The sequence below is a fragment of the Sphingomonas sp. OTU376 genome (genome assembly GCF_038440415.1).
Lineage (GTDB): Bacteria > Pseudomonadota > Alphaproteobacteria > Sphingomonadales > Sphingomonadaceae > Sphingomonas > Sphingomonas kyeonggiensis_A.
This window is the reverse complement of the sequence record NZ_JASATQ010000008.1, coordinates 1-54,304: the sequence shown is the minus strand read 5'-3', so window position 1 is coordinate 54,304 and position 54,304 is coordinate 1. Positions and strand designations below refer to the sequence as shown.

Sequence of the window (54,304 nt, the reverse complement as noted above, 5' to 3'; positions counted from 1 at the left end):
GCAGACCGGCCAATATTCGCCACAATGGGAAGCGGCGCTGATCTGGGTTCATTGACCATGTGTCCTGTGCCCTTATGCTTCGCCTTCCACATTCCGGGGGATTCGACCCAATGCTGAAGCCGTTCATCCTTGCCCTCGCGCTTACTGCCGCCCCGGCGCTGCCCGCCGCCGCGCAGACCGCGCCGGCTCCGGCTCCCGCAGCCCAGGCCAAGCCGACCGCCGCCGACTTCGCCAAGAACATGCAGGGCGCCGTCGGCCAGACCTTCGAGGGCGGCATCGTCCTCAAGAACATCACTTCCGAGGCCAATACCCTGGTCCTCACCGTCGATGGTCCGGCCGGCTGGCGTACCCAGCTGACCCCCGCCGACATCTCGACCGCGCTGGTCGGCGGCTTCTGCAGCACGGCGCCGCAGTTCTTCGCCACCGGCGTGTCGATGCGGGTCGACTCGCTCGACGGCGGCAAGCTGGCCAAGGGCCCGACCGTCACCACCTGCCCGCCGGCTGCTCCGGCGACGCCGCAGTGATCTCCTCCAGCGTCCCGGTCTCCATCGGGGCGCTGGCCGCAGGGGCGCGGCGGCGAATCCGCGCCCATTTCTTCGCCCTCCACGCCGTATCCGCCGAGGAGGCGGTTCCCTTCGTGCCGCAGCGGCCCATCGAGCGCCGCCAGTTCGAGCGCATGCAGCGCGCCGGGATCATCCATGCGGCCGGGCAGGACCGCTACTGGTTCGACCTTGCCGCCTTCCAGAAGGACCAGGACCGCACCCGCGCCATCCTGGTTCCCATCGTCATCGTCCTCTGCCTGCTCGCCGCGGGGCTGCTGACCCTACTCTACTGAGAAGCTGAGCCCGGCATTGGCCTCGAGCCGCTTGACCAGGGGCTCGGGCATCAGGCCGCCGGCTGTCCAGATGCCGCCCTTGCCCTCGGCAGGCACGTCGCGCAGCAGGCAGAGCGCGCTTTCGGCGATCATCTTGCTCGTCGAGCCATAGCCGGGATCCTTGTCGCCCCTGACCGTTGCCGACAGGCGCTGGCCGTCCGGCATCTCGGCGACGAAGACCAGGTCGTAATAGCCGGTTTCGCGCTCCTCCTTGCTCGGGCCTTCGCCCGGGGCGGGGCCCTTGTCGGCGGCCATGGGGTTGATCTTCGCCAGCGCCTCGGCCGCGGCCCTGCCGATCTCGCCGAGCCCGGGGACGATGGTCATCTCGTCATACTGGAAGTCCGCGCCATAGGGCTGGCCGGCCAGGAAGTTCGAGCGGTGGACGTTCTTGGTGTTGATCACCGCCATCATGAAGGGGGCGACCCAGGCATCGACCGCCTCGTCATGATAGGGAACCATGCCGTTCGGCTGGTGCGGCCCCTGGAAGCCGGGGGTGAGGGCGAAGGGATCGACCATCAGCTTGAGGATCGAGGGATCCCTGGCCGCGGCGGCCATCGACGCCTTGCCGCTGGCGAAGGTGCCGCCGGAGAAGGTGCCCTTCATCGCCCGCACCCGGCCCTTCACCCGCGGCGCCGGCCTGCCGAAGCGGGCGATCGCCGCCTGCTGCACGGCCCATACGCCGAGATCGAAGGGGATCGAATCGAAGCCGCAGGAGAAGACGATGCGCGCGCCGCTGGCCTTGGCGGCATCTTCGTACTTGCGGATCATCTGGCCCATCCAGGCGGGCTCGCCGCACAGATCGACATAGGCGGTGCCGGTCTCGATACAGGCGGCGAGCAAGGCCTCGCCATAAAGCTGGTAGGGGCCGACGGTGGTGATGACCACCGCGGCGCGGGCGACCATCGCCTTGAGGCTGGCGGGATCGTCCGCGTTGGCGGTGAGCAGCGGCGTGTCCGCCGGCGCGCCGATCTCGTCGCGCACTTCCTGCAGCTTGGTGAGCGAGCGGCCCGCCATCGCCCATTTCACGTCGGGATAGTGGCCGGCGAGATATTCGGCGACGAGACGGCCGGTGAAGCCGGTGGCTCCATAGACGATGATATCGAATTCTCGGTTTGCCATTCTTGCGGTTCCTGCTCCTGCTCGCCTTTGGGGCGATTCATTGAATCTCTTGATACTCGCTTTTACGTGCGTGGGAGAGCGGCGAGGTGCCGATTTCCCGTGCGCGGGCTTTTGCGATCAGGGCCAGTGAAGCAGAGGAAATCCTACATTGGAAGGGGCGGTATGGTGGTTTGGCGTGGTTTGGCGACCATCCACGCTATTCTCCGTCATGCTGAACTCGTTTCAGCATCCAAGGCGCCGCGAAGGATATCGCTTGAGGCGCGTTGGACCCTGAAACAAGTTCAGGGTGACGATGGGTGTGGGGCAGGCGGGTAGCGCCTCTCTCAGTCCTGCCCCTCGCGCAGCGCGTTCCACAACGACTTCACGTCGCGGTTGAGTCCCATCAGCTGCTCGCCCCGCATGCCCGAGCGGGTGAGCAGTTCCTCGGCCAGGCAGCCGCATTCCTCGCGCATTTCGGCGCCGCGTGGTGTCAGGCGGACCTGGACCTGGCGCTCATCCTCGGGATTGCGCTCGCGCCGGACGAAGCCGGCAGCCTCGAGCCGCTTCACCAGCGGCGTGATCGTGCTCGATTCGAGCGCGAGTCGCTCGGCGATCGCGCCGACGGTGCGGCCGTCCTGCTCCCACAGCGCGTGAAGCACCAGATATTGCGGATAGGTGATGCCGAGCCGGTCGAGCATCGGCTTGTAGGCGCGCGTGATCGCCATGCTGGTCGCGTAGAGCGAGAAGCAGAGCTGGTCGTCGAGCGGTGCGGCGGCGGGCATGATCGGTCTCCTTGGCCAGGGCCAAATTCGTCAAAATACATATCGCGATAAATATTCGCTGGACAAGGGCCGACTCACGCACTAGCTAAACGTTATCGCGATAATGATTATCGCAGAATGTTTTTAAGGAGACCGAGCATGTCCGTCGACGTCAAGTACAGCACCCGCGCCACTGCCACCGGCGGACGCGATGGCGAAGCCCGCAGCGAGGATGGCCGCGTTGCCGTGAAGCTCTCGACCCCGAAGGAACTGGGCGGCGCCGGCGGCGAGGGGACCAATCCCGAGCAGCTGTTCGCGGCGGGCTATTCGGCCTGCTTCATCGGCGCACTGAAGGTTGCCGGCATGCAGCTGAAGATCAAGGTTCCGGCCGAGACGACGGTGACCGCGACGGTGGGCATCGGCCCGCGTTCGGAAGGCGGCTTCGGCATCACCGCCGACCTGGAAGTGAACCTGCCGGGCCTGGATCGCGCCGATGCCGAGAAGGTGGTCGAGGCAGCGCACCAGATCTGCCCCTATTCGAACGCCACGCGCGGCAACATCAATGTCGGCCTGACCATCGCCTGACCTGACCTTATGAAGCTCCCGGCTGCCGGCCCGTAAAATGCGGAACATCCGCAATTTTCCGGGCTGGCAGTTAATCTGCACAATGATGAAAGATCATAGCTAGTGGTAGATCGCGCATAGCGAATCGCCATGGGGGCACCGCCGGCCCGGCCGGAGGAAGGGAAGCGATGGCAATCGCAAGGAGCGAGGGTTCCGAGACGACGGGGGGCACGGCGGCCTATCGCTGGGCGACCTGGCTGTTCGGTTTCTCGGTGGCGCAGCCGGTGCTGGTGCTGCTCGGCTGGACCCTTGGCATCCCGATCCTGCGCGGCCTGGGCAATCCCCATTATTCGATCATGCCGCTGGCATCGGTGCTGTTCTTCCTGGTGGCGCTGGGCGGGCTGCTCGCGCATCGCGAGAAGCGCACGGCCGCCCGCATCGTCATCGGGGTGGCGCTGGCGCTGCTGAGCCTGCAGGCATTCCACTACCTTGCCCATTTCGACCTGGGGCTCGAACGGCTGCTGTTCTACCGGCAGGTGATCGAGCTCAATGTGCTCAACAAGGGCGTCCCGGGCACGGGCGCGATCAGCATGCTGATGCTCGATTGCGCCGCGATGCTGCTGATCACCAGCGATGCGCCACTGCCGCGGACCTGGGCGGCGCTGATCGCCAGCACCGGCATCGGCCTGACCGCGCTGACCGCGACGATGATGCTGGTCGAGGCGCCGACCCAGATCTCGCCAAGCTTCATCGGCCGTTCGATCACCACCGCCATTCCCAATTTCGCGCTGGCCACCGCGATCCTGCTCCATGTGCTGCATGGCCGGGAGCGGCGCGAGATCGGCTTCGAATACCGGCTGTTCCGGCGGCTTTCCCCGGCAATCATCGCGCTGCCGGTCTTCCCTTCGCTGCTGGCGCTCGTCCTGGTCCGCGATGGCGGGCTGGGGCTCAACGAAGCGCAGTTCATGGTGGTGGCGTGCAACATCCTGATCGTGTCGCTGCTGCTGATCGTCGGACTGCGCGGCGCGCGCCAGCAGAACGATGTGGTGCGGCTGCGCGGCGAGCAGCTGCGCGCGATCCTGGCCGGGGTTCCCGATGCCGTGATCGTGATAAACCGCGAAGGGCTGGTGACCGATTTCAGCCAGGCCGCGGCCGCGCTGTGGCTGGTCCCGGCCGGGGCGCAGGGCTGCAACATGGGCAGCTATCTCGGCGAGCGCGAGCGGACCAAGCTGATGGCGATGCTGGGGCGCGAGCAGCCCGAATTCCTGCTGACCGGCGAAGGCGTGCGCACCGACGGCACGCGCTTTCCGCTCGAGCTGCGCGGGGCGAAGTTCAAGGGGATCGACGGGATCACCTGCTTCACCCTGTTCGCGCGCGACCTTTCCGAAAAGCTTGCCGCCGAGAAGCATGTCGCGAAGCTCTCGGCGCAGCTCGCCCATGTCTCGCGCCACAATGCGATGGGCGAGCTGGCGGCCGACCTGGCGCATGAGCTCAACCAGCCGCTGACCGCGGCGATCAACTATCTCTCCGCCGTCGGCTATCTGCTCGGCCAGCAGGGCGATGCGGGCAAGGCGCCCGAGATGGTCTCGCAGGCGCGCGGCCAGGTGACCCGGGCGGGCGAGATCATCCGGCGGATGCGCGACTTCGCCCAGCACCGCGAAGTGCGCAAGCATCTGGAGCCGCTGCGGCCGATGATCGACGACGCGATCCAGCTGGTCCGCGCCGGCAGCGATTCACTCGATGTCGAGGTGGAGCTGGCGATCGAACCGGCGGACGTCGCGGTGTTCGTCGATCGCATCCAGGTGCAGCAGGTGATGGTCAACCTGCTGCGCAACGCGGTGGAGGCGATCCGGTCGGCCGAGCAGGCCGCCGGGCGAATCGTGATCGCGGCACACCCGATCGCGGGCGACTGGGTGGAAGTGGAATTCCGCGACGACGGCCCCGGTGTGCCGGAGACGATCCTCGACCAGCTCTTCGAGCGCTTCACTTCGACCAAGGCCGGGGCGGGGATGGGCATCGGCCTGTCGATCTCGCGGCGCATCGTCGAGGCGCATGGCGGCACGATGCGCGCGGTCAATGGCGAAGACGGCGGCGCGACCTTCTGCTTCACGCTGCCGGGCGCGCTGCACGCCGCCCATTAGTCCGCGTTCAGGCGGCTTCGTTGAACTGCAGAGCGGCGAGCCGGGCGTAGAGCCCGCCCTGGGCGACCAGCTCGGCATGGGTGCCGGTCTCGACGATCCTGCCTTCGTCCATCACGATGATCCGGCCGGCGGCGCGGACGGTGGCGAGGCGGTGGGCGATCACCAGCGTGGTGCGGTTCTCCATCAGCCGCTCGAGCGCGTCCTGGACGAGGCGCTCGCTCTCGGCATCGAGCGCGGAGGTCGCTTCGTCGAGCAGCAGGATCGGGGCGTCACGGAGCAGCGCACGGGCGATGGCGATGCGCTGGCGCTGGCCGCCGGAGAGGCGGGCGCCACCCTCTCCGAGGAAGGTGTCGAGGCCCTCGGGCAGGTCGCGCAGGAAATCGGCGGCGTTGGCGGCCCGGGCGGCGGCCCAGATCTGCTCGTCCGACGCGTCCCAGGCGCCGTAGCGGAGATTGTCGCGGGCCGAGGCGCCGAAGATCACCGTCTCCTGCGGCACCATCGCCATGCGGGCGCGGACATCGGCCGGGTCGGCGGAGCGGATCGGCACACCGTCGATGCGGACTTCGCCGCCCTCGGGGTCGTAGAAGCGCTGGAGCAGCTGGAAGAGAGTGGACTTGCCGGCGCCCGAGGGACCGACCACCGCCACCGTCTCGCCCGGGCGGATGTCGAGCGAGAAGTCGCTGAGCGCCGAGACTTCGGGGCGGGTGGGATAGCGGAAGGTGACATGGTCGAACGCCACCGCCCCATGGGGCGGCTGGGGCAGGGCGACCGGATTCGCCGGGGCGGCGATGTCGGGCTCTTCCTGGAGCAGCTCGGCCAGGCGGCTGGCGGCGCCCGAGGCGCGCAGCAGGTCGCCATAGACTTCGGTCAGCGTGCTGAACGAGCCGGTGACCAGGCCGGCGGTAAGCACGAAGGCCATGATCGAGCCGCCCGAGGTGCGCCCGGCGGCGACATCGGCGACGGCGGCCCAGACGATCAGCACGATCGCGGAGAACAGCGCGCCGATCACCAGCGCGGTCATGATCGCGCGCAGGCCGAAGCGGCGCTTGCCCGCTTCGAAGGTGCGCGTGACCGCGCCCTGGAAGCGCTCGCCCTCGCGCTTTTCCTGGCCGAAGGCCTGGACGATGCGCATCGCGCCGAGGGTCTCGCTGGCGATCGAGCCGACATCGGCGACGCGGTCCTGGCTGTTGCGCGAGAGCTGGCGGACGCGGCTGCCCAGCCAGACGATCGGCAGGATCGTGATCGGGATGCCGACGATCAGATAGGCGGCGATCTTGGGCGAGAGCGCGAACAGGTAGATCACGCCGCCGGCGCCGGTGAGCAGGTTCCTGAGCGCCATCGACACGGTGGAGCCGACCACCTGCTCGACGATCGCGGTATCGGCGGTGAGGCGCGAGGCGATCTCGGACGGGCGGTTTTCCTCGAACCATTTGGGCGGCAGGCGAAGGAGATTGCGGTGCACGGCGATGCGCAGGTCCGCGACGGTGCGCTCGGCCAGCCACGAGACGAAATAGAAGCGGATCGCGGTGAACAGCGCGAGCGCGAGGACGACGAGCAGCAGCCCCTCGAAATAGATGCCGATCCGGCTGGTATCGACGCCGGTCGCGAAGCCATGGTCGATGATCAGCTGGAAGGTGCGCGGGATCAGCAAGGTCGTCACCGACGAGCCGAGCAGCGCGATCATCGCGATCAGCAGCTGGAGCGGATAGCGCCGGGTGAAGCTCCACACCACGAGCAGGTTGGAGAGCTTGCGCTTCTGCGGCGGCGCGGCGGGGGCGGTTTCGGCCATGGGCGCGGGACTAGCGCACATGGCGGGGCAGGGAAACTGTCCTTTGCCGGAGGGTGATGGCGGCGAATTAACGCGAATCAGAGGATGGTGGTTTAATCGTGCATGCAGAGAGGGTTAGGCGGAGCGGTTATAGGATTTCGTAATCACGGTATGGGAACTTGTCCTCGTTCCGTCGCATTATGATACCGGGCGCCGTTGCACCGCAGCACGGGCCTACTATAACGCTACCATAGCCGCCGCCGTCGAGGGGAGGGGGACGGCGGAAGGGACGCAATGCTGTACGACGCTTATGAGATCCAGCGCTCGCTTCTCGCAGGTGCGAGCGCGCTGGCCAATTTCTCCGCCGGGCTGCTGAACAATCCCGCGAATCCGTTCGCCTATTTCGGCGGCGGGCCCGTGATGGCCTCGGCGCTGGAGGTGTTCGCGCATGCCTCCGCGCCGCGCGGCAAGCCGGATTTCGCGCTCGATCATACCGAGATCGACGGCAAGACCGTGCAGGTCCATGAGGAAGTCGTGCTGCGCAAGCCGTTCGGCCAGCTCAAGCGCTTCGTGCGGGAGGGCGTGGAAGGCGGTCCCAAGCTGCTGATCGTCGCGCCGATGTCCGGCCACTATGCCACGCTGCTGCGCGGCACGGTCGAGCGGATGCTGCCGGTGGCGGACGTCTACATCACCGACTGGCGCGACGCGAAGCTGGTGCCGATGGCCGAGGGGCGCTTCGACCTGCAGGACTATGTCGATTACCTGATCGAATTCCTCGCCTTCATCGGCAAGGACGGCGATCCGCGCCCGCATGTGCTGGCGGTGTGCCAGCCTTCGGTGCCGGCCTATGCCGCCGTCGCGCTGATGAGCGCCGACAACCACCCGAACCGTCCGGCGACGCTGACCATGATGGGCGGCCCGATCGACACGCGCGAGGCGCCGACCGCGGTCAACACGCTCGCCACCGAGCGTCCGTTCAGCTGGTTCGAGCAGAACGTCATCGCCACCGTGCCGATGAGCTATTCGGGCGCGGGGCGGAAGGTCTATCCGGGCTTCCTGCAGCTCGCTGGCTTCATGACGATGAACCTCGGCAACCACATGATCTCGCACTGGGAGATGTTCAAGCATCTCGTCCAGGGCGATGAGGAGGGTGCCGAAGCGACGATGAAGTTCTACGAGGAATATCGCTCGGTCTGCGACATGACCGCCGAATTCTACCTCCAGACGATCGACCTGGTGTTCCAGGCGCATGCGCTGCCCAAGGGCGAGATGATGCATCGCGGCCGCAAGGTGGACCCGGCGGCGATCAAGGACGTCGGCATCCTCGCGATCGAAGGCGAGAAGGACGATATCTCGGGCATCGGGCAGACCAAGGCCGCGCTGACCATCGCGACGTCGCTGCCGGAATCGCTGAAGCAGTATCACCTTGCCGAGGGCGTGGGCCATTACGGCATCTTCAACGGTTCCAAGTGGCGCAACCGCATCGCGCCGGTGCTGGAGCAGTGGATGGCGACGCACAAGGGCTGAGGCGTGTGAACTCCCCTCCCTGGAAGGGAGGGGCTGGGGGTGGGTCGCGTCCTGGCGTACTGCCGACGTTACGCCCGTTCTGGCCGTATCGCGTACATCCAACCACCCCTACCCCTCCCTTCCAGGGAGGGGAATTCCGGGGTCAATTATACTCGCTGGTCGCGACCACGCTCCACACCAGCCAGGCCACGCCTGCCCAGATCGCGACGATGAGCGCCACGCCCGGCCAGCTGACCGGGCGCTGGGTCTCGATCTCGGCGCGGGCGCGGTGCTCGGCGAAGAGGGCGGGCGGGATCAGCCGTTCGAACAGCCAGACGCCGAGCGGGATGACGATCGCATCATCGACCAGGCCGAGCACGGGGATGAAATCCGGGATCAGGTCGATCGGCGACAGCGCATAGGCAGCGACCAGCACGCCGACCAGCTTGGCGAGCAGCGGCGTGCGCGGATCGCGCACCGCGAACCAGATCGCATGTGCTTCGGTGCGGATGCGGTGGGCGAGCGACGGGCCGGACATGCACCTTGGGTGACTTGCCCGGCGCCGTCGGTCAAGCGCTAGGTCGCGGTGCTGTCCACCACCGCATGGCTGCCTTCCTCGCTGCCCTTCAGCTTGCCGCCGAACAGCATCCTGGCGAAGCCGCCCAGCGACATGTCGGCTTCCCACAGCTCGGCGCTGTCGATGTCGAAGCGGAGCAGGGCAAGGTTGGGATCGTCCTTGCGGCCGGGAAACCAGGCCTCGACATGCTTGTTCCACAGCTTGTCGATCTGGGCGAAATCATTGTCGATGCGGATATCGCCATCGAGGCAGGCGAAATAGTCATGCCCCTTGGCGACGAAATGCACCATCGCGCGGCCACCAGGCGCGAGGCGATTGTCCTTCGCCGCGAAGAAGAACAGCGTGTCGACCTGGTCGGCATCGAGTTGCGCGGTGAGCGGGATATGGTGCTGCGGGCTGTCGACAAGGCCGGCCATCACGAAGGGGCTGGATGCCATTTTCGACCAGAGATGCTGCTTGAGTTCGGCGATGTCGGCCATGAGTCTCTCCCGATGCTGTGATGTGCGGGGAGAACGGGCGGCCGGGCTCAGGCGTTCCCATAGGCGGCGGCCGCGCCGATCAGCTCGAGGTCGTTGCGGTTGACCAGCACCACCGGCACTTCGGAGATCTGGCGGCGGAAGGCGGCCTTGCCTTCCATCCGGCGGCGGAAGGCGGGGTCCATCAGATGCGGGTGCAGCGCGCGGCTGATCGCGCCGGTGAGGTAGATGCCGTCCCAGGCCCCGAAGGCGAGGGCGAGATCGCCGGCGAAGCTGCCGAGATGCTCGACAAACATGCGCACCACGGCGGCGGCGACGGCATCGCGGGCGGTGTTGCGGGTGACTTCCTCGGGCGAGGCGGGCTTGGCGCCGCCCGACAGCGCCTCATAGGCGAGGCAGAGGCCCGGCGCGGAGATCAGCGTCTCGACATCGAGCGCATGGCCACGCAGCCGGCAGAACTCGGCGAACTTGCGCTCGTCCGCGGTCTGCGGGGCGAAGGCGATATGGCCAGCCTCGCTCTGCACCGGGATCAGCCGATCACCCGTGGTGACCAGCGCGGCGACGCCGAGCCCGGTGCCGGTGCCGATCACGACATAGTTGCCGCCGGGCGCAACGGGGCGGGGCGGCGGACCGTGCAGCGCGGTGAAGGCACTTGCCGGCAGGGTGGTGAGCGCCAGCGCGTTGGCGGCGCATTCATTGAGCGCGCGGGGCGGCGCGCGCAGCACCGCCTCGACCCCTGATAGCGAGATGTACCAGCGGCTGCCGGTGAGATTGATGAGGTCGCCGCGCGCCGCACCGGCTACGGCGAGGACGCTGGGCAGGCGGGCATCCTGCAGCCCGAGGGCGCTCAGATAGGATACCAGCGCGCTGGTGAAAGTGGGATGCTCGCTCGTGGAAAAGCGACGGATGTCGCGCGGCGTGAACCCCGCATCGCCTCCTGTCAGCCCGAAACGCACCGATTGGCGGCCGATATCGGCCACCAACGCCAAGCCTTCGCTCATGGCGTACCCCTTACCCCTCCTTTTGCCGGCCGCGCTTTGCGTGGTCCGAGAGCTGTTATCGCTAACACTTGTTACTGAAACAACAAGTGGGTCGCGATTGGCAGCGTTGTCAGGGAAGGTGCGCGAAGTTGCGCGGCCGCGCAAGCGGGTTTGTTACACCGCGCGTTACAGTGGGGCGAGCGGCGCTGAGACGGACCTCCTCTGTCGGCGCAGACGCATCCATTCCGGGCCAGTCTCGCGGCACGCCCTTGCTCTGGAGGTAGGTTCGGGGTGGCGGCAATCCCGCTGCCGCATCCATGGAGGTGGCATTATGAGTCTTGCAGACTTGTGCCTGATCCTTGCCGCGTTGTTCGCGTTCGCGACCTTGATCCTCAAGGTCGTGGAAGTGGCACGCTCCAAGTAAGCACGACGGAAGGGGTCTGGCCTGGCAGCCGGACCCCGAACGATTTGGGCCCCGGTTGCTGGCACAACCGAGGCCCATATCAATGGGGCGAGCCCCATGAGTCTTGCCAAGCCACCATAGCAGCGCAGGCGTCAATTTTCAATGTTGTGCAGTTACAGCACCTCGAACAAGCCGGCAGCGCCCATGCCGCCGCCGATGCACATCGTGACGACGACATATTTGGCGCCCCGGCGCTTGCCTTCGATCAGCGCGTGGCCGGTCATGCGGGCGCCCGACATGCCATAGGGGTGACCGATCGAGATCGCGCCGCCGTTCACGTTGAGCAGTTCGTTCGGGATGCCGAGCTGGTCCTGACAATAGAGCACCTGCACCGCGAAAGCCTCGTTCAGCTCCCACAGGCCGATATCGTCCATCTTGAGGTTGTAGCGCTCGAGCAGCTTCGGGATCGCATAGACCGGGCCGATGCCCATCTCGTCCGGCTTGGTACCGGCAACGGCCATGCCGACATAGCGGCCCAGCGGCTGCAGGCCGCGCTTCTCGGCGAGCTTCTCTTCCATCAGCACCGAGGCCGAGGAGCCGTCCGACAGCTGCGAGGCGTTGCCGGCGGTCACGGTGCCGTTCGGCAGCACCGGGTTGAGCGACTGCAGGCCTTCCAGCGTGGTATCGGCGCGGTTGCCCTCGTCCTTGGTGAGGGTGACTTCCTTCTGGGAGACTTCCTTGGTCTCCTTGTTGACGACGTTCATCGTCGCGGTGACCGGCACGATCTCGTCATCGAACTTGCCCGCGGCCTGGGCGGCGGCGGTGCGCTGCTGCGACTGGAGCGCATAGGCATCGCAGCGATCGCGACCGATGCCGTAGCGCGCGGCGACGACCTCGGCGGTCTGCAGCATGGGCATGTAGATGTCGCCGTGCATCGCGAGCAGCTCGCGATCGGGCTCGAGGCGCATGGCCGGCGTCTGCACAAGGCTGATCGACTCGACGCCGCCGCCGATGGCGATGTCCATATTGTCGACGATGATCTCCTTGGCGGCGGTTGCGATCGCCATCAGGCCCGAGGCGCACTGGCGATCGACCGACATGCCGGCGACCGAGACCGGCAGGCCGGCGCGGAGCAGGGCGGTGCGGGCGATGTTGCCGGCCTGGCTGCCCTGCTGGAGCGCGGCGCCGAACACGACGTCCTGCACTTCGGCCGGATCGATGCCGGCGCGCTCGACCGCGGCCTTGATCGAATGGGCGCCGAGCGTCGGCGCCGGCAGGGCATTGAACGCACCGCGATAGGCGCGGCCGATGCCGGTACGGGCAGTGGAGACGATGACTGCGGAGCGAGACATGGGTTTTCCTTCTCTTGGACCTTAGACGTAGACGAGCGCGATCCACTCGGCGATCAGGGCGGGCTTCTCCTCGCCTTCGATCTCGAGGGTATATTCCTGGACCTGCTCCCAGACGCCGGGCTTGCGCTCGGTGAACTTGAGCAGCTTGAACCGGCCGCGGACGCGCTTGCCCGAGCGGACCGGCTGCATGAAACGGACTTTGTTGCCGCCATAGTTGACGCCCATCTTCACGCCCTCGATCGACGGCGTATCGGTGCGGGCGGCGAGCATCGGCATCAGCGAGAGCGACAGGAAGCCGTGGGCGATCGTGCCGCCGAACGGAGTCTGCGCGGCGCGGACGGGATCGACATGGATGAACTGGTGGTCGCCGGTCGCCTCGGCGAACTGGTCGATCATCGTCTGGGTGACTTCCACCCAGTCCGAAACGCGCTCGGTACCGATGCTTTCGGCCATCTGCTGCACGGTGATCGTCGCCAAGGAAGCGGTCCTCTCGCCTGTTCTCGGCACCATCTAGTGGCGGGGTGGGGGCTCCCGCAAGCCTCACCCGACCGGAAATTTGAAAGCCACGACTGACGTAGCGTCCGTCGTGGCTTGATTGGGGTTAGCGTGCAGGGCGATGGCAAACCCGATATTCGAAAACGGCGTTTTCGAGTCGGTCAGGCGATGCCTTCCGGATGCTCCGGATAGGGCAGGATGAACTTTCCGTCGGGCCCGGCGGTGTAGCTGGTCTGGGTCGGGTAGGGGATCGAGATGCCCTCCGCCGCGAACTTGCGCAGGATCGCGAAGATGATCTTGTCGCGCACCGCCTGGGCATGCGGCACGTCGTCGCCCGCAACGTCGAACTCGATCACGAAGTCGATCGAGCTGGCGCCGAACCCTTCGGTGCTGGCGCGCGACAGGGTGCCGCCGGCCTGCTCGACGATCTCCCTGAACATTGCCGGGAGCGCCTCGAGCTTCTCGACCGGGGTCTCATAGGCGACGCCGATCGGCAGCTTGGTGCGGGTGTGGTGGCGCAGCGAGAGGTTCTCGATCAGCTTGTCGAGCAGCTGCTTGTTCGAGAAGACGAGCTCCTCGCCGATGAACGAGCGGATGCGCGTGCTCATCAGGCCGATCGAGACGACGGTGCCGCTGTTGCGATCGAAGCGGATCTTGTCGCCGACGCGGAAGGGGCGGTCGAAGAGGATGGTCAGCGCGGCGAAGAGATTGGCGAAGATGCCCTGCGCCGCGAGACCGATGGCGATGCCGCCGACGCCGAGACCGGCGATCAGGCCGGTGACGTTCACGCCCAGATTGCCGAGCACCATCACCGCGGCGATCGCGAACAGCACCACGGTGATCAGGATTCGGATGATGCCGAGGGCGCTGGCCAAGCCCGAGCCGTGGTAATTGTCGGCGCTGGTCTTGTGCTCGATCGCGCCGAAGATCAGCTCGCGCAGCCAGATCGCGCACTGGAAGGCGGCCGAGATGGTGAAGAGGAACTCCACCGTGCTCTCGACCATCTGCGGCGGGTTGGCATAGCCGGTGACCAGCCGGATCGAGGCCATCAGGATGAAGAAATTGCCGGTCTTGGCGATCGCCCGGCCGATGATCGCATACCAGTTGGCGACGCCCTCGCCCTTCTTGCACAGGCGCGCGCCCCAGCCCTTGATCGCATGGAGCAGGAAGAACACCGCGATGGCGACGCCCGCGGCGATCAGGATCTGGAGCCAGTGCGATTGCGCCCAGGTCCAGCTGTCATTGGCGAAGGTCTCGGCCTGAATCTGAAGGTCCTCGCTCTGTGGGAAACCGGCGGCGTTGCGATTGGTCGATGTCGTCATGCAGCTTTCTTGGGTTGGCAGGCGGAAATGCCCTCCAGAAGGGCGATCAGTCCGCGTTCGTAACGATTGAGCCAGCGCGTGGCACGCGGCAAGTGGAGATCGGCGCGCCAGCAGGCCTGGGCCTCGCGATCCTTGGCGAGATCGATCAGTGCCGGGTGGACATAGGATTTGCGGGCGATGGCGGGGGTGTTGCCTAGCGCTTCGGTCACCGGCTCGAGCATCGCCTTGAGGCCGAGATGGCCGTCCGCTTCCGCAAGCGCACGGAAGGCGAGGACGCTGGCGCCCCAGGTGCGGAAATGCTTGGCGGTGAAGTCCTCGTGCGTCGCCCCGCGGATATAGGCGTTGACGTCGGTCGAGGTGACCGGATGCGCTTCGCCCGCATCGTCGAGCCAGCGGAACAGGTGCTGGCCGGGCAGGTCCTGGCAGCGCTTGACGAAGCGGCTGAGTGACCCGTCGGTGATCGTCAGCACGCGCAGCTTGCCCGACTTGGCGCGGAACTGGAGGCGGAGCGTCTGGCCCTTCACGACCGCATGGCGCTTGCGCAGCGTGGTGGCGCCGAAGCTCTTGTTGGCCTGGACATATTGCTCGTTGCCGACGCGGATGCTGCCGAGGTCGAGCAGGCGGACGACGGCGGCGACGGCCTTTTCCTTGCACAGGCCGCGCAGCTTCAGATCGTGCTCCACCTTCGCGCGAAGCCGGGCCAGATGCTCGCCGAAATCGGCGCAGCGGTCATACTTCGCCGCTTCCTGGGCCTCGCGGAAGGCGAGGTGGTAGCGATATTGCTTGCGGCCCTTATCGTCATAGCCGGTCGCCTGGATATGGCCGCGCGGATCGGGGCAGTACCAGGCGTTTACATAGGCGGGCGGCAGGCCGATCGCGTTCAGGCGGTCGATCGCCTCGCGGTCCTTGATGCGCTGGCCCGCGGCATCCCAATAGCCCCAGCCGTGCCGCACCTTGCGGCGGGTGATGCCGGGCTGCTGGTCATCGACATAAACGATATCGGTACTGGGTAACCCGTCGGGCATGGGGCCTCCTCGCAATGCCCCGGTCAATGCGCGGCTTGTCGCTTCGTTCCGGAACCCGGCGGCGAGCGGCCGGTTCAGCGGGAGCAACCGAGGAGCCCTGCCATGACCGATCTCTCTCATGTTCGCGTGCTGATGATGGCCACCAACGGCTTCGAGCAGGACGAGCTGATGCTGCCCCGCCAGGCGCTGATCGATGCCGGCGCGCAGGTGACGCTGGCGGCGCTCGATACCGATCCGATCACCGGCGAGAAGGGCGGTGAGAAGGGCCAGAGCATCACGCCGGATACCACCGTCGACGAGGTCGATACCGAGAATTACGATGCGCTGGTGCTCCCCGGCGGAGTGGCCAATCCCGACAAGCTCAGGATGAGCGAGCGGGCGGTGGAGATCGTCGGCGAATTCATGGACGACGAGAAGATCGTCGCCGCGATCTGCCACGGACCGTGGCTGCTGGTCGAGGCGGATGTGGTCGAGGGGCGGGAGGTGACCAGCTGGCCCTCGATCCGCACCGACCTGGAAAATGCCGGGGCCGAGGTGATCGATCAGGAAGTGGTGGTCGATGAGAACCTGATCACCAGCCGCAAGCCGGACGATATCCCGGCCTTCAACCGTGCGGTGATTGCTGCGCTGGAGAAGGTACCGTTCGCAGTCTGATGCCGTTCACCCAGCGCTGGGCCGGCCGCTCGACCAGGTGATAGAGCGCGATCGAGGCGAGCAGGACGAGCAGCAGGAAGCCGCCGACCAGCGACCATGGCACGGCGTGTTCGTCCTGCACGAACGCCAGCTTGAAGGCGAACCACAGGAGATAGTGGGAGAGGTAGGTCGCGTAGCTGATCTCGCCGAGATAATGGAGCGGGGCGATCTCGAGCGGGTTGCCGGGTTTCGCCGCGGTGAGTGCGAGGGCGAGCAGCAGCGCCGCGAAGGTGGCAGGTGCCATAAAGGCCTCGGGCAGGCCTAGCGCCCATCCGCCGGCAAAGGCAAAAGCGAGGGCGAAGCTACCGAGCGCGGGCAGGCGCCATTGCCCGCGCCAGCGCAGCCAGAGCGCGGCGACGGCCGTACCGCAAGCGAACTCCAGCACGCAACGGATCAGGCCAAGGCTTGGGATACGCTGGCCGAGTGCGACGGCGCCGCTGCCGGCGAAGATCAGGTGGAGCAGCGCGAGCAGGACGGCGATGGCGGCGATCACGCCCCAGCTCGGCACGCGGCGCCAGTCCACGGCCAGCGCGAGAAACGGGAAGAGCAGATAGGCGGCGAGCTCGCAGGAGATCGACCAGGCAGGATCGTTCCAGGTGAGATGGCCGGTGAAGCCCCAGTTCTGGAGCAGCAGGACATGGAGCGGCAGCTCGTGCCAGGGGAACTGGTCGCTGCCCCGGCCGGTAAGCTGGAGCGCCAGGGCGACCGCCACCGCGAAGCCGAGCATGAACAGGTGGAGGGGCCACACCCTGGCGACCCGGCGCTGGAGAAAGTCCGGCACCGAGGCAAGTCCGCCGCTGCGGACACGCTCGTTCCAGGTCATCCAGATCACGAAGCCCGAGAGCAGGAAGAAGAAATCGACGGCGAGATAGCCTCGTCCCAGCAGGGGCGGAAACGGATAGGGCAGGTCGGCCATCGCCGTGCGGATGTGGAAGAGCACCACCATCCAGGCCGCGATACCGCGGACGCTGGTGAGCGCCTTCAGCTCGGGACCCTTCATGCCAGTGCCGGCCTCGCCTTGCGCAACGGCCGCCAGGCGGACTCCTCGCGCTTGCGGGCCATATAGGTATCGAGGCCGATCTGGGCGCCGATCAGCATGTAGACAAAGGGCTGGAAGGCGATCGCGATGAAGGTGGCGCCGAGCATGTAGACGATATGCGCGGTCTGGAGTGCCGAAGCCAGTGGGGCGACCCATTCCTGGCCGGGCTCGGGCTTCTTGTAGCGCTGGCGCAGCACTTCCATGCGGAAGATGCCGAGGATGTTGATGAGCAGCCAGATGGCGAGGCCGGGATAGCCCTGCTCGCCGAGCATCTCGAAATAGGCGCTGTGATAGGCGCGGGCGCTGTCGACCTCGAGGCTGCGATCGACCGTGGTCTGGCCGGTGCCGTCATTCTCGGTCGCCACCTTCTCGTAGCGAATCTTGTTCTGGCGATAGGCCTCGAACCCGCCACCCATCGGGTGGGTCTTGGCGTAGTCCATCGTCCACTGCCACACGGCGAGGCGGGTGGAAGCGGAAGCATCGGCCTTGTAGGTCTTGATCGTGCCCATCCGCTCGGTGAACGAGCTGGGCAGGAACGGAATGGCGGCAAGGCCGAGGCAGCCGAGCGCGGTGAGGTACACCAGCTTGCGCTTGGCATCGCGGATCATCAGCAGCGCGACCAGGCCGATGCAGAGCAGGCCGGTGCGCGTCGAGGTGCCGACCGGGATCAGCAGGCAGGCGAAGATCAGCGCGAGGCAGAAGCTCTTCACCTTCCAGTCGGGCTTGAAGATCGTGCCGAAGCGCATGAACCAGACGATCAGCGGGATGATCGCGATCGCCACGGTCGAGATGGTCGAGCCCTCGTACAGGCCCGAATTGTTGGCGACCATCAGGTTCAGCTCGCCATAGCCGCCGCCCGAGCCGAGCGTCTTGATGCCGCCGACGATGATGATCGACGAGGCGGAGAGGACCATGAACAGGAGCAGGCTCTCGATGCGCAGCTTGGTCCGCAAGGTGAGCGGCAGGAAGGCGGCGAAGGCGAGCGCCTTCCAAACCCAGTCCCATTTATCGAGCGCCTCGACTTTGAAGTCGGCATTTTTCGTCGTGTAGAAGCAATAGGCGAGCAGGATGACGATCAGCAGCTGGCGCGGCGCGACGCGGACGTCCTTCTTGTCGTCCATCGCCAGCCAGCCGAGCACCGACAGCCCCACCGCGATCAGCGAGATCGGGATCGAGTTGAGCAGGAGATAGGTCAGCCGCTGCGGCGAGACGATATCGATATAGGCGTAGACCAGCACGAAGATGAACGGCTTGCGGAAGCCCATCCCGAAAAAGGCCAGCAGGAAGGCGACGAAGACGAGATCACGCACCGGGCTTGCCCCATCGGCTGGGCTTGACCTTGGAGGCTTCGTCGGAGGGGCCGGGCTCGTGATCGAGATCGGGCCGGCGCAGCAGCAGGAAGGCCGCGAGCAGCATCAGCCCGTGCGAGATCGCGAGCGATAGATTGTCGATCATGGGCCCGTTGCCGCTCCTGCTTACCGGGCCGGTGTAGCGCGATGCGGTTGACGCGGCGTTAAGTGCTCCTGTGGCAAGGGAGCGGGCATGCGGATTCTCCACATCCTCGATCACGGCCTGCCGCTGCACAGCGGCTACACGTTCCGCACGCGGGCGATCCTGAAGGCGCAGATGGCGCGCGGCTGGGAAGTCGCCGCGGTGACGAGCCCGCGCCACGGCAAGTTCGACACCGATGAGGAGACGATCGACGGTATCCGCTTCTACCGGACGCCGCGGGTCAATTCCGGGCCGCCGGTGATCGGCGAGCTGCGCGAGGTCTCTGCCTTTGCGAAGCGGATCGAGGCGGTGGCGCGGCAGTGGCAGCCGGACGTGCTCCATGCCCATTAGCCGGTGCTGGGCGCAATGGCGGCGCAGCGGGTGGCGAACCGGCTCGGCCTGCCGCTGATCTACGAGATCCGCGCCTTCTGGGAAGATGCCGCCGTAGGCAATGGCACCGGCACCGAGGGCAGCTGGAAATACCGGGCGACGCGCTGGCTCGAGACGCGGGCGGTGCGCAAGGCCAATGCGGTCGCGGTGATCTGCGAAGGGCTGAAGAACGATCTGCTGTCGCGCGGCGGGATCGATGCGGGCAAGATCATGATCTCGCCCAATGGCGTCGACCTGGGCCTGTTCGGCGAGCCTTTGCCCCATGACACGGCGCTTGCGAAGGAGCTGGGGATCGAGGGCGCCGAGACGATCGGCTTTATCGGCAGCTTCTATGATTATGAGGGGCTGGACGGCCTGATCGAGGCGATGCCCGCGCTGGTGGCACTGCGGCCGAAGATGCACCTGGTGCTTGTCGGCGGCGGGCCGTGCGACGCGGCGCTGATGGCGCAGGCGGCGGCATCGCCGGTGGCGGACCGTATCCATTTCGTCGGCCGGGTGCCGCACCAGCAGGTCGAGCGCTATTACAGCGTGATCGACGTGCTGGTGTATCCGCGCAAGCATATGCGCCTCACCGACCTGGTGACGCCGCTCAAGCCCCTGGAGGCCATGGCGCAGCGCCGGCTGGTTGCTGCTTCCGATGTGGGCGGGCACCGGGAGCTGATTCGGGACGGCGATACCGGGACCTTGTTCAAGCCCGACGATCCCGCGGCACTTGCCGACTCGGTCGCAAAACTGTTCGGCGCGCGTGAGGGGTGGGATTCACGACGCGAACGGGGCCGGGCCTTTGTCGAGACCGAACGGAGCTGGGCGATCAATGTCGGGCGTTATGACTCCGTTTACCAAAGACTCGCCAAGATCGGGGCCATGGAAGACTCGTGGTCGCACACGTCCGTGGTGAGCGCATGAACCTGCCGCTGGCGCCCTTGATCGCCGCGGTCGCGGGTGGACTCGCTGCGCTCGGCGTGGCGATGATCCCCGTGCCCGCGCTCGAGGCGCTGGTGATGGACTCCGGTCTCCCCTCGATTCTTGCCGCGGCCGAGCCGCCGCTGGGCCTGACCGCCCGGCTGGCGGTGGCGCTGGGTGCGGGCGCGTTCGTCGGCGCCTTCATGTGGCTTTCCGCCTTCATCCTGCTCGGCTCGCGCGGGCTGACCATCGGCGGCGAGGCCGAGCCGGTCGACTCGGCCGAAGTACCGGTCCCGGTGCTGCGCCGGGCCGATGCGCATCCCGATGCGCCGCCGCGCCCGCCGCTGCTCGCGACCCGCGACCTGGGCAAGCCGTTCCTCGAGATCCGCGCCGGCGCACCCGCCGGGCCTGCCGAGCCCGAGGACGAGCATGTCGATTTCGACGTGATCTTCCCGCCGCGCCCGATCAGCGCGCCGACGCCGACCGTGGTGCCTGCCGTGGCGCCGGAGCCGGTGGCCCAGGCCGCGGAAGTTTACGAACTGCACACTACGTCGGCCCCTGAACCGGCTCCCGAGCCCATCGCCGCATCCGCGCCGCAGCCGCTGGTCGAGCAGGACATGCCGATCGATTTCGACCAGCCGCTCTCGGCCTTCGATCCGCAGGCGATCCCGGCCGTGCCCAAGCCCGCGCCGGTGCCGCTGGCGCCGCTACGCCGCACGCCGCGCCCCTCGGTATTCGATGCCAGCGAGCGGTTCGAGATCTTCGAGCTGACCCCGCCGGTGCGCGCGCACGTGCCGCCGCCGCTGCCCGAGGCGCCCGAGCCGGTGGCCATGCCGCCGCGTGAGCGGATCGTCCGGCCGGAGACCGATGCCTCGGTCCATGCCCTGCTCGAGCGGCTCGAGCGCGGCGTTGCCGACAAGCGGATCGCGCCGACCTCGCGCGCGGAAGCGAAGCAGCAGGAGCGCGGGCTGGAAGAGGCGCTGGTCACCCTGCGCAACCTGGCGCGGCGGACGGCCTGATTTCCCAGGCCGTCATTCCCGCGAAAGCGGGAATCCATTCTTCCTGAAAGTCGGAAAAGAGCCGCACCCGCAGCGGCAATGGATCCCCGCCTGCGCGGGAATGACGGGAGAGGGCGAAGGGGCGAACCTACCGCCCTTCCTCCACCGTCAGCACCTCGAGCGACACCGTCACCCGATCCGCCGCGCGGCGGACATGCTCGACCGCGAGATCGGCGACCAGATGCCCGCGCAGGCGCAGTTCCGCCTCGGGCAGGCGCGCGATCCAGGCGTCGAGCGCAGGCGAGGGCGGGGCGGCCAGCTTGAGCAAGTGGCGCGCGCCGGTGAAGGTGGCGCTGGCCCAGCGGTTCCAGTCCGATTCGACCAGGGACACCGGGCAGCCCGCAGCTTCCGCCTGCGCCTCCAGCGCGCGGCGGAGCAGCGTTTCCGCATCGGGGCCGCGGCTCATGGACGGAGCCCCTGCTGGCGCTGGGCCTGCTGCGCGGCGAGGAACGCCTCGATCCGCGCGCTGATCCGCGGGCCGAGCTCGCGGCCGCGACGCAGGTCGTGGACCAGCCGCGGATCGCGCACCGAAAGCCGGCCGAATTTGGTGGGCGGCATGTCCGTCGCCCGGAGGAATTTCTCGATCTTGCGATGCACCGACATGCACTGGTCTCCCATCCGATTCGCTCAAGATCGTTCCTAATTTGTTCTCTATTTCCTACTTGTCTAGGAAAAATCCTAGATGTATTGCGCCACTATGGATCCGGATGCGCAACGAGCCGCGCTGGAGGCGCTGATCGCGGAGCAGGGGGCGAACCTCTCCGAGCTCTCGCGGCTGCTTGGGCGCAACCTGGCCTATCTCCAGCAATATCTGGTGCGCGGCACACCGCGGCTGCTGGCCGAGGCGGACCGATCGCTGCTGGCGCGCTATTTCGGGGTGCCCGAGGCGCGGCTGGGAGGGCCGGAGCCGGAGGGAATGGTCGAGGTGGCGCGGCTTGATGTCGGCGCCTCGGCCGGGCCCGGCGGGCTGGTCGACGGCGAGGCGCGGCGGCGGCCGGACCAGTTCAGCCCGGCGCTGCTGCGCGAACTGGGCGTGCGAGCCGAAGCGGCTTCGGTGATCCGGGTGAAGGGCGATTCGATGGCGCCGACGCTGGCGGACGGCGACCGCATCCTGGTCGACCGCGATCGGCGGCGGGTGGAAGGGCGCGGCGGGGTGTTCGTGATCCGGCTCGACGGCGAACTGATGGTCAAGCGGCTGCGGGTGAGCGTCGGCGGGATCGAGGTGATCTCGGACAATCCGGATTGGGGCGACCGGGTGGTGCCGGCGCGGGCGGTGGAGATTGTGGGGCGGGTCGCCTGGCTGGGGCGGGCGGTTTAGGCGGCGGCGCCTTGATATGCTTTCCCCGGCCTTCGCCGGGAAAAGGAAAGCAGCTGACCTTACCGCCCCACGCGCACGCGATCGACGACCCATATCGCGATCAGCAGCGCCAGCCCTACGCCGAGCCCGATCACGAAGCCGAACGAGGCCTCGCCCTTAGCGATGCCGGCGAACACGCCGACGAGCAGGCTGAGCGCGAGCAGGAAGCCGCCGGCCATCGGCGTCTTGGAAGGGGTCTTGGTCATGCGGTCCTGTCTGCCACGTCCCGGGCCGGGACGCTACCTGTGCCATGCCGGGGCACGCGGCACGGCGATTCCGGGATGGTTACCGCGAATTGACTCTCGTGTGGCGCGGAAACTGTTGAATCGCAGGAAGTTGGCACGCGTCGTGAGTCTCTCGCGCGCATGGATATGATGCCCTATCTCGGTGATCGCCGCGAAATCGCCGACGCCAATGAACTCATTGCCTGCTTCGGCGAGCGTGCCGGCAGCGAGGCAGCCGCGCGTGCCGATCGCAGCCGCGACCTTGGCAACCACATCCACTTCTGTCGCTGGCGCCAGATCGAGCGGCTGATCGTGCTGATGTCGGTGGGCAGGGCCGTGGGGACGGTGCACTGATTTCCTTCCCCTCCCTGAAAGGGAGGGGCTAGGGGTGGGTAGGGTCCTGGCGATACCGCCTGGGTGAGCCTTGCCGGCTTCGTAGTGCGTACATCCACCCACCCCCGACCCCTCCCTTTCAGGGAGGGGAGAAGAAGGCACGGACCCGAAACCATCGCGTGGCGTTCTCCCATGCGATGAACACGCCCCAATTGCTCTCCGTCGGCGTGCTCGCCGGCATGATGCTGCTCTTCATCTGGGGAAAATTCCGCTACGACATGGTTGCGGTGATCGCGCTGCTCGCGGCGCTGGCGCTGGGCATCGTCAGCCCGAAACAGGCATTTACCGGCTTTTCCGACGACATCGTGATCATCGTGGCGAGCGCGCTGGTGCTGTCGGGCGCGGTGCAGCGCTCCGGGGTGATCGAGCGGGCGATGCTGGTGCTGCAGAAGCGGGTCACCCATGTCCGTTCGCAACTGCTGCTGCTCAGCGCCTCGGTTGGCTTCGCCTCGGCACTGGTCAAGAATATCGGCGCGCTGGCGATGATGATCCCGGTGGCGCTGCAGATGAGCAAGAAGGCCGGGGTGTCGCCGGCGGCCTATCTGATGCCGATGAGCTTCGCTTCGCTGCTCGGCGGGCTGATCACGCTGATCGGCACCTCGCCCAACATCATCGTCAGCCGGGTGCGCGAGGAGATGACCGGCCAGCCCTTCGGCATGTTCGACTATGCCCCGGTGGGGTTGGGGCTGACCGTGGTCGGGCTGGTGTTCCTGCGCTTCGGCTACCGGCTGCTGCCGCGCGACCGCCGGGCGGCGCCGACCCTGGGCGAGGCGATCGACATCCAGGACTATGTGACCGAGGCGGAGATCCCCGCCGGATCGCCGGCGGTGGACGAGACCGTGGCGGCGTTCCGCGAGCGGCACGACGGCGAGGTGATGGTCACCGCGATCCTGCGCGCGGGCATCCGCTCGACGCCGTTTCCGGACGCGGTGCTCAAGCCCGAGGACGTGCTGATCCTCGCCGGATCGCCCGACAGCCTGGAGCGGGTGATCGCCAGCGACCGGTTGGAACTGGAAGGGGCGCATCGCGAGGCACCCGACGGGGCGAGCAGCGAAGTCGGGGTGATCGAGGCGGTTATCGGTACCGAGAGCCCGCTGATCGGGCGGACCGCCGGACGGCTGGGGCTGCACGAGCGCTTCGGGGTGAACCTGATCGCGGTGTCGCGCCGCGGTGACCGGCTGGCGCGGCGGCTGGGCGACGTGATGCTCGAGCCGGGCGATGTGATCGTGCTGCAGGGGCCGCTCGACCTGCTGTTCGAGCGGCTGGGCGAGCTGGGCTGCCTGCCGCTGGCACAGCGCACCCTGCGGCTGGGCAGCGCGCGCAAGGGGCTGCTGCCGATCGCGATCCTGGGCGCGGCGATGCTGGCGACGGCTTTGGGCTATGTGCCGGTGGCGGTGGCGTTCTTCGCGGCGGCGGGGCTGACGATCCTGAGCGGCGCGCTGCCGGTGCGCGAGGCCTATGACCATATCGAGTGGCCGATCCTGGTGATGCTCGGCGCGCTGATCCCGGTATCGGATTCGCTGCGGACAACCGGCGCCAGCCAGATCATCGGCGACTGGCTGGGGCAGTTCGCCGCGACGCTGCCGCCCTGGGGCGCGGTGGCGCTGATCCTGGCGGCGGCGATGGCGGTGACGCCGTTCCTCAACAATGCGGCGACCGTGCTGGTGATGGCGCCGATCGCCGCGACCTTCGCCAGCGAGCTCGGCTACCGGCCCGAAGCGTTCCTGATGGCGACGGCGGTGGGCGCGGGCTGCGATTTCCTCACCCCGATCGGCCACCAGTGCAACACGCTGGTGATGGGTCCGGGCGGATACCGGTTCGGCGATTATGCGCGGCTGGGGGCGCCGCTCTCGGTGATCGTGCTGGTGGTCGGCACGCCGCTGATCCTATGGGTGTGGCCGGTACATTAAAGGAGTCGCGTGATGGAACGGATGGCACGGATCGAACGGACCGGCGGGCCCGAGGTCATCCAGTGGGTGGATGTCGAACTGGCGCCCCCCGCGCCGGGCGAAGTGCGGATGCGCAACACCGCGGTGGGGCTGAACTTCATCGACACCTATTTCCGCTCGGGCCTCTACCCGGTGCCGCTGCCGAGCGGGCTGGGCGGCGAGGCGGCGGGCGTGATCGAGGCGGTGGGCGAGGGCGTGACCGATTTCTCCGTCGGGGATCGCGTGGCGACCTTCGGGCCCGGGCTCGGCGCCTATTCGACGGCGCGCAACCTGCCGGCGGCGAACCTGTTCGCGCTGCCCGACGACATCAGCGACGAGACCGCGGCGGCGGCTTTGCTCAAGGGCGGCACGGTGGAGTTCCTGGTCGAGCGCTGCGCCCGGGTGGAGCCGGGCTGGCATGTGCTGGTCCATGCCGCGGCCGGCGGCGTCGGCCAGATCGCGGTGCGCTGGCTTAAGGCGATCGGCGCGACCGTGCTGGCGACGGTGGGTTCGCAGGAGAAGGTGGCGCTGGCCGAGGCGGCGGGCGCGGACCATGTGCTGGTCTCGCGCGGCGACGGCGTGGCCGAATGGGTGCGCGGTATCACCGGCGGCGCGGGCGTGGAAGTGGTGCTCGACGGCGTCGGCAAGGCGACCTGGGAAGGCTCGCTCGCCAGCGTGCGGCGGCGCGGGCTGGTGGTGAGCTTCGGCAATGCCAGCGGCCCGGTGGAGGGTGTGGCGCTGGGATCGCTGGCGCGCGCCGGATCACTCTATGTCACCCGGCCGACGATGTTCGATTATTATGTGACGCCCGAGGAGCGGGCGCTGGGCAGCGCGCGGCTGTTCCAGATGCTGCGGAGCGGCGCGGTGCGCGCGGACATCGGCCAGCGGTTCGCGCTGGAGGATGCCGCAGATGCCCACCGCGCGCTGGAAGCGGGCAAGACGACCGGATCGACGGTGCTGGTGCCGTAGTGCTTCCCTCCCCGGGCGGGGAGGGAAGGCGGTCAGATGCTGTTCGGATCGACGCGCTGCTTGATCGGACGGCGCTCGACGATCTCGGTGGTGGTGCGGGTTTCGCTCTGGCCGCCCCGGGTGATCGTCTGGGTGACGACCCTCGCGCGGCGGCGGACGTCGCCGGCGGTGTCGATTGTCACCTTGATCGTGCCCGAGACCTGGTCGGCGGCACGCGCCTTGCGGGCGGCCTCCAGGGTCAGCTTCTGGCCGTTGAGCTCGGCCAGGGCGACATCGCCCTTGGCCAGATCGTCGCGGAGGCGCGCGGGATCGATCGCCAGCTCGGCGGTGAAGCCCTTGCCGTCGGGCTTCGCCTTGAGCGGCACCGGGCGCTGGGCCTGGGCATCGGCATAGGGCGCGCCGTCGGCGAGCCTGATCTGGCCGATCGCGAAGGCCTCGACGGTGCGCAGCGCGGCCTCGGGGTCGCACTCGATGCGGAAGCTGTTCCAGCCGGCGACCCAGCGGCCACAGGCGGCGCGCGTCAGGTTCGCGCCCTTGAGCCAGCTGTCGATGCGCGTTTCCAGCTCGGCGCGGTTGCGGAGCTGGAGCGGGCCGGACTGCGGCTGGAAGACGCGCAGCGGGAAGGTCCAGTCGGCGGAGCGGCTGCCCGGCGGCAGGCTGTATTCGAGCTCGACCCCGGCGGGCGTGACCGAGACCACGCGCTCGACCAGCGCATCGCTGTTGCGCGAGCTGCTCATCGCGCCGGCGCTGCGCTGCTGGGTCTCGGTGGTGCGGACGAGCTGGAACTGGTCGCCCGCCTGCTGCGCCATCGCCAGCGACGGCGCGAGCAGGGCGGCGAGGAACAGGGCGGTCCGCATCAGGCGAGCGCGCCCACCACGGCCTTCACTTCCAGGAACTCGGCCAGGCCGAACTTGCCGTGCTCGCGGCCATTGCCCGACTGCTTGTAGCCGCCGAAGGGCAGGTTGGGATCGGGCTGGCCACCATTCACATAGACCATGCCGGCGCGCAGCCGCGGAGCGACGCGCCGGACCGCCTCGCCGCTGCCGAACACCACCGCGGACAGGCCGTAATCGGTGTCGTTGGCGATGCGGACGGCGTCTTCCTCATCCGCATAGGGGATGATCGTGACGACGGGTCCGAAGATCTCCTCGCGGGCGATCGTCATCTCGTTGGTGACGCCGGAGAACAGGGTCGGGCGGACGAAATAGCCGGTCTCGACGCCGTCGGGGCGGCCGGGGCCGCCGGCCTCGAGCTTCGCGCCTTCCTCCATGCCCTTGGCGATCAGGCCCTGGACCTTCTCCCACTGGGTCTTGTTGACCAGCGGGCCGATATGGCGGCCTTCCTCGGCCGGATCGCCGGTGTGGGTGGCCTTCATCACTTCGGTCGCGACGGCGGCGACCTGGTCCTGCAGCCCGGCAGGGACGAGCAGGCGGGTGGGCGCGATGCAGCTCTGGCCCGAATTGAGCAGCACGCTGAACAGGGTGGTCTGGACCGCGCGGCCCATGTCGGCGCCCTCGAGCATCAGCGAGGGCGACTTGCCGCCCAGCTCCTGATGGACGCGCTTCACGGTCTCGGCGGCATTCTTGGCGACCAGCACGCCGGCGCGGGTGGAGCCGGTGAAGCTCACCATGTCGACGCCCTTGTGGCGGCTGAGCGCGGTGCCGACGCCGGGGCCGTCGCCGTTCACGAGGTTGAACACGCCCGCGGGCACGCCGGCGGCGGCAAGCACTTCGGCGAAGATCATCGCGCAGCCGGGCGCCTCTTCCGAGGGCTTGAGCACCATACAACAGCCGGCGGCGAGCGCGGGGGCGACCTTGGAGACGATCTGGTTGAGCGGCCAGTTCCACGGGGTGATCATCGCCACGACGCCAATGGGTTCATGGACCACCAGCGAGTTGCCGATCTGCTCCTCGAACTGGAATTCCCTGAGCGCATTGGCGGCGGACATGAAATGGCCGAGGCCCGAGCCGACCTGCGCGGTCCTGGCCAGGCTGATCGGAGCGCCCATCTCGAGGCTGATCGCCTCGGCCATGTCGCCGGCGCGCTTCTTGTACTCGACCAGGATCGCCTCGATCAGCGCGATGCGTTCCTCGACGCTGGTGCGCGAGAAGCTCTCGAACGCCGTGCGCGCGGCGGCGACCGCCTTGTCGACATCGGCTTCGGAGCCGAGCGTGATCTCGGTGACCGCTTCCTCGGTCGCCGGGTTGATGACTTCGTGGCGGGTACCGCCGACGCTATCGACCCATTCGCCACCGATGAACTGCTTCAGATAGCTGCGCATCACTCTCGCCTCTCCGATTCGAACTTGTGGTATGGAGATGGCGGGGCGGGAGGCCGGTTGCAAGCCGCAACCGGCCCGGCGCCTGTTCAATCCATGCGGCGGAGCCAGATATAGGCGCGGCCGTCATTGTCCGAGAGCGACATGACCATCTTGTCGCCGTTCGGGCGGTAGTTCATCACCAGCTTGGAATCGACGAGATGCACCTGCTTCTCGTTGATCTCATAGTCTTCGGTCTCGTCGGGGGACTCGAATCCGCTCGCCTTGCGATAGGTGAGCAGCTCCATTTTCTTGGTGAATTCCATCCGGTCGCCGCGATGGATGTCCTCGAAGCCGGTCGCGCCGGTGACTTCCCAGCGGCCGACCACGGCAAGGTGGCGCATCGCCTTGGGCAGCTCGCCGCCATAGCCGGAATAGAAGGCGGCCTGGGCGCGCATATTGCCGACCAGCTTGGTCTCGTCGTCCATGCCGGGCAGCGATGCCGCCTCGATGCGGCCGGCCAGCCCGTCGAGCAGGGCGAAGGCGGCCTTGGGGTTCTCCTCCTTGTGATAGGCGACCGAGGCGTCACGCACCGCAAGGAACTCGTCGACCAGCAGGTGTGCCGACTGGAGCGCCACGCTGGCCTTGCTTGCCGGCGCCAGGGCGGCGGCACGGTCGGTGCCGGGCGCGCCGGTCTTGGCGTCCTTCCAGCTCACCGACACATCGAGCACCGGCGTGCCGGCCGCGAGCTGGGCGACGGGAAGATCCCGGCGGTCCGATGCCTTGGCCAGCGTGGCGAAGATGCCGCCGCCATTGGTGCTGAGGAATACGGTGGGCACGCGGACGGTGATCGTGCCCTCGGCGGTTTCCTCCATCACATCGGCGGGGACGCCGAACACGCCCGAGATCCGGTAGCCGGCGGCTGGTTTGAGCGTGAGCGCCAGATCGTGCGCGACTTCGCTGCCCATCGTATCGAGCTGCTTGTCGAACACGCTGGCGACTTCGGCGGCGTCCGCGATGAAGAACAGGTTGCCGCCGCGGGTGCTCGACACCCTGGTGGCAAGCGCGGCATCGAACTGCACGCCGACGCCGATCGTGGTGAGGCCGATGCCCTTGTGCGAGGCTGCCTCGGCCATGCCCATGAAGCTTTCGGCGTCGGAGGCGCCGACATTGGGCTGCTCGTCGGTGAACAGCATCACGCGGGTGTTGCCCTTGAAGCCGGGCGCGTCGGCGATGGCGGTATCATAGCCGAGACGCAGGCCCGATTCCATGTTGGTCGCGCCGTCGATGTCGATCGCGCGGATCGCGGCTGCGATGCGATCGCGGTTGCCGGCGAAATCGAGCGGCTTCAGGTGCACATGCGCATCGTTTCCATAGAGGATGATCGACATCCGGTCGCCGGCCCGCATCTGGCCGAGGATCTTGAGCAGGCTCTGGCGGACCAGTTCGATCGGCTCGTTGCTCATCGAGCCGGACTGGTCGACCACCGCCACCAGATTGAGCGGTTCGCGCTTCCACTGGCTGGCATCGAGGTTGGATGCGAAGCCGACGCCGACGAACAGCTTGTCGTCCGCGCGCAGCGGCAGGGCGGCAGGCATCGATTCGGCGACGATGCAGAAGAGCTGGCGGCAGGCGGCGCTGCTGGGAAGGGTGAGGTCGTGCTCGCCCATCAGCCCCTCGACCGTGAGCCCTCCGGGAAGCGGCAGGCCGGCAGAGGCGGCGGCTGCACGGAAATGCTTGATGTCCTGCGCGCCGCCCTGGCGCACGCGCATCGAGCCGGTGACGATCAGCACCTCGGCATCCTGGCTCTGGTCCTGCTGATCGTCCTGCGGCGGCGGGGTGCCGGTCTGGGCGAAGGCCGGGGAAAGCGGCAGCGCAAGCGCGGCGAGGGCGATGCCCGACACGAGGGACAGAGACTTCATGGCAGTCCTCCCATTTTATTGCGGGAGCAGAATAACCTATCCGGGCTGGATCATGAAGATGCTGCCACCGATATCGACCAGATAGAGATTGCCGGCCGAATCCTCGCCAAAGGAGGACAGGCTGTTGATCGTTCCGGCATCCGGGGTGAAGTCGAGATTGCGGCGTTCGTAATTGGTGCTGGCGAAGAGCTGGCCCTGGACGAGCGAGGTGGCCGGCACGGTCCAGATATTGCCGCTGACGAAATCGCCGAAGACATAGCTGCCCTGGAGCGACGTAACCGGCCCGCGATAGACATAGCCGCCGATGATCGACGCGCCCTGCTTGGGACCGGAGCCGTGCGTATATTGGGTGACCGGCGCGGTGAGCCCGGCGGGCGCGGTGCCGCTGAACGGGTTGGTGCCTTCCAGGAACTTCCAGCCGAAATTGAGCCCGGGCTGGTTGGGACGTGCGACGTTGACTTCCTCGATCGCGCCTTCGCCGACATCGCCGATATAGAGCCGGCCATCGGGACCGAAGCTGTTGCGGAACGGGTTGCGCAGGCCGATCGCGAAGACCCAGGGATCACCGCCGCCCGCGATATAGGGATTGCCCGGCGCCGGCATGTAATAGCTGGGCGCGGCCCCCGCATAGGGATCGGGATTGGGCGCGATGCGCAGGATCTTGCCGAGCCGTGAATTGGGGTTCTGGGCGTTGTTCGACGGATCGCCACCGCCGCCGCCATCGCCGATCCCGACATAAAGATTGCCGTCCGGCCCGAAGCCGAGCCAGCCGCCATTGTGATTGTTGTTGGTTGGATGCGGGATGCTGACGATGTCGATCTGCGGCCAGGACGTGCCGTTGCGGGCGATCCGCGAGATCACGATCGTGCCGTCGGTGACCGTGCGGTGGATGAAGAAGGGGCCGTCGGTGGCGGTGCCGGCCTGGGGCTGGACGCCCTGGCTGAGCTGGGGCTGCACCGCCAGGCCGAGCAGGCCGCGCTCGCCATCGGTGGACAGGCCGGTGATCGTGGTGAGCAGCGTCTTGGCGCCGGTGGCCGGATCGAGCAGCCAGATGCCGCCGCCCTTCTCCGTCACGATCACACGGCTGTCATTGGGAATCGCGGAGACCATGACCGGCTGGGTGAAACCGGTGCCGACCCGCTTCACCGCAATGCCTTCGCGGCTGTTGGTGACGGTGACGGCCAGGTCCCGCGTCGACGAAAGCGTTCCGTCGCTGGCGCGGAGCTGGACCTGGTAGACATTGTCGGCATCCGCATCGGCCGGTGCTTCGAAATTGGGGGCGGCGACGAAGCTCAACGCGCCGGCCGCGGTGATCGCGAAGCGCGCGGCATCCGCGCCGCCCGCAATCGTGAAGGTGATCGGATTGCCCTCGGCATCGGTCGCGGCCGCCTGATAGGCGGCGGTGGTGTTCTCCACCACGCTCGCGGTCGCGCCCGAGGTGAAGCTGGGAGCGGTATTGGTCGGAGTCGGCGTGGGCGTTGGCGCAGGACTACCGCCGCCACCTCCGCTGCTGCACGCGGTGACGAGAAGCAGGGCGGAGATGGTCGATAAGCTACGCATGGCCATCACCTTAGAAGCTATTGTTAAACTGGTGAGACGCGATTTCGCTCCGTGCCGCGGAAACGCGACCGTTTCGGGGTGATCGGACAATGTAAGATTTCGTTGCGCCGCAACATGGCTGTCATGATCCCGGGCCATCGGCCCTGATCAGGGGGCAGGGGAACGCTCCCGCAACAACAGGGAGCACATCATGTCCATCCGCTACGCGCTGCTCGCGCTTGCAAGCCCGATTGCCCTGCTCGCCGCCACCGACGCGGCCGCGCAGGAAGCCGCGCAGCCGGAAGCGGCCACGCAGAGCGAGGGCGGCGAGATCGTCGTCACCGCGCAGCTGGTCGAGCAGAAGCCGATGGACGTGCCGTTCGCGCTGACCGCGCTGCAGGGCCAGTTCCTCGACGACCTGGGCATCACCGAGTTCGACCGGCTTGGCCAGTTCATCCCGGGCTTCGACGTGCAGAATCAGTCGCCCAACAACCCCGGCTTCGTGATGCGCGGCATCACCTCGGACTCGGGCGCGGCCTATAACGAGCCGCGCGTCTCGGTCTTCCAGGACGGCGTTTCGATCTCCAAGTCGCGCGGCTCCTATGTCGAGCTGTTCGACATGGAGCGCGTCGAAGTCGCCAAGGGGCCGCAATCGACCCTTTATGGCCGCGGCGCGCTGATCGGCGCGGTCAACCTGGTCCAGGCCAAGGCCGACCCGAAGAACGCCTATGGCTATGTCTATGGGCAATACTCGAACTTCAACGGCTATCGCATCGACCAGACGGTGAACCTGCCGCTGAGCGACGATCTCGCCATCCGCGTCGCCAGCCGGATCAAGGAGCGCGACGGCTTTGTCACCAACCTGCTGGGCGGCGACGATTTCAACGGCATCAAGTCCGAGGCGGTGCGCGGATCGCTGCGCTGGGCGCCCGGCGCGCTCACCTTCGACCTGATCGGCAACTACCAGCACGACAAGGCGACCGGCACCTCGTTCAAGTCGATCGCCTACAATCCCACCAACCCGACCACCGGCGCGGTGATCGGCGATCGCGGGCGCAACAGCGGCGCGGCGCTGGCCAGCCCGTCGAGCTTCGAGCGCGGGCGGCCGCTGGGTCTCGACCGCGACGTGTGGGGCGTGACCGGCATCGCCAATTACGACTTCTCGCCCAACCTCTCGCTCAACGCGATCGGATCGTACCGCGAGTTCGCCGGCATCGAGATCTTCGACGCCGACGGCATCTCGCTGCCGGCGCTGACCGCGGCCGAGGACGCGCAGGGCGACCAGACCATGGGCACGCTGCGCCTGACCTGGAAGAACGACCGGATGACGGCGTTCTTCGGCGGCACCTATTTCCGCGAGAACGGCTTCCAGCGCGCGCCGTCGCAGTTCGACGAGCGCGTCGCCCTGGCCCGCCTGACCAACACGCTGAACGGCGGCGGCGCGATCCCGGGCCGTGCGGCGAGCGACCCGGCGCCGCTGGCGCTGTTCTCGAACACCGCCTTTACCGGCCAGCTGCTCCAGGGTGTGGCGGGTGCGTACGGCTTGGCGCTGCCCACCGCCCAGGCCCAGGCGATCGCGGCGAATCTCAAGTCGGCGCATCAGGAAACCACGACGAACTACGGACGCACCGAGAGCTGGGACCTGTTCGGCGATGTCAGTTTCAACGTCACCGAGCGGCTGGAACTGGGTGCCGGCCTGCGCTGGAGCCATGACGCGAAGACCACCGGCTTCTCCTCGGCGGTGAGCAACGGCCGCTCGATCCTGGGCGGGTTCATCGGCGCGCTCGGCCAGCCGGCGGCGACCCGCACCGCGCTGCTCGGCGCGCTGGCGGCGCCCGGCGCGGCGAACATCCCGACCTCGGCGCTCTATCCGGTGCCGCTGTTCGGGTTGGGGGCACAGCCGACCGGCACCAACGGCCAGCTCTACAGCGCCGATCACAATGACAGCGGCTTCACCTGGCGCGCGGTCGCCAAGTACGAGCTTTCGCCCGAAGCGAACATCTACGCCAATTATGCGCGGGGCCGCCGTCCCGAGATCCTGGCCGTCGGCGCGCCTTCGGCCCCGGGCGGCGCGGCACGCTTCAACGTGCTGCCGTCCGAGACGGTGGACAGCTATGAGGCCGGCGTGAAGACCGCGCTCGCCAACCGCACGCTCTTCATCGACGGCTCGGTGTTCTATTATCGCTACTCGAACTTCCAGACGACCGAGCAGCAGGGCACGACCTTCGTCACGATCAATGCCGGCCGCGCCGAAAGCTATGGCTTCGAAGGGCAGGTCAGCTGGCGCCCGGCCGACTGGGTCAACCTGTTCGGCAGCTATGCCTATAACCACAGCCGCTTCAGCGCCGGCGCGCGCGAGGGCAACCGCTTCCGCCTGTCGCCCGATCACAGCGCCGCGGTGGCGGTGCAGTTCAAGGTGCCGGCCGGCCCGGTGAAGATCGACTTCACCCCGAGCCTGACCTGGCAGTCCAAGGTGTTCTTCGACGACGACAACGACCTGCCGGCGCTGCAGGTGAACAACCTGGTACCCGACCTGGTGCAGGACGAGGTCCAGGGCAGCTATGCGCTGGTCGATGCGCGGCTCGGCTTCGAGACCGACAATGGCCGCTGGCGGATCGAGGGCTTCGTCACCAACGCCTTCAACCAGAAGTACATCAAGGACGCCGGCAACACCGGCGACGCGCTGGGCATGCCGACCTTCATCGCCGGCGAACCGCGCATCTATGGCATCGCCGCGAGCCTGAAGCTGGGCACGCGCTAACGGGTAAAAGGGGGAGCGCCCGGTATTCCGACAGGGAGCCGGGCGCTTATTTCTTCGGGGCCGGCTTTGGCTTGGTGGCAGTCCTGGGCTTTGCCGCGGCCTTGGGCCGGGGCGCTGCCCTGGCCGGCGGGGCGGCGCTGGCCAGCGTTTCCGGCGCGGGCTCGGGCTGCGTCACGGTGGCGGTCCGCGATATTGCCAGTGCTTCCTCCGCCACCGCGTTGGCGATCGCGGCATGGGCATCCATCAGGTCGTCGCTCATAGCCTGTCTCCTGCTGCCTGGGGCCGGCCTAGGCCGGGGCGAAGTGCTCGAGCGTGATCGCGCCCGTGGCATCGAGCTGCAGCCCGACTTCGCCGGGCTGGTCCGGCTCGCGCGCCGCGAAATGCGCCGTGCCGCCATCCTGGGCAAGGCGGGCGCGATCGAGCGAGGCACGGGTCAGGAACGCCTTGGCCTGATCGAGATGCGCATCGACCAGTGCCTGGCCCGCTGTGCCGGTCTCGCCGCGATAGCCGCCATGGACGACAAGCTGCCAGACGCCGCGCGACAGGCGGGGGAAGCCGATCCGGCGGCCGGTGCGGATCCATCCGGCGACCGCCCCGGCAACGGCTTCCGGCGCGACGAAGCCAGCGACCGCCGGGCAGTCGAGCGCATCGAACAGCATCGGCGCCACCGCGGCGAGCGCGGCGCGGGCATCGTCGGCGCCCAGCGGGGAGCTGCCGGCGGTGAGCGCGAGGAACGCGCCCAGATAGTCGACGAACTCGACCGGGCCATAGGCCCAGTCGATGGCGAAGCGGGCCGCGGCCTTCTGCGCCGCGGCGGCCGGTGCGCCATCGGCGGCGAGCTGGGCCTTGAGGTCGAGCAGCGCGATCCGCTCGCCCAGCGACAGCGCCTGGAACAGCGGGGCGCCCGCCACGCCGAGCGACTTGAGCAGCGTATCGACCGCTGCGAGATCGGCGGCGGTGTACAGCGCCTCGCCCGCCAGCAGCGTCTGCGCCGCGGCGGTGGTGGCCGCGTCCTCGCTGCCTGCCTCCACCGCCATCAGCAGCCGCAGGTCGGCGGCGGACAGCGCGATCAGCCGCGCCGCGCCGGCCAGCAGCCCGAGCTTTGGAAGCAGCACCAGCGGCATGCCGTGCAGCCCCTGCTGGGCGGCGACGACGAGCGCCATCTCGTCCTCGAACGCATAGACGCGCGGCGCCTGGATCGCATGGGCGAGCCATTCATTGCCGCCATCGATGCAGCTCAGCACGAGCAAAGCGGGCTGCGACAGCCCCGCCGGCTGGAAGACCGGCTTGGATGCGACGATCAGTGTCATCCCGGTTTCTCCTCAGGCGCTGGGAAAACCCTTGAGCGCGGTGGCGGCGGCTTCGCAGATCGTCGCATAGCTCCGCACCGCAGTGTCGAGCGTGGCCTGCGCCGCGGCGAGCGTTTCCCGCGCGCCGGCATCGCCCTCGAGCATCTGCGCCATCGCCACGCCGATCGCGGTGGTGGAGACGGTGGAGACGTTGCGCAGCATGTCGGTCGCGTCCTGCACCGCGATCGCGGCGGAGGCGGCGACCGACTGATAGGCACGCCCGGCACCGCTCGCCAGCAGCACCTGCGGCCCGAGCGTGGCATTCTGGGTCTGGTGGATCGCGTCGAGGATGGCGGGATCGATCGTGGATGCCTGGGGTTCGGCTTCGGTTTCGTCAGCGGCCATCGTTCAGCCCTCCTTGCTGGCGCGCGGGGCGGCGGATGGGGCAGGAGGGGACGGGGGTACGGGTGCCGGCGCGACGACCCTGCGCGCGGCGAGGATGCGCGTGCAGGCCGCGGTGGCGGCCGCCGCACCCGATATCGCCGATTGCTGGTGGCGATGGACCGCGCCGTGGAGCAGCGTGCCCAGCGCGTGCGCGGCGGCGAGGTCGACCATCGCCTGCGCGCCGGCCGGCGCGTGGCCGACGACGAGCGTGCTGGTGGCGGCGACGGAATCGACCACCTGGGCGTTCAACGTTGAGCTCATGATCGTGCTCCTGGGCGCAGTGCCCGGCTCAGGCCGACAGGATGTCGTGCGTCGCGATGCCGCTGGTCGTCGTGTCCAGCGAATAGAGCGTTGCCACGCCCATCGTCGTCGCGGCCTGCGCCGTCACATAGTTCTGCTGCTGAGCGTTGGTGGCGTTGTGCGCGGCATTGGCCAGCGCCTGCGCCGTCGCCTGGTAGAGATTGCCGAGCGCGATGGCCGGCGCATCGCCGAGCACCTTGACGTTGGCCTGGGTAACGCTGTCGGTGATCTGGTCGTTGACCGAAGTGGGGAATGCCATCTTCCTGTTCCTTTCTGCGTTCAGGCCGCCGGGCGAAGGGCGTGGAGGAGATCCGTCAGTTCGACGCCTTCGGCGGTGTCGAGCGAATAGAGCGTGGTCACGCTCATCGTCGTAGCCGCCTGGGCGGTGACCCAGCTCTGCTGCTGGGCGGTGGTGGCGTTGTGCGCGGCGTTGGACAGCGCCTGCGAGGTGGCGACGAACAGATTGCCCATCGCGATCGCCGGGGCGTCGCCCAGCACCTTGGTGTTCGCCTGGGTGACGCTGTCGGTGATCTGGCTGTTGATTGCCGTGGGAAATGCCATGGGAGCTTCCTTCCTGGGCTGGTCTGGGGCGGGGTAAGCGGGCGATCAGGCGGGGCGGGCAGCGAGGGAAAGGCGCGCATGCATGTCGATGGAATCGACGATCTGACTGTCGAACCGGTTCTTCTCGGTCACCGCGATCCTCCCCTCTGGCGGCAGATGACGGATCCGTGGATCCGCAAGGCAGCAGCCAAATATCTGCAACTTTCAAATGGGTTCTCGTCGTTCGAAAGACTCGAAGCGTCATTCATCAAGTTGCGGTGCCGAAACTATTCCACGGAAGTGGATTTGCAAGCTGGATTATATAATTGACGCACCGTTCATCTATTTGATGAAAATGAAGCCATTTCGGTTTGAATGTTTTATTTCATCGGCATGTATGGTCGGAGCAAAGAAAAGGGGCGCAGGGATCGGATCCCGGCGCCCCTTTTTCCTTTTGTCCCGCTGGCTTACCAGACGTGGACCCGTTCCTCGGGCGGCAAATACAGCTTGTCGCCGGGCTTCACGCCGAAAGCGGCATACCATTCGTCCATGTTCCGCACGATGCCGTTGACCCGGTACTCCTCCGGGCTGTGCGGGTTGGAGAGCAGTTGCGCCCGCAGCGCGCCCTCGCGCGCCTTGCCCTGCCAGCTCTGCGCATAGGCGAGGAAGAAGCGCTGGTCGCCGGTATAGCCGTCGATCACCGCCGGTTCGCCGTGGCGCGAGACATAGCGGCGATAGGCGGCGTACGCCGCCTCGAGCCCGCCCAGGTCGCCGAGATTCTCGCCCAGGGTCAGCTGGCCCTTGATATGGACGCCGGGGATCGGCTCGTAGCTGTCGAACTGCTTGACCAGCGCCTGGGCATGCGCGGTGTAGCGATCGGCCGACTCCTTGGTCCACCAGTCGCGCAGCCTGCCGCTCGCGTCATATTGGCGGCCCTCGTCGTCGAAGCCGTGGCCCATCTCATGGCCGATCGTCGCGCCGGTCTCGCCATAGTTCACCGCCGGGTCCGCCGCCGGATCGAAGAAGGGCGGCTGGAGCTGCGCGGCCGGGAAGGTCACCTGGTTGAGAACCGGGTCGTAATAGGCGTTCACGGTCTGTGGCGTCATGTCCCACAGCGTGCGGTCGACCGGCTTGCCGAGGCGCGACATCTGGAGGTTCCAGTCGAACCGCTCCGAGGCAAGGTTGTTGGCCAGCGGATCGGTCCGGCTGACCGGCATCGACGAATAATCGATATATTTGACCGGCCCGCCCAGGCGCGGATCGAAGGCGGCGAGCTTGGCGAGTGCTTCCTTGCGGGTGGGTTCGTCCATCCATTTGGCGGCGTTGATCTTGTCGGCATAGGCGGCCCGCAGGTCCTCGACCAGCTCGTTGGCCTGGGCGGCGGCTTCCCTGGTCCAGTGGCGCTCGGCGTAGATCTTGCCGATCGCCTCGCCGAGGCTGCCGTCAAGCAACCGCACGCCGCGCTTCCAGCGCGGGGACTGGGCCTTCACGTCGTTGAGCGTGCGGCTGTAGAAATCGAAGCGGGCGTCGTCGAACGCCTTTGGCAGATACTGGGCGTGATCGCTGACGAAGCGATAGGCGAGCCAGTCCTTCCAGGTGGCGAGCGGCACATCGGCCATGCGCTTGCCGGCGGCGGTGACGGCGGTCGTCTCGCGCACCACCACGGTCGGCATCTTCGCCAGACCCATATGCGCAAGCGTCGCGTCCCAGTCGAACTCGGGGGCGAGCTTCGCCAACTGGGCGCGGGTCATCGGGTTATAGGTTTTCTGCGGGTCGCGGCGCGCCTCGGGCGTCCACTGGTCCTGCGCCAGCCGGGTCTCGAGCGCCAGGATGGCGTCCGCCTTTGCCTCGGCATCCGCGATGCCGGCGAGCTGCTGGATCTTCACGACATAGGCGCGATAGGCCTTGCGGATCGTGTCGTACTTCTCGCCCTGGAGCAGGTAATAGTCGCGGGTCGGCAGGCCGAGCCGCGCCTGGCCGGCCATCACGGTGTACTGGGTCGGGTTCTTCTCGTCGGCCGAGATGCCGATGCCGATCGGTGCGGCATAGCCCGGCTCGGCCATCAGCAGGTTGAGCGCCTTGCGGTCCTTCACCGCCGTAATCCGCCCGAGATGGGACTTGAGCGGAGCGGTGCCGCGCGCCTCGATCCCGGCCTCGTCCATCCACGCGGCGTAGAAGTCGCTGACCTGGCGCATCACCGGATCGGCGGGGTGCGCGCCGGCACCCTCGACCAGGGTGCGGACCTCGACCTCGGTTTCGTCGGGCAGGTCGTAATTATAGCCGGCGCGCGACTTGTCCGGCGCGATCGGCGCGTCCCGCAGCCAGCTGCCTTCGGCGAAGCGGAAGAAGTCGTCGCCCGGCTTCACGCTCTTGTCCATCGTCGCATAGTCGACGCCCCAGCTGCCATATTTCGGCTTGGCGGGGCTGGTCTGGGCAAGGGCGGGCATGGCGAGCGCGGACGTGCCGAGCAGCAGCGCGGCGGCGGCGAGACGGGATAGACGCATGCGGGGAAACCTCCGGGTGATGCAGCGGGCTATCACACTGGAACCGGCCCGATCAATCGCTCCCGGCGTACCGCGCAGTACGGCAAATGTTTCCGAAAAATGTCCCCGAACGAAGCTTCGTCCCGGATCGGTTCTATAAAGTCAAAATTACAAGAATTGCGCATTTAATGGGGAAGGGGCCGAAGTGAAATTACGTTACCTGTTGCTTGCCTTCGCGGCGAGCTGTGCTGCTACGCCTGCGCTGGCGCAGACCGAGACCGCGCCGAAGGAAACCGACGCGGCCAAGCCGGCCAAGCCTGCGACGCAGGATGTGTTCTCGACCGGTGTCGCCAAGGGGCGTGACCGGCTCGACAGCGCGACCTCGACCAGCGCGCTCAAGGCGAGCGAGATCGAGAAGCTCGGGCCGCGTCCGCTTGGCGATATCCTGCGCACCATGCCCGGCCTGCGCGTCGAATCCGCGATCGGCGAGGGCAATGCCAACTACACCGTGCGCGGCCTGCCGCTTGCGGCTGGCGGCTCCAAGTACATGCAGCTGCAGGAAGACGGCCTGCCGGCGCTCGAGTTCGGCGACTTCTTCAACTTCGGCGGCGACGTGTTCCTGCGCGCGGACTTCAACCTGGCGGCGGTGGAATCGATCCGCGGCGGCTCGGCCTCGACCTTCGCCTCGGACTCGCCGGGCGGCCTGATCAACCTGATCTCGAAGACCGGCGATCAGCCGGGCGGCGCGGTGCAGGTCACCCGCGGGCTCGACTATGGCGAGAACCGCATCGATGCGGACTATGGCGCGAAGCTCAGCGAGAATCTCCGCTTCCATGTCGGCGGCTTCTATCGCTGGGGCGAGGGCCCGCGTGAGATCGGCTTCACCGGCTATCGCGGCGGCCAGATCAAGCTCAACGTCACCCGCCAGTTCAGCAACGGCTATATCCGGCTGAACGCGAAATATCTCGACGATCGCTCGCCGACCTTCGCACCCTATTATTTCAAGCTGACCGGCACCGATGCCGATCCGGTGATCGCCAACCTGGCGAATTTCGACATTCGCAGCGACTCGGTGCTCTCGCCGAACATCAGCCCGGTGACGACGCTGGACGGCAAGAACCAGCTGCACCGCTTCCCGGTGAAGGACGGCATGCATCCCAAGTCCAAGTCGATCGGGCTCGAGGCCCAGTTCGACTTCGGCGGCTGGACGATCAGCGAGAAGGCGCGCTTCTCGAAGAACTCGGGCGACTTCCTGCGCGTCTTCGCCAATAGCGCGGACACGGTGGCGAACTTCGCCGTATCGCAGGGCGGCGCCGGCGCGACCGCGCGCTATGCCACCGGCCCCAAGGCCGGTCAGCTGGTCCCGGCCAACGCCAATGGCAACGGCCTGCTCGCGCTCTATTACATGGCCGAGACCCGCGCCCGCTCGCTCGACAACTTCACCAACGACCTGCGTGCCACCCGCGTCTGGGGCGTCGGCAAGGGCAAGCTGACGATGACCGCCGGCGTCTACAAGGCGATCCAGACGCTCAATTCCGAGTGGCTCCACTCGGCGATCGACGTCGATGTCGCCGGCAATGGCGAGACCGCGATGGTCAACATCTTCAACGCCGCCGGCGTGGCGCAGACCCAGGACGGCTTCTACGCCTATGGCCGGGGCCGCAGCAGCAAGTTCCGCCGCATCTTCGACGTGAAGTATGATGTGACCGCACCCTATGGCTCGGTGAACTATCATGTCGGCAAGGTCGCGATCGGCGGCAGCCTGCGCTACGACATCGGCAAGGTGCGTGGATCCCTCTACGGCGCCGATCTGGGCGGGCGCGGCACCGGGCTGATCTCGTACGACGTCAATGGCGACGGCACGCTGAGCGTGCCCGAGCGCAGCGTCGCCTGGCTGCCGCTCAGCCAGCCCGCACCGGTGAACTATGACTATGGCTATCTGAGCTATTCGGCCGGCATCAACTACCGCGTCGCCGAGCCCTTCTCGCTGTTCGCCCGCTACAGCAAGGGCGGCCGCGCCAATGCCGACAAGATCCTGTTCACCCCGGTGGTGAGCACGACCGATGGCAGTGTAGCGAATGACAGCGACAAATATGACGCGGTTCGCCAGCTGGAAGGCGGCTTCAAGTTCCGCAAGGGCGGCGCCAATTTCAACGCCACCGCATTCCTCGCGCATGCCGATGATCACAATGTGCTCAACGGCTCGGCCAACCAGACCATCCGCAGCTACCGGGCCTATGGCCTGGAGATGGAAGGCGGCTTCCGCCGGGGTGCGTTCAGCATCACCGCGGGCGCGACCTATACCAAGGCGAAGATCACCGAGGACAAGCTCGACTCGACGCTGACCGGCAAGGAACCGCGTCACCAGCCGGCCTGGACCTTCGAGGCGACGCCGCAGTTCGAGACGAAGCACTTCACCGTCGGTGCGAACGTGGTGGGCCTGACCAGCAGCTATGCGCAGGACAGCAACCTGCTGCGGATGCCGGGCTTCACCGTGGTCAACGCGTTCCTGCAGGTGCGCCCGCTGCCGCGGGTCCAGCTGATGCTCAACGCGAACAACCTGTTCGACAAGATCGGCTTCTTCGAGATCTCGCAGAGCACCGTGCCGGCCAACGGCATCGGCTCGGGCCGCGCGATCAACGGGCGGACGATCTCGGGTTCGCTGCGCTACGACTTCTGAGGCGCGGCGCATGGGGGAGGGGCGCTCGGGAGACCGGGCGCCCCTTTTTGCATGCCGGGCGGATCAGGCGGCGCCGAGCTTGCGCGCCGCCTCGAGCAGTTCGGTGGGGAACATCGCGACGATCGTAGAATTATGCTCGACGCCGATCTCGGTGAGCGTCTGCAGCCGGCGCAGCTCGAGCGCGCCCGGGCTGGCGGCGATGACGTTCGCGGCATCGGCGAGGGTGCGGGCGGCTTCCTGTTCGCCCTCGGCCTTGATGATGCGGGCGCGCTTCTCGCGGATCGCCTCGGCTTCCTTGGCGATCGCGCGCTGCATCTGGGAGGGGATGTCGAGGTCCTTGATCTCGACCGCGTCGATCGCGACGCCCCAGCGCTCGCAGGTCTGGGCGAGCAGCTCGAGCAGGCGCTGGTTGATCGCGGTGCGGTCCTTGAGCATCCGGTCGAGGTCGCTCTGGCCGATCGCGTCGCGCATCGCGGTCTCGGCGGCCTGGATCACGGCGCTGCGCCAGTCGGCGACGGTGGTGACGACGCGTTCGGCCTGCGCTGCGCGGAACCAGAGCACCGCGTTGACGCGCACCGCGACGCCGTCGCGGGTGACGGTCTCCTGCGTGTCGAGCGCCCAGGTGAGGGTGCGCAGGTCGACCTTCACGATGCGGTCGGCCAGCGGGATGCGCCAGAACCAGCCCGGCCCCTTGGTCTCGTGGAGCCGGCCGAGGCGGAAGACGACGCCGCGCTCATATTCCTGGTTGATGCCGAAAGAATTCAACGCAAACGCAAGCACGATCACCCCGATCGGGGCGAGAATTACCAGCGATGTCGGGAGCATTTCGAATGCCTTCGATGCCGCTTGCACGCGGCGAGGTGCGGCGATTGCCGCAGGCAGTATTTACGCTCGTTGCGAAGACGAACCAAGCAGCGTCACGCGGATTTGCGGTTGCAGGAAATGCATGTTGCCGTTGCGGCCTGCCGGTGGATCAGAGATTGATCGGCGGCGTTTCCGGCAGGCGATTGGCGGGGAATCCGGCACCGGTCAGGATCGCGCGGACACCGCCCCAGAGCGCACCGGCGATCGCGTTCCACGCCTGCTCGATCGTCAGCGCCGACAGCATGACGACCGACTTCGCGGCGTTCTCGGCATTCTGCTGAAGGCCCTGGAGGAAGAACGCGAAGAGCTCGTCGTCGTTCTTGAGCGATCCGGTCGCGCGCGAGGTGGCGATGTTCTCGGCCTGCCTGGCAAGCAGATTGCCCTGACTCTGCACGAAATTGCTGATCACCGAGTAGCCCTGGCCCAGTTCGCCCTTCAGCGCGGCGACCATGTTGCCCAGAATGTCCTGACTATTCATGGCTTCCCCCTTAGCGCTTCAAGGCGTTCTCGACGGTGAGCGCCTGGGCGATCGCCGGATCATAGTTGCCGCGGAACAGGACGACGATATCGGGCTGGAGACCGGCGCTCTTATGGGTGTCCCGCATCCGGCGGAAGGTGCTCAGGATCTGCGCCAGGCTGGCCGGCGAAGTGTTCACGCAGGCGGTGGGATCGGTTTCGCTCTTGCAGAGCTTCTCGACGAGTTTGAGCCCGGAAAGCCGCCTGGCGAGCGGCGGGATCTGACGGGTCATCGCCTGCTGGCGGAGGGATTCGAACTGGCCGATCAGCGCGGCATAGCGCGGCGCATAAGTGGGGAATTCCGAGGCCGGCGAGCCGGTTTCCAGCTCGGCGAAGAGCGTGAGCACCTGGGTGTTGGTCTGGTCGAGTCCCTGGACCAGCGCCGGATCATAGGCGGGTGCCAGCTGAACCGTGCAGGCCGCGAGCACGAAGGCCCATAGCAGGACAGTGCGCTTCAAGATTGCCGGAACCATCATGCCCACCCCCAAGGATGCCTCGATTCATCACAGGCGTGCTGCCGGGGGAAGCGGTTATTTGGCCAATTCCGTGCAATCGGCGGCGAGCGGATACGAAAACGCCCGGACCTTCCGGCCCGGGCGCTTCGCTTCTGGTCTGTCCGTAGGGATCAGGCCGAATAGTACATGTCGTACTCGACCGGCGACGGGGTCATCTCCCAGCGAGCGACTTCGCCGCGCTTGATGTCGATATACGCCGCGATCTGGTCCTTGGTGAACACGTCGCCCTTGAGCAGGAAGTCCTGATCGGCTTCCAGGCTGTCCAGCGCTTCGCGGAGCGAACCGCAGACGGTCGGGACCTGCTCGAGCTCTGCCGGCGGCAGGTCGTACAGGTTCTTGTCCATCGGGTCGCCCGGGTGGATCTTGTTCTGGATGCCGTCGAGGCCGGCCATCAGCAGCGCCGCGTAGCAGAGATACGGATTGGCCAGCGCATCCGGGAAGCGGAACTCGACGCGCTTCGCCTTGGTGCCCGCACCGTACGGGATGCGGCACGAAGCCGAGCGGTTGCGCGACGAATAGGCGAGCAACACGGGAGCTTCATAGCCCGGGACCAGGCGCTTGTAGCTGTTGGTCGACGGATTGGTGAAGGCGTTGAGCGCCTTGGCGTGCTTGATGACGCCGCCGATGAAGTAGAGGCACGCGTCGGACAGGCCGGCATAGCCGTTGCCCGCGAAGGTGTTGGCACCCTTTTCCCAGATCGAGATATGGGTGTGCATGCCCGAGCCGTTATCTTCCTTGATCGGCTTCGGCATGAAGGTCGCGGTCTTGCCATAGGCGTTGGCGACCTGGTGCACGACATACTTGTAGATCTGCATGCGGTCGGCAGTCTGGACGAGCGTGCCATAGGTCAGGCCGAGCTCATGCTGCGCCGCGGCGACTTCGTGGTGGTGCTTGTCGCAGGGCAGGCCCATTTCGAGCATGGTGGCGACCATCTCGCCGCGGATGTCGACGGCCGAGTCGACCGGCGCGACCGGGAAGTAGCCGCCCTTGGCGCGCGGACGGTGGCCGAGGTTGCCGGCCTCATATTCCTTGCCCGAATTGCCCGGCAGCTCGATGTCGTCGATCGCGTAGTACGAGGTCGAGTAGCTGTTCTCGAAGCGCACGTCGTCGAACATGAAGAACTCGGCTTCCGGACCGACATAGACGGTGTCGCCGATGCCGAGCGACTTGAGATAGGCCTCGGAGCGCTTCGCGGTCGAGCGCGGGTCACGGGCATAGAGCTCGCCGGTCGAGGGCTCGACGATGTCGCAGACCAGGATCAGCATCGGGGTGGCCGAGAACGGATCGATCCAGACGGCGTCCAGATCCGGCTTCAGGATCATGTCCGACTCGTTGATCGCCTTCCAGCCCTCGATCGACGAACCGTCGAACATCAGGCCGTCGGTCAGCTCGTCCTCGCCGATCACCTTGGCGACCATGGTGAGGTGCTGCCACTTGCCCTTGGGATCGGTGAAACGAAGATCGATCCACTCGATCTCGTTGTCCTTCACCATCTTCAGAACGTCGCTGGCCGAATTCGCCATTGTTGAACCCTTTCGCTCTCTTTCGTTGACCCGACGAATCGGGAAAGAATCTTGCCCCAGAGGGGTGTTACATCGACGCTATGTTGCGCCGCGTCAAATCGCGTTTTCGTTGCGCTCGCCGGTGCGGATGCGCAGCGCGGTCTCCACCGGGATCACGAAGATCTTGCCGTCGCCGATCCGGCCGGTCTGCGCCGCGGCGGCAACCGCCTCGACCACGCGATCGGCAAGCGAGTCCTCCACGACGACCTCGAGCTTCACCTTGGGAAGGAAGTCCACGACATATTCTGCGCCGCGATAGAGCTCGGTATGGCCCTTCTGACGGCCGAAGCCCTTGGCTTCGGTGACGGTGATGCCGGAAACGCCCACTTCGTGCAGCGCTTCCTTCACTTCGTCGAGCTTGAACGGCTTGATGATCGCTTCGATCTTTTTCACGGTTTCCCCCGAGGCACATGAGGCTTGCCTGTCCGCGCGTCTGGCAAGGTTCGTGCCAGTGCGGGACTCGGCTTGCTCCCTCGGATGCACGCCGGGCAAAGCTTTAACAAGTGCCTATCAATTGAGCAGCGGGGCCCGTGGTGCCGGATTTGGGGGCAGCAGCTCGGTGCGAGGCTGAAACGGGGCGACCGGCAGGTCTTTTTGGGAACCGTCAAGGCTGGTCGCGGGTTGTACGCTGCTTGAGCGTACCGGGGTGTGACCCAAATGCAGACAATGCCGATGAACCTGCCCGCCGAGTTGCATCGGCGGGGAAGCGATGTGCCGGGTGGCGACGTGATCGTCGCCCGAGGGCCGCTGGTCATCATGGCGCAGGGCCTGCTCGCGCTCGACCCCGAAGCGCGCAAATGCTGCTGGATTCACAGCGAGGCGGGTGACCTGGACGCGGCCGGCGCCGAGGAGCAGCTCGAAGGCTGGGGCAGGCTGCCGCATTGAAACGCCCCCGGAAGCGCGGGCTTCCAGGGGCGTCTCGTAACCTGAAAAGGCAGGATCAGCGGGTGGCGGGGCCGCCGCCCGGGATCTGGACGTTGAGCGGCTCGGTGGTGAACACCTTGTACTCGCGGCCCTGCTCGACGATCGCGCTCTTGCCGGTGACGAAGGCGCCGAACACGCCGACCGCCACCGCCGCACCGACCGCGGCGCCGGTATTGCCCTGGCCCTCCTGGCGGAAATGGCCCTTGAGCGGGATGCGATTGCCGTTGAGCTCGATATGAGTGATGTCGAACTCCATCTTGGCCGACTTGCCGAACGCACCCTTGCCGGTGCGATAGGTGACGATGCCAAAGGCCGGCGTGCCCTTCGGGATCACCACAAAGTCGCCGATCATCACATTGTTCGCGACGCTCAGGTCGAACTTGTGGCCTTCCTTCTTGAACTTCTTCGAGTTCAGCTCGGCATTCATGCTGACGGTGACTTCGGTGTTCGGGGCCAGCGTGGCCGTGGAGCCGGCGATGGCGGTTTCGATCGGGCGTGCGACGATCGGTGCCGAGCCCCCCGGCGTGGCGGTAACCACCGCAGGCGTGGTCTGCGGTGCGCTCTGCGGCGCATCCTGCGTGCCGGACACGAGCAGCATCATCCCAATAACGATATTCATGATTCCCCCCCAGTGCAAAGAATTGCCCCCAATTGGTTGCGCGGGTCGTTGCAAAGGTCAAACAATATTTGGTCCGCGTTCCATGCGGTTAGATGGTTACCCCGCAGTTGCGAAAGAAAAGCGGGCGTGAGGACTGGTCCGCTTCGGTTCGAACCGGTATTCGGTCCTGCGACCCCAAAGGGGCGGTCGCTTTCCTTGAAACAGGGCAGGAAAAACCGATCATGAACCTCCGCATGATGTTCGGTGCGGCCGTTGCGGCCGGACTTCTCTTTTCCGTGGCGCCGGCACAGGCGCAGTTCGGCAGCATCGGCAAGCTGGTGAAGAAGGCCGGCGTGAGCATGCCGAGCCTGCAGAAGGAGCCGATCACGACGAGCCTGCCGGACGCGAAATGGGGCGATCCGAGCCAGGACGGCTTCGTGCCGCGTGAGCCCAAGAAGCCGCTTTCGCAGTTGCAGCGCACGGCGGCCGGCGGGTTCGTGCTGCAGCCAGGCTATTACAGCTTCCACGACCAGAGCTATTGCCTGAAGGCCGGCACCCACGGTCCGGGCGGGGGTGACGGCTATCTTTACGCGCCGCCCAAGGGACCGGCCGAGGATGTGGTGCTGGCGATCGTGCGCAATTCGGTGAGCCATCCCGAGATCGACCAGCACATCATCCAGACTTTGCTCTGGGCGATCATCGCGCGGGCGAAGTTCGAGGATCTGTCGACCGAGCACAAGGCGGTGGCGGCACAGCTGCTCACTCCGCGCCAGCTCGCCTCGCTCAACCGCAGCGCGCTCGACCTGCTCAACCAGGGGCCGATCGCCGACAATCTGCCGAGCGGCGTGCGCCAGGCGCTGCGCGCCGAGGCGGACCTGCGGCGGATGCTGGCTTCGGGCGGCAGCTATGCCGATCTTGAGCGGGTGGCGGTGCTCGCCGGCGCGGCCGGCGTGGGCGAGGGCAGCGAGGACGTGCCGAGCGGGCGCTGGAGCAAGCACCCGGACGGCTATTTCATCCGCTACCTGCCGCAGAGCTACACCAACACGATCGTCGAGATCTGGGTGCCGCAGGGCAGCCCCGCCGCGGGCCGGGAATATGACCCGGCGACGCACATTGCGGTGCCGGGCAACACCAACCGCCAGAGGCTGATCCAGTCGGGCCGGCCCTACAAGTCGTGAGATGAGGGGAGGGGCGGTGCGGACCGCCCCTCATTCCCCGCGCTTCAATAGGGCGGGTGGTCGAGGCCCTTGGGGCTCTTCGTGAAGATCTCGCAGCCGGTTTCGGTGATGCCGATCGAATGCTCGAACTGGGCCGAGAGCGAACGGTCGCGGGTGACCGCCGTCCAGCCGTCGTCGAGCAGCTTCACGTCGGCGCGGCCGATATTGATCATCGGCTCGACCGTGAAGAACATGCCGGGGCGCAGTTCAGGACCGGTGCCGGGGCGGCCGACATGGACGACCTCGGGCGCGTCGTGGAAGACCTGGCCAAGGCCATGGCCGCAGAAATCGCGGACGACGCCGTAGCGATGCTTCTCGGCATGGCGCTGGATCGCGTGGCTGATGTCGCCGAGATGATTGCCGGGCTTGGCCTGCTCGAGGCCGAGCATCAGGCACTCATAGGTCACATCGACCAGGCGGCGCGCCTTGATCCCGACATCGCCGACCAGGAACATGCGGCTGGTGTCGCCGTGCCAGCCGTCCAGCATCGGCGTCACGTCGATATTGACGATGTCGCCGTCCTTGAGCGCCTTCTCGCTGGGGATGCCGTGGCAGACGACATGGTTGCTCGAGATGCAGCAGCTGTGCGTGTAGCCGCGATAGCCGAGCGTGGCGGGCACGCCGCCGGCGGCGATCGTCATCTGGCGGACGATGTCGTCGAGCTCGGCGGTGGTGACGCCGGGCACGACATGCGGGACGAGTGCATCGAGGATCTCGGCGCCGAGGCGGCCGGCGCGGCGCATGCCCTCGAAGCCCGCCGGGCCATGGAGCTTGATCGCGCCATCGCGGGCCTGCGGCATGTCGGCAGTAACGGTCACATATTCGGTCATCGGGGCCATATAGGCCGATCGGCCGGGTTTTTCGAGAGGCAGAAACGCTAGGCGCGGGCACCGCATGCGGCTATGCCGGTGCCATGGGAGAGCGCATCTGGACGGCTGGGCTGGTGGTGATCGGCGACGAGATTCTCTCGGGCCGCACGCAGGACAAGAACATTGCCCAGATCGCGACCTGGCTGAACGTGCAGGGCATCCGCCTGGCTGAGGTGCGGGTGGTGCCGGACGTGCAGGAACGCATCGTCGAGGCCGTGAACGCGCTGCGCGAGCGCTACGATTATTGCTTCACCACCGGCGGCATCGGGCCGACGCATGATGACATCACCGTCGACGCGATTGCCGTGGCCCTGGGCGTCGGCGTGGTGATCCATCCCGAGGCGCGGGCGGTGCTGGAGCGCTATTACGAGACGCGCGGCGGCATCACCGATGCGCGGCTGCGCATGGCGCGGGTGCCCGAGGGCGCCGAGCTGATCCCCAATCGCATGTCCGGCGCGCCGGGCATCCGGGTGGGCAACCTCTTCATCCTGGCCGGCGTGCCGCATATCACCGCGGGCATGCTCGACGCGCTGACCGGCACGCTGGAGGGCGGGCGCCCGGTGCTGTCGCGGACGATCGGATCCTGGGCGGCGGAAAGCGAGATCGCCGACATGCTGGCCGCTACCGAACGCGCGCATGAAGGCGTGGCGATCGGCAGCTATCCCTTTTTCCGCGACGGCAGGATCGGCGCGAATTTCGTGGTGCGGGCGACCGAGCAGGGGGTGCTCGATGCCTGTGCGGAAGACCTGATCGCGGGGCTGGCCGCCAAGGGGCTGGAGGCAGTCGACGGCGGCATCTGAGGGGGACGGGCATATGGGCGAAGGCAAGCGACCATTCGGCTTCTGGACGGCGGCGGCGCTCGTCGTCGGCGGGATGATCGGATCGGGGATCTTCGTGCTGCCCGCCCAGCTCGCCCCGTTCGGCTGGACCGGGGTTGCGGCCTGGGTCTGCGCGATCGCCGCTGCCGCATTGCTCGCTACCGTGCTCGCCGCGCTGGCCAGGGCGATGCCCGAGGAACCCGGCGCGGTGGCGATCTGCGCGCGCGCGCTGGGGCCGCTGCCTGGCGTGCTCGTCGGCTGGGCCTATTGGGTGGGCGTGTGGTGCGCCAATGCGGTGATCGCGCTCACCGCCATACGCTATCTCGGCGTATTCTGGCCGGCGATGACCGCGACCGCGCTGTCGAGCGCGCTCTGGGCGGTGGCGCTGATCTGGCTGCTCACCGCGCTCAACCTGCAGGGCGCCAGGGCGGCGGGAAACTTCCAGCTGGTGACGACCGCGCTCAAGCTGCTGCCCCTCATCGCCGTCGTGGCGATCCTTGCCGGGCTGGCGCTGTCCGGCGGCAGGCAGTTCGGCACGGAGGCGCATGCGCCCTTCGCGGCGGGCCAGCTGACGCCCGCAATTACCCTGGCATTCTTCGCGCTGGTCGGCTTCGAGGGGGCGAGTGTCGCCGCCGAGCGGGTGCGCGATCCGGCGCGCAACGTGGTGCGCGCGACCCTGGCCGGGCTGGCGCTGACGGCACTGCTCTACCTTGTCATCTGCTCGGGCATCATCTTCGCCATGCGGGTGGCGGCGGTGGCCGAAGCCCAGGCGCCGATAGCGCTGTTCGTCGCGCATTATGGCGGTGCCGCCGCAGGCTATGCAGTGGCGGGGTTCGCGGCGGTGGCGGCGATCGGCTGCCTGAACGGCTGGGTGCTGCTGCAGGGAGAAGTGCCGCTGGGAATGAGCCGGGCGGGACTGCTGCCGCGCTGGGTGGCCGTGACCAACAAGCGCGACGTGCCGGTGGGCGTGCTGCTGGCGGCGAGCACGCTGGCCTCGCTGCTGGTGCTGAGCAATGCCACCCGCTCCACCGGTGGCCTGCTCGACTTCATGCTGCGGCTGACCACCGCGGCGACGCTGTGGCTCTATGTCGGGGGCTGCCTGGCGGCGATCCGGCTGGATGTGGCGCGGCCGGTGGCGGTGCTGGGGCTCGGCTTCGCGCTGTGGGTGCTGTGGGGATCCGGGCTGGAGGCGGTGCTGCTCAGCATCGGACTGATGCTGACGGCGGTGCCGCTCTATTTCCTCGCGTTGCGGCGGGGATCAGCCGAACAGCCGGCCTAGCAGGCTGCGATCGCGCAGGATTTCGTGCGCGGCATTGTGCCCCGGCGCGCCGGTGACGCCGCCGCCGGGATGGGTGCCGGCGCCGCACATGTAGAGGCCGCTGATAGGTCCGCGATAATCGCCATGCCCCAGCACCGGCCGCGCGGCCCAGAGCTGATCGAGCGACATGTGCCCGTGCATGATGTCCCCGCCGATCAGGCCGAACTTGCGTTCGAGATCGAGCGGGGAGTGGAGCTGGCGCGCGATCACCGATGCCTTGAAGTTCGGAGCATGCGCGGTGACCGTGTCGATGATCCGGTCGGCGGCGTCTTCCCGGCGCGCGTCCCAGTCGAGGCCGGGGGCGAATTGCTGGCAGAACAGCGCCGCGACATGGCAGCCCGGCGGCGCAAGGCTGTCGTCCACCGTGCTTGGGATCGTCATCTCGACGATGGGTTCTTCGGACATGCCGTTGGCCTTCGCGCTGGTATAGGCGCGGTCCATGTAATCGAGCGTCGGGCAGATCATGATGCCGGCGGTGTGATGCTCCCCGGTGCCGGGAAGCACGGTGAAGTCGGGCAGCTCGGAGAGCGCGACGTTCATCCGGAAGGTGCCCGAGCCGGCCTTGTAGTGGTCGATGCGGCGAGCGAAGTCGGCGGGCATGTCGGCGCGGTCGACGAGCTGGCGATAGAGCAGGGCCGGGCCGACATTCGCGGCGACCACCCCGGCCGCGATCTCTTCGCCGCTCTCCAGCCGGACGCCGGCGACCTTGCCCCCATCCACCAGCAGCTTCGCGACCGGCGCTTCCACGCTGATCTCGACCCCGGCCTCGGCGCACGCCTCCGCCATCAGCCGGGTGATCGCGCCCATGCCGCCGACCGAATGGCCCCAGGCGCCCTTCTTGCCGTTCACTTCGCCGAAGACGTGGTGGAGCAGCACATAGGCGCTGCCCGGCGTGTCGGGGCTGGCATAGTTGCCGACCACCGCGTCGAAGCCGAACGCAGCCTTGATATAGTCGTTCTCGAACCAGCTATCGAGGAAGTCGCGCGCCGACTTGACGAACAGGTCCATCGTGTCGCGCTGGGCCTCCAGCGACATGCCGGCGAGCTTGCGGCCCTGCGCGGCGGCGGCGAGCAGGGCGCGGATGCCGCCGCCGGCATTGGGCGGAGTCTTGAGCGCCATGTCGCGCAGCACTTCGGCGACGCGCTCCAGCGCTTCCTCGTAGCGCGGAAAGGCCTCGGCATCCTTCGCGGAAAAGCGGGCGAATTCGGCGCGGGTGCGCTCAAAGCCGCCGCCCAGCTTCAGATAGCCGCCGTCATGCGGCAGGAAGTTGGAGATCTGTCGCTCGATCACGCGCCAGCCCCGGGCGTGGAGCTTCATGTCCGCGATCACCTTGGGGCGAAGCAGGCTGACCGTGTAGCTGGCGGTGGAATTGCGGAAGCCTGGGTGGAATTCCTCGGTCACCGCCGCGCCGCCGACGATGTGGCGCCGCTCGAGCACCCGGACCTTGAGGCCGGCGCGGGCGAGGTAGAAGGCGCAGACCAGACCGTTATGGCCGCCGCCGATGATGAGCGCGTCGTATCTGCTGGTCATGCCGGCCTATCCCCTTCCGGACGCAGTAGACGGCGAAAGCGGACACGCCGCAAGCCGGCTATCCTCGCTTTCTCCTTGGCTTCTGCACAACGGCGCAGGCGATCCGTGCCATGATGCGGGCAGGATGGATTGTGGAAGGCAGGCAGATGACGGGATCGCGGGAATTGGCCGGTGCCGGCCCCTGGAATGGCTGGCGGATCGCCCGCTGGAGCGTGGCGGTGGCGCTGTTGCTGACGCCGCTGGTGATGATGCAGATCAGCGACGAATGGCATTGGGAAGCGGGCAGCTTCGTGATGGCGGGTATCATGATCGGCGGGGTCGGGCTGCTCTACGAACTGGCCGAGCGGGCGAGCGCGAGCCGGGCCTATCGCGCCGGTGCCGCCGTCGCGCTGATTGCGTCGTTCCTGAGCGTGTGGGCGGTGTTTGTCCGCGATGACGGGACGGGGATCGGCTATTTCCTGGTGGTGATGGCCGCAGGCGTGGGCGCCTTTGCCGCCTGGTTCCGCCCGGCCGGCATGGCGCGGGCGATGCTGGGCGTGGCGGTGATGCAGGCGCTGCTCGGGCTGGCGATCTCGACTGCGCCCGACACCGCGCGCGTGGCGGACGGGCCGTTCAAGGCGATGGTGTTCGGCGGGGTGTTCGCGGCGCTTTGGCTGATCTCGGCGCTGTTCTTCCACGCTGCGGCGAAGGGGGCGAGCCGGTCCACGGGATAAATGTACGCGGAAACCCGCCCGGACGACCGGATCGTCTATATTTCAAAGTTTGCAAGTCACCCATTTTGGCGAAACCCCGGGCAATTGGTTACCCAAAATTAGCCCTTCGGCCCCTAGCCGAATTGCCAATGGTGCAATCTCTTTCTTCCGATCAGAGCCGTGCGGTGGCCGCCTGGGCGGCGATCTCGCGCTCGCAGGCGATCATCGAATTCGACCTGCGGGGCAATATCCTGTGGGCCAACGACCGGTTCCTTGCGACCCTGGGCTATACGCTGCCGGAGATCGCCGGGCGGCACCACCGGATCTTCTGCGCGCCCGATATCCTCGGCTCGCAGGCCTATGCCGATTTCTGGGCCAAGCTCGGCAACGGCCATTATGATTCCGGCGTCTATCCGCGGCTCGCCAAGGATGGCAGCGCGGTGTGGCTGCAGGCGACCTACAACCCCATTCTCGACGCGCGCGGATGGCCCGAACGGATCGTGAAGTTCGCGATGGACATCACCGACCAGGTGGCGCTGCGCGATGCGCTGGGCGAGCAGAAACAGGCGCTCGAGGAGACGATGGGGCAGCTGGCCGAGATCGTCGGATCGATCAGCGACATTGCCTCGCAGACCAACATGCTGGCGCTGAACGCGACGATCGAGGCGGCGCGTGCCGGCGATGCCGGGCGCGGCTTCGCGGTAGTGGCGGGCGAAGTGAAGAAGCTGGCGGGGGATACCAGGCTGGCGACCGAGCGGGCGACGCGGATGATGGCAGCGCGCGCGCTGGCGGCTTAGGGGCGGAAGTCTGAGCATTCTTGCTCCCCTCCCTGCAAGGGAGGGGTTGGGGGTGGGTTGGGGCCGCGGGGTTACCGCGGCG

Annotated in this window: 56 protein-coding genes and 2 pseudogenes (1 of these 58 cut by a window edge); 23 read left to right on the top strand and 35 right to left on the bottom strand. The window is 67.3% G+C overall.

The window, feature by feature from the left end; genetic code table 11:
* From rnr to AAHM44_RS05535, 3 genes are all read left to right on the top strand, one after another.
* Positions 1–41: the 3' portion of a ribonuclease R gene (rnr, locus tag AAHM44_RS05545; RefSeq protein WP_342249305.1), read on the top strand. Its footprint begins 2,200 nt before the window's first position; 41 of the gene's 2,241 nt are visible here — the last part of the coding sequence; the start codon falls outside the window, past its left edge; its stop codon occupies positions 39–41.
* Between the two features lie 69 nt (positions 42–110).
* On the top strand, positions 111–524 hold the full coding sequence (locus tag AAHM44_RS05540; protein ID WP_184168940.1) for a hypothetical protein: 414 nt from the start codon (positions 111–113) through the stop codon (positions 522–524).
* On the top strand, positions 521–835 hold the full coding sequence (locus AAHM44_RS05535) for a hypothetical protein (protein WP_269572639.1): 315 nt from the start codon (positions 521–523) through the stop codon (positions 833–835). Before AAHM44_RS05540 ends, AAHM44_RS05535 begins: the two co-directional genes overlap by 4 nt.
* On the opposite strand, the gene AAHM44_RS05530 is transcribed toward AAHM44_RS05535, so the two are convergent.
* Both AAHM44_RS05530 and AAHM44_RS05525 read right to left on the bottom strand, forming a co-directional pair.
* Positions 824–1,993, bottom strand: a complete 1,170-nt coding sequence (locus tag AAHM44_RS05530; protein ID WP_342249304.1) for a saccharopine dehydrogenase family protein — start codon at positions 1,991–1,993, stop codon at positions 824–826. The two genes, AAHM44_RS05535 and AAHM44_RS05530, sit on opposite strands and share 12 nt — an antisense overlap.
* A gap of 323 nt (positions 1,994–2,316) precedes the next feature.
* Positions 2,317–2,754 (bottom strand): MarR family winged helix-turn-helix transcriptional regulator, encoded by a 438-nt coding sequence (locus AAHM44_RS05525; protein WP_184168937.1) that lies wholly within the window; start codon positions 2,752–2,754, stop codon positions 2,317–2,319.
* 138 nt (positions 2,755–2,892) lie between these two features.
* Between AAHM44_RS05525 and AAHM44_RS05520 the strand changes: the two genes are divergently transcribed.
* Both AAHM44_RS05520 and AAHM44_RS05515 read left to right on the top strand, forming a co-directional pair.
* The gene (locus AAHM44_RS05520) at positions 2,893–3,318 is read left to right on the top strand and encodes an organic hydroperoxide resistance protein (protein WP_269572636.1); all 426 of its coding nucleotides are present in this window, start codon (positions 2,893–2,895) and stop codon (positions 3,316–3,318) included.
* Positions 3,319–3,485: 167 nt separating this feature from the next.
* Entirely contained in the window at positions 3,486–5,438 is a 1,953-nt protein-coding gene (locus AAHM44_RS05515) for a PAS domain-containing sensor histidine kinase (RefSeq protein WP_342249303.1), read from the top strand.
* Between the two features lie 7 nt (positions 5,439–5,445).
* Here AAHM44_RS05515 and AAHM44_RS05510 read toward each other — a convergent pair whose 3' ends face one another.
* Positions 5,446–7,227 (bottom strand): ABC transporter transmembrane domain-containing protein, encoded by a 1,782-nt coding sequence (locus AAHM44_RS05510; protein ID WP_269572634.1) that lies wholly within the window; start codon positions 7,225–7,227, stop codon positions 5,446–5,448.
* Positions 7,228–7,500: 273 nt separating this feature from the next.
* Here AAHM44_RS05510 and AAHM44_RS05505 point away from each other — a divergent pair, with 273 nt between their 5' ends.
* Positions 7,501–8,733 (top strand): polyhydroxyalkanoate depolymerase, encoded by a 1,233-nt coding sequence (locus tag AAHM44_RS05505; RefSeq protein WP_269572633.1) that lies wholly within the window; start codon positions 7,501–7,503, stop codon positions 8,731–8,733.
* A gap of 142 nt (positions 8,734–8,875) precedes the next feature.
* Here AAHM44_RS05505 and AAHM44_RS05500 read toward each other — a convergent pair whose 3' ends face one another.
* From AAHM44_RS05500 to AAHM44_RS05470, 7 genes are all read right to left on the bottom strand, one after another.
* Positions 8,876–9,250, bottom strand: a complete 375-nt coding sequence (locus AAHM44_RS05500; RefSeq protein ID WP_269572632.1) for a YkvA family protein — start codon at positions 9,248–9,250, stop codon at positions 8,876–8,878.
* 38 nt (positions 9,251–9,288) lie between these two features.
* A complete protein-coding gene (locus AAHM44_RS05495) occupies positions 9,289–9,768 on the bottom strand; it encodes a pyridoxamine 5'-phosphate oxidase family protein (protein ID WP_342249302.1) in 480 nt (159 codons plus the stop codon).
* Positions 9,769–9,815: 47 nt separating this feature from the next.
* Complete coding sequence (locus tag AAHM44_RS05490; RefSeq protein WP_269572630.1) at positions 9,816–10,766, bottom strand: glucokinase; 951 nt, start codon at positions 10,764–10,766, stop codon at positions 9,816–9,818.
* Positions 10,767–11,321: 555 nt separating this feature from the next.
* A complete protein-coding gene (locus tag AAHM44_RS05485) occupies positions 11,322–12,500 on the bottom strand; it encodes an acetyl-CoA C-acyltransferase (protein ID WP_184168929.1) in 1,179 nt (392 codons plus the stop codon).
* Between the two features lie 21 nt (positions 12,501–12,521).
* Positions 12,522–12,953, bottom strand: a complete 432-nt coding sequence (locus AAHM44_RS05480; RefSeq protein WP_184169284.1) for a MaoC family dehydratase — start codon at positions 12,951–12,953, stop codon at positions 12,522–12,524.
* Between the two features lie 203 nt (positions 12,954–13,156).
* Positions 13,157–14,317 (bottom strand): mechanosensitive ion channel family protein, encoded by a 1,161-nt coding sequence (locus tag AAHM44_RS05475; RefSeq protein WP_342249301.1) that lies wholly within the window; start codon positions 14,315–14,317, stop codon positions 13,157–13,159.
* Complete coding sequence (locus AAHM44_RS05470) at positions 14,314–15,342, bottom strand: DNA topoisomerase IB (RefSeq protein WP_342249300.1); 1,029 nt, start codon at positions 15,340–15,342, stop codon at positions 14,314–14,316. Before AAHM44_RS05470 ends, AAHM44_RS05475 begins: the two co-directional genes overlap by 4 nt.
* Positions 15,343–15,444: 102 nt before the next feature.
* On the opposite strand from AAHM44_RS05470, the gene AAHM44_RS05465 reads away from it, so the two are divergent.
* A complete protein-coding gene (locus tag AAHM44_RS05465) occupies positions 15,445–15,996 on the top strand; it encodes a type 1 glutamine amidotransferase domain-containing protein (RefSeq protein WP_184168926.1) in 552 nt (183 codons plus the stop codon).
* On the opposite strand, the gene AAHM44_RS05460 is transcribed toward AAHM44_RS05465, so the two are convergent.
* Genes AAHM44_RS05460 through AAHM44_RS05450 form a run of 3 tightly spaced genes read right to left on the bottom strand, consistent with a single transcriptional unit; the run spans position 15,947 to position 18,529 of the window.
* On the bottom strand, positions 15,947–17,035 hold the full coding sequence (locus AAHM44_RS05460) for an acyltransferase family protein (protein ID WP_342249299.1): 1,089 nt from the start codon (positions 17,033–17,035) through the stop codon (positions 15,947–15,949). The genes AAHM44_RS05465 and AAHM44_RS05460 overlap by 50 nt on opposite strands.
* The gene (locus tag AAHM44_RS05455) at positions 17,032–18,384 is read right to left on the bottom strand and encodes a putative O-glycosylation ligase, exosortase A system-associated (protein ID WP_342249298.1); all 1,353 of its coding nucleotides are present in this window, start codon (positions 18,382–18,384) and stop codon (positions 17,032–17,034) included. Before AAHM44_RS05455 ends, AAHM44_RS05460 begins: the two co-directional genes overlap by 4 nt.
* On the bottom strand, positions 18,377–18,529 hold the full coding sequence (locus AAHM44_RS05450; protein WP_184168923.1) for a hypothetical protein: 153 nt from the start codon (positions 18,527–18,529) through the stop codon (positions 18,377–18,379). Before AAHM44_RS05450 ends, AAHM44_RS05455 begins: the two co-directional genes overlap by 8 nt.
* A gap of 87 nt (positions 18,530–18,616) precedes the next feature.
* On the opposite strand from AAHM44_RS05450, the pseudogene AAHM44_RS05445 reads away from it, so the two are divergent.
* A pseudogene (locus AAHM44_RS05445) lies at positions 18,617–19,861 on the top strand (TIGR04063 family PEP-CTERM/XrtA system glycosyltransferase).
* Positions 19,831–20,877, top strand: a complete 1,047-nt coding sequence (locus AAHM44_RS05440) for a hypothetical protein (protein WP_342249337.1) — start codon at positions 19,831–19,833, stop codon at positions 20,875–20,877. Before AAHM44_RS05445 ends, AAHM44_RS05440 begins: the two are co-directional and overlap by 31 nt.
* Before the next feature lie 127 nt (positions 20,878–21,004).
* Here AAHM44_RS05440 and AAHM44_RS05435 read toward each other — a convergent pair whose 3' ends face one another.
* Together AAHM44_RS05435 and AAHM44_RS05430 are read right to left on the bottom strand one after the other, a co-directional pair.
* A complete protein-coding gene (locus AAHM44_RS05435) occupies positions 21,005–21,322 on the bottom strand; it encodes a hypothetical protein (RefSeq protein WP_342249297.1) in 318 nt (105 codons plus the stop codon).
* Positions 21,319–21,519 carry a hypothetical protein gene (locus tag AAHM44_RS05430; protein WP_269572622.1) on the bottom strand — a complete coding sequence of 67 codons (201 nt, stop codon included), beginning with the start codon at positions 21,517–21,519 and terminating at the stop codon, positions 21,319–21,321. The genes AAHM44_RS05435 and AAHM44_RS05430 overlap by 4 nt, the downstream gene beginning before the upstream one ends.
* A gap of 94 nt (positions 21,520–21,613) precedes the next feature.
* On the opposite strand from AAHM44_RS05430, the gene AAHM44_RS05425 reads away from it, so the two are divergent.
* Positions 21,614–22,234 (top strand): S24 family peptidase, encoded by a 621-nt coding sequence (locus AAHM44_RS05425; RefSeq protein ID WP_342249296.1) that lies wholly within the window; start codon positions 21,614–21,616, stop codon positions 22,232–22,234.
* Positions 22,235–22,293: 59 nt separating this feature from the next.
* On the opposite strand, the gene AAHM44_RS05420 is transcribed toward AAHM44_RS05425, so the two are convergent.
* Positions 22,294–22,479, bottom strand: coding sequence for a hypothetical protein (locus tag AAHM44_RS05420; protein ID WP_269572621.1), 186 nt, complete (start codon positions 22,477–22,479; stop codon positions 22,294–22,296).
* Positions 22,480–22,638: 159 nt separating this feature from the next.
* On the opposite strand from AAHM44_RS05420, the gene AAHM44_RS05415 reads away from it, so the two are divergent.
* The 3 genes from AAHM44_RS05415 to AAHM44_RS05405 all read left to right on the top strand — a co-directional run bounded on the left by AAHM44_RS05415 (position 22,639) and on the right by AAHM44_RS05405 (position 25,787).
* On the top strand, positions 22,639–22,851 hold the full coding sequence (locus tag AAHM44_RS05415; RefSeq protein ID WP_269572620.1) for a hypothetical protein: 213 nt from the start codon (positions 22,639–22,641) through the stop codon (positions 22,849–22,851).
* Between the two features lie 176 nt (positions 22,852–23,027).
* Positions 23,028–24,800, top strand: a complete 1,773-nt coding sequence (locus AAHM44_RS05410) for an SLC13 family permease (RefSeq protein WP_269572619.1) — start codon at positions 23,028–23,030, stop codon at positions 24,798–24,800.
* 12 nt (positions 24,801–24,812) lie between these two features.
* Complete coding sequence (locus AAHM44_RS05405) at positions 24,813–25,787, top strand: quinone oxidoreductase family protein (protein WP_269572618.1); 975 nt, start codon at positions 24,813–24,815, stop codon at positions 25,785–25,787.
* A 32-nt stretch (positions 25,788–25,819) separates the two neighbouring features.
* On the opposite strand, the gene AAHM44_RS05400 is transcribed toward AAHM44_RS05405, so the two are convergent.
* The 4 genes from AAHM44_RS05400 to AAHM44_RS05385 all read right to left on the bottom strand — a co-directional run bounded on the left by AAHM44_RS05400 (position 25,820) and on the right by AAHM44_RS05385 (position 31,526).
* Positions 25,820–26,644 carry a hypothetical protein gene (locus AAHM44_RS05400; RefSeq protein ID WP_342249295.1) on the bottom strand — a complete coding sequence of 275 codons (825 nt, stop codon included), beginning with the start codon at positions 26,642–26,644 and terminating at the stop codon, positions 25,820–25,822.
* Entirely contained in the window at positions 26,644–28,068 is a 1,425-nt protein-coding gene (locus tag AAHM44_RS05395; protein WP_269572616.1) for an aldehyde dehydrogenase family protein, read from the bottom strand. The genes AAHM44_RS05400 and AAHM44_RS05395 overlap by 1 nt, the downstream gene beginning before the upstream one ends.
* 86 nt (positions 28,069–28,154) lie before the next feature.
* Positions 28,155–29,966, bottom strand: a complete 1,812-nt coding sequence (locus AAHM44_RS05390; protein WP_342249294.1) for a vWA domain-containing protein — start codon at positions 29,964–29,966, stop codon at positions 28,155–28,157.
* Positions 29,967–30,002: 36 nt separating this feature from the next.
* Entirely contained in the window at positions 30,003–31,526 is a 1,524-nt protein-coding gene (locus AAHM44_RS05385) for a PQQ-dependent sugar dehydrogenase (RefSeq protein ID WP_342249293.1), read from the bottom strand.
* A 190-nt stretch (positions 31,527–31,716) separates the two neighbouring features.
* Between AAHM44_RS05385 and AAHM44_RS05380 the strand changes: the two genes are divergently transcribed.
* A complete protein-coding gene (locus AAHM44_RS05380) occupies positions 31,717–34,266 on the top strand; it encodes a TonB-dependent receptor (protein WP_342249292.1) in 2,550 nt (849 codons plus the stop codon).
* 46 nt (positions 34,267–34,312) lie between these two features.
* Here the strand turns inward: AAHM44_RS05380 and AAHM44_RS05375 are convergent, their stop codons facing one another.
* The 6 genes from AAHM44_RS05375 to AAHM44_RS05350 are packed head-to-tail and all read right to left on the bottom strand — an operon-like array spanning position 34,313 to position 36,860.
* Positions 34,313–34,525 (bottom strand): hypothetical protein, encoded by a 213-nt coding sequence (locus AAHM44_RS05375; RefSeq protein WP_342249291.1) that lies wholly within the window; start codon positions 34,523–34,525, stop codon positions 34,313–34,315.
* Between the two features lie 28 nt (positions 34,526–34,553).
* Positions 34,554–35,576, bottom strand: a complete 1,023-nt coding sequence (locus tag AAHM44_RS05370; protein ID WP_342249290.1) for a hypothetical protein — start codon at positions 35,574–35,576, stop codon at positions 34,554–34,556.
* A 12-nt stretch (positions 35,577–35,588) separates the two neighbouring features.
* The gene (locus tag AAHM44_RS05365) at positions 35,589–35,960 is read right to left on the bottom strand and encodes a hypothetical protein (RefSeq protein WP_269572610.1); all 372 of its coding nucleotides are present in this window, start codon (positions 35,958–35,960) and stop codon (positions 35,589–35,591) included.
* Positions 35,961–35,963: 3 nt separating this feature from the next.
* Positions 35,964–36,260, bottom strand: coding sequence for a RebB family R body protein (locus AAHM44_RS05360; protein ID WP_269572609.1), 297 nt, complete (start codon positions 36,258–36,260; stop codon positions 35,964–35,966).
* A 28-nt stretch (positions 36,261–36,288) separates the two neighbouring features.
* Entirely contained in the window at positions 36,289–36,558 is a 270-nt protein-coding gene (locus tag AAHM44_RS05355) for a RebB family R body protein (RefSeq protein ID WP_184168906.1), read from the bottom strand.
* Between the two features lie 20 nt (positions 36,559–36,578).
* The gene (locus tag AAHM44_RS05350; RefSeq protein ID WP_184168905.1) at positions 36,579–36,860 is read right to left on the bottom strand and encodes a RebB family R body protein; all 282 of its coding nucleotides are present in this window, start codon (positions 36,858–36,860) and stop codon (positions 36,579–36,581) included.
* 78 nt (positions 36,861–36,938) lie between these two features.
* On the opposite strand from AAHM44_RS05350, the gene AAHM44_RS05345 reads away from it, so the two are divergent.
* A complete protein-coding gene (locus AAHM44_RS05345) occupies positions 36,939–37,169 on the top strand; it encodes a hypothetical protein (protein ID WP_269572608.1) in 231 nt (76 codons plus the stop codon).
* A gap of 137 nt (positions 37,170–37,306) precedes the next feature.
* Here the strand turns inward: AAHM44_RS05345 and AAHM44_RS05340 are convergent, their stop codons facing one another.
* Positions 37,307–39,343 carry a M13 family metallopeptidase gene (locus AAHM44_RS05340; protein WP_342249289.1) on the bottom strand — a complete coding sequence of 679 codons (2,037 nt, stop codon included), beginning with the start codon at positions 39,341–39,343 and terminating at the stop codon, positions 37,307–37,309.
* 184 nt (positions 39,344–39,527) lie between these two features.
* Between AAHM44_RS05340 and AAHM44_RS05335 the strand changes: the two genes are divergently transcribed.
* Positions 39,528–42,002, top strand: a complete 2,475-nt coding sequence (locus tag AAHM44_RS05335) for a TonB-dependent receptor domain-containing protein (protein ID WP_269572606.1) — start codon at positions 39,528–39,530, stop codon at positions 42,000–42,002.
* 63 nt (positions 42,003–42,065) lie between these two features.
* Here AAHM44_RS05335 and AAHM44_RS05330 read toward each other — a convergent pair whose 3' ends face one another.
* From AAHM44_RS05330 to AAHM44_RS05310, 5 genes are all read right to left on the bottom strand, one after another.
* Entirely contained in the window at positions 42,066–42,827 is a 762-nt protein-coding gene (locus tag AAHM44_RS05330; RefSeq protein WP_184168901.1) for an SPFH domain-containing protein, read from the bottom strand.
* 148 nt (positions 42,828–42,975) lie between these two features.
* Positions 42,976–43,344, bottom strand: a complete 369-nt coding sequence (locus AAHM44_RS05325) for a hypothetical protein (RefSeq protein WP_342249288.1) — start codon at positions 43,342–43,344, stop codon at positions 42,976–42,978.
* A gap of 10 nt (positions 43,345–43,354) precedes the next feature.
* Positions 43,355–43,840, bottom strand: a complete 486-nt coding sequence (locus AAHM44_RS05320; RefSeq protein WP_342249287.1) for a hypothetical protein — start codon at positions 43,838–43,840, stop codon at positions 43,355–43,357.
* A 167-nt stretch (positions 43,841–44,007) separates the two neighbouring features.
* Positions 44,008–45,420, bottom strand: a complete 1,413-nt coding sequence (gene glnA / locus AAHM44_RS05315; protein WP_269572603.1) for a type I glutamate--ammonia ligase — start codon at positions 45,418–45,420, stop codon at positions 44,008–44,010.
* Between the two features lie 93 nt (positions 45,421–45,513).
* Positions 45,514–45,852 carry a P-II family nitrogen regulator gene (locus AAHM44_RS05310; RefSeq protein ID WP_086131131.1) on the bottom strand — a complete coding sequence of 113 codons (339 nt, stop codon included), beginning with the start codon at positions 45,850–45,852 and terminating at the stop codon, positions 45,514–45,516.
* 264 nt (positions 45,853–46,116) lie between these two features.
* Here AAHM44_RS05310 and AAHM44_RS05305 point away from each other — a divergent pair, with 264 nt between their 5' ends.
* Positions 46,117–46,344, top strand: coding sequence for a hypothetical protein (locus AAHM44_RS05305; protein ID WP_269572602.1), 228 nt, complete (start codon positions 46,117–46,119; stop codon positions 46,342–46,344).
* A 55-nt stretch (positions 46,345–46,399) separates the two neighbouring features.
* Here AAHM44_RS05305 and AAHM44_RS05300 read toward each other — a convergent pair whose 3' ends face one another.
* Entirely contained in the window at positions 46,400–47,002 is a 603-nt protein-coding gene (locus tag AAHM44_RS05300; protein WP_269572601.1) for a hypothetical protein, read from the bottom strand.
* Between the two features lie 221 nt (positions 47,003–47,223).
* Here AAHM44_RS05300 and AAHM44_RS05295 point away from each other — a divergent pair, with 221 nt between their 5' ends.
* Positions 47,224–48,159 carry a hypothetical protein gene (locus AAHM44_RS05295; protein ID WP_269572600.1) on the top strand — a complete coding sequence of 312 codons (936 nt, stop codon included), beginning with the start codon at positions 47,224–47,226 and terminating at the stop codon, positions 48,157–48,159.
* A gap of 44 nt (positions 48,160–48,203) precedes the next feature.
* Here the strand turns inward: AAHM44_RS05295 and map are convergent, their stop codons facing one another.
* Positions 48,204–49,028 (bottom strand): type I methionyl aminopeptidase, encoded by an 825-nt coding sequence (map, locus tag AAHM44_RS05290; RefSeq protein ID WP_269572599.1) that lies wholly within the window; start codon positions 49,026–49,028, stop codon positions 48,204–48,206.
* An 83-nt stretch (positions 49,029–49,111) separates the two neighbouring features.
* Here map and AAHM44_RS05285 point away from each other — a divergent pair, with 83 nt between their 5' ends.
* Positions 49,112–49,867, top strand: a complete 756-nt coding sequence (locus tag AAHM44_RS05285) for a competence/damage-inducible protein A (RefSeq protein WP_342249286.1) — start codon at positions 49,112–49,114, stop codon at positions 49,865–49,867.
* A 13-nt stretch (positions 49,868–49,880) separates the two neighbouring features.
* A complete protein-coding gene (locus tag AAHM44_RS05280) occupies positions 49,881–51,164 on the top strand; it encodes an APC family permease (RefSeq protein ID WP_342249285.1) in 1,284 nt (427 codons plus the stop codon).
* Here AAHM44_RS05280 and AAHM44_RS05275 read toward each other — a convergent pair.
* Positions 51,144–52,733, bottom strand: a complete 1,590-nt coding sequence (locus AAHM44_RS05275; RefSeq protein WP_342249284.1) for a phytoene desaturase family protein — start codon at positions 52,731–52,733, stop codon at positions 51,144–51,146. The genes AAHM44_RS05280 and AAHM44_RS05275 overlap by 21 nt on opposite strands.
* Positions 52,734–52,879: 146 nt before the next feature.
* On the opposite strand from AAHM44_RS05275, the gene AAHM44_RS05270 reads away from it, so the two are divergent.
* The 3 genes and pseudogenes from AAHM44_RS05270 (at position 52,880) to AAHM44_RS24835 (ending at position 54,222) form a co-directional block, all read left to right on the top strand.
* Positions 52,880–53,446, top strand: coding sequence for a hypothetical protein (locus tag AAHM44_RS05270; RefSeq protein ID WP_269576421.1), 567 nt, complete (start codon positions 52,880–52,882; stop codon positions 53,444–53,446).
* 128 nt (positions 53,447–53,574) lie between these two features.
* Positions 53,575–53,961: pseudogene (locus tag AAHM44_RS24840) on the top strand (PAS domain-containing protein); the annotation flags it as partial.
* Complete coding sequence (locus AAHM44_RS24835) at positions 53,938–54,222, top strand: methyl-accepting chemotaxis protein (protein ID WP_446745959.1); 285 nt, start codon at positions 53,938–53,940, stop codon at positions 54,220–54,222. The pseudogene AAHM44_RS24840 and the gene AAHM44_RS24835, both read left to right, overlap by 24 nt.
* The last annotated feature ends 82 nt before the right edge of the window (positions 54,223–54,304 follow it).

Excerpts from the sequence above, each read along its gene's own strand:
- AAHM44_RS05540 (WP_184168940.1), top strand. The coding sequence starts at position 111 with ATGCTGAAGCCGTTCATCCTTGCCCTCGCGCTTACTGCCGCCCCGGCG.
- AAHM44_RS05530 (WP_342249304.1), bottom strand. The coding sequence starts at position 1,993 with ATGGCAAACCGAGAATTCGATATCATCGTCTATGGAGCCACCGGCTTC.
- AAHM44_RS05525 (WP_184168937.1), bottom strand. The coding sequence starts at position 2,754 with ATGCCCGCCGCCGCACCGCTCGACGACCAGCTCTGCTTCTCGCTCTAC.
- AAHM44_RS05520 (WP_269572636.1), top strand. The coding sequence starts at position 2,893 with ATGTCCGTCGACGTCAAGTACAGCACCCGCGCCACTGCCACCGGCGGA.
- AAHM44_RS05515 (WP_342249303.1), top strand. The coding sequence starts at position 3,486 with ATGGCAATCGCAAGGAGCGAGGGTTCCGAGACGACGGGGGGCACGGCG.
- AAHM44_RS05510 (WP_269572634.1), bottom strand. The coding sequence starts at position 7,227 with ATGGCCGAAACCGCCCCCGCCGCGCCGCCGCAGAAGCGCAAGCTCTCC.
- AAHM44_RS05505 (WP_269572633.1), top strand. The coding sequence starts at position 7,501 with ATGCTGTACGACGCTTATGAGATCCAGCGCTCGCTTCTCGCAGGTGCG.
- AAHM44_RS05500 (WP_269572632.1), bottom strand. The coding sequence starts at position 9,250 with ATGTCCGGCCCGTCGCTCGCCCACCGCATCCGCACCGAAGCACATGCG.
- AAHM44_RS05495 (WP_342249302.1), bottom strand. The coding sequence starts at position 9,768 with ATGGCCGACATCGCCGAACTCAAGCAGCATCTCTGGTCGAAAATGGCA.
- AAHM44_RS05490 (WP_269572630.1), bottom strand. The coding sequence starts at position 10,766 with ATGAGCGAAGGCTTGGCGTTGGTGGCCGATATCGGCCGCCAATCGGTG.
- AAHM44_RS05485 (WP_184168929.1), bottom strand. The coding sequence starts at position 12,500 with ATGTCTCGCTCCGCAGTCATCGTCTCCACTGCCCGTACCGGCATCGGC.
- AAHM44_RS05480 (WP_184169284.1), bottom strand. The coding sequence starts at position 12,953 with ATGGCCGAAAGCATCGGTACCGAGCGCGTTTCGGACTGGGTGGAAGTC.
- AAHM44_RS05475 (WP_342249301.1), bottom strand. The coding sequence starts at position 14,317 with ATGACGACATCGACCAATCGCAACGCCGCCGGTTTCCCACAGAGCGAG.
- AAHM44_RS05470 (WP_342249300.1), bottom strand. The coding sequence starts at position 15,342 with ATGCCCGACGGGTTACCCAGTACCGATATCGTTTATGTCGATGACCAG.
- AAHM44_RS05465 (WP_184168926.1), top strand. The coding sequence starts at position 15,445 with ATGACCGATCTCTCTCATGTTCGCGTGCTGATGATGGCCACCAACGGC.
- AAHM44_RS05460 (WP_342249299.1), bottom strand. The coding sequence starts at position 17,035 with ATGAAGGGTCCCGAGCTGAAGGCGCTCACCAGCGTCCGCGGTATCGCG.
- AAHM44_RS05450 (WP_184168923.1), bottom strand. The coding sequence starts at position 18,529 with ATGATCGACAATCTATCGCTCGCGATCTCGCACGGGCTGATGCTGCTC.
- AAHM44_RS05435 (WP_342249297.1), bottom strand. The coding sequence starts at position 21,322 with ATGAGCCGCGGCCCCGATGCGGAAACGCTGCTCCGCCGCGCGCTGGAG.
- AAHM44_RS05430 (WP_269572622.1), bottom strand. The coding sequence starts at position 21,519 with ATGTCGGTGCATCGCAAGATCGAGAAATTCCTCCGGGCGACGGACATG.
- AAHM44_RS05425 (WP_342249296.1), top strand. The coding sequence starts at position 21,614 with ATGGATCCGGATGCGCAACGAGCCGCGCTGGAGGCGCTGATCGCGGAG.
- AAHM44_RS05420 (WP_269572621.1), bottom strand. The coding sequence starts at position 22,479 with ATGACCAAGACCCCTTCCAAGACGCCGATGGCCGGCGGCTTCCTGCTC.
- AAHM44_RS05415 (WP_269572620.1), top strand. The coding sequence starts at position 22,639 with ATGGATATGATGCCCTATCTCGGTGATCGCCGCGAAATCGCCGACGCC.
- AAHM44_RS05410 (WP_269572619.1), top strand. The coding sequence starts at position 23,028 with ATGAACACGCCCCAATTGCTCTCCGTCGGCGTGCTCGCCGGCATGATG.
- AAHM44_RS05405 (WP_269572618.1), top strand. The coding sequence starts at position 24,813 with ATGGAACGGATGGCACGGATCGAACGGACCGGCGGGCCCGAGGTCATC.
- AAHM44_RS05400 (WP_342249295.1), bottom strand. The coding sequence starts at position 26,644 with ATGCGGACCGCCCTGTTCCTCGCCGCCCTGCTCGCGCCGTCGCTGGCG.
- AAHM44_RS05395 (WP_269572616.1), bottom strand. The coding sequence starts at position 28,068 with ATGCGCAGCTATCTGAAGCAGTTCATCGGTGGCGAATGGGTCGATAGC.
- AAHM44_RS05390 (WP_342249294.1), bottom strand. The coding sequence starts at position 29,966 with ATGAAGTCTCTGTCCCTCGTGTCGGGCATCGCCCTCGCCGCGCTTGCG.
- AAHM44_RS05385 (WP_342249293.1), bottom strand. The coding sequence starts at position 31,526 with ATGCGTAGCTTATCGACCATCTCCGCCCTGCTTCTCGTCACCGCGTGC.
- AAHM44_RS05380 (WP_342249292.1), top strand. The coding sequence starts at position 31,717 with ATGTCCATCCGCTACGCGCTGCTCGCGCTTGCAAGCCCGATTGCCCTG.
- AAHM44_RS05375 (WP_342249291.1), bottom strand. The coding sequence starts at position 34,525 with ATGAGCGACGACCTGATGGATGCCCATGCCGCGATCGCCAACGCGGTG.
- AAHM44_RS05370 (WP_342249290.1), bottom strand. The coding sequence starts at position 35,576 with ATGACACTGATCGTCGCATCCAAGCCGGTCTTCCAGCCGGCGGGGCTG.
- AAHM44_RS05365 (WP_269572610.1), bottom strand. The coding sequence starts at position 35,960 with ATGGCCGCTGACGAAACCGAAGCCGAACCCCAGGCATCCACGATCGAT.
- AAHM44_RS05360 (WP_269572609.1), bottom strand. The coding sequence starts at position 36,260 with ATGAGCTCAACGTTGAACGCCCAGGTGGTCGATTCCGTCGCCGCCACC.
- AAHM44_RS05355 (WP_184168906.1), bottom strand. The coding sequence starts at position 36,558 with ATGGCATTCCCCACTTCGGTCAACGACCAGATCACCGACAGCGTTACC.
- AAHM44_RS05350 (WP_184168905.1), bottom strand. The coding sequence starts at position 36,860 with ATGGCATTTCCCACGGCAATCAACAGCCAGATCACCGACAGCGTCACC.
- AAHM44_RS05345 (WP_269572608.1), top strand. The coding sequence starts at position 36,939 with ATGCATGTCGATGGAATCGACGATCTGACTGTCGAACCGGTTCTTCTC.
- AAHM44_RS05340 (WP_342249289.1), bottom strand. The coding sequence starts at position 39,343 with ATGCGTCTATCCCGTCTCGCCGCCGCCGCGCTGCTGCTCGGCACGTCC.
- AAHM44_RS05330 (WP_184168901.1), bottom strand. The coding sequence starts at position 42,827 with ATGCTCCCGACATCGCTGGTAATTCTCGCCCCGATCGGGGTGATCGTG.
- AAHM44_RS05325 (WP_342249288.1), bottom strand. The coding sequence starts at position 43,344 with ATGAATAGTCAGGACATTCTGGGCAACATGGTCGCCGCGCTGAAGGGC.
- glnA (WP_269572603.1), bottom strand. The coding sequence starts at position 45,420 with ATGGCGAATTCGGCCAGCGACGTTCTGAAGATGGTGAAGGACAACGAG.
- AAHM44_RS05305 (WP_269572602.1), top strand. The coding sequence starts at position 46,117 with ATGCAGACAATGCCGATGAACCTGCCCGCCGAGTTGCATCGGCGGGGA.
- AAHM44_RS05300 (WP_269572601.1), bottom strand. The coding sequence starts at position 47,002 with ATGAATATCGTTATTGGGATGATGCTGCTCGTGTCCGGCACGCAGGAT.
- AAHM44_RS05295 (WP_269572600.1), top strand. The coding sequence starts at position 47,224 with ATGAACCTCCGCATGATGTTCGGTGCGGCCGTTGCGGCCGGACTTCTC.
- map (WP_269572599.1), bottom strand. The coding sequence starts at position 49,028 with ATGACCGAATATGTGACCGTTACTGCCGACATGCCGCAGGCCCGCGAT.
- AAHM44_RS05285 (WP_342249286.1), top strand. The coding sequence starts at position 49,112 with ATGGGAGAGCGCATCTGGACGGCTGGGCTGGTGGTGATCGGCGACGAG.
- AAHM44_RS05280 (WP_342249285.1), top strand. The coding sequence starts at position 49,881 with ATGGGCGAAGGCAAGCGACCATTCGGCTTCTGGACGGCGGCGGCGCTC.
- AAHM44_RS05275 (WP_342249284.1), bottom strand. The coding sequence starts at position 52,733 with ATGACCAGCAGATACGACGCGCTCATCATCGGCGGCGGCCATAACGGT.
- AAHM44_RS05270 (WP_269576421.1), top strand. The coding sequence starts at position 52,880 with ATGACGGGATCGCGGGAATTGGCCGGTGCCGGCCCCTGGAATGGCTGG.
- AAHM44_RS24835 (WP_446745959.1), top strand. The coding sequence starts at position 53,938 with ATGGACATCACCGACCAGGTGGCGCTGCGCGATGCGCTGGGCGAGCAG.